47 protein-coding genes and 3 pseudogenes (2 of these 50 running past the window's edge) are annotated in these 57,671 nt (G+C 50.6%); 30 read left to right on the top strand and 20 right to left on the bottom strand.

Annotation, left to right across the window (positions count from 1 at the left end; genetic code table 11):
• Positions 1–833 carry the 3' portion of an S-adenosylmethionine:tRNA ribosyltransferase-isomerase gene (locus EOS98_RS11695; protein ID WP_001728244.1) on the top strand. Its footprint begins 247 nt before the window's first position, so 833 of the gene's 1,080 nt are visible here — the last part of the coding sequence; its start codon lies beyond the left edge, outside the window; it ends in the stop codon at positions 831–833.
• Between the two features lie 51 nt (positions 834–884).
• Here the strand turns inward: EOS98_RS11695 and EOS98_RS11690 are convergent.
• Positions 885–1,180: pseudogene (locus tag EOS98_RS11690) on the bottom strand (RidA family protein); the annotation flags it as partial.
• Here EOS98_RS11690 and EOS98_RS25120 point away from each other — a divergent pair.
• The 3 genes and pseudogenes from EOS98_RS25120 to EOS98_RS11680 form a co-directional block, all read left to right on the top strand.
• Positions 1,169–1,288: pseudogene (locus EOS98_RS25120) on the top strand (type II and III secretion system); the annotation flags it as partial. The pseudogenes EOS98_RS11690 and EOS98_RS25120 sit on opposite strands and share 12 nt — an antisense overlap.
• Positions 1,282–1,380, top strand: a pseudogene (locus tag EOS98_RS25115) (STM2901 family protein); the annotation flags it as partial. The pseudogenes EOS98_RS25120 and EOS98_RS25115, both read left to right, overlap by 7 nt.
• Before the next feature lie 20 nt (positions 1,381–1,400).
• The gene (locus EOS98_RS11680; protein ID WP_225872853.1) at positions 1,401–1,706 is read left to right on the top strand and encodes a DUF1493 family protein; all 306 of its coding nucleotides are present in this window, start codon (positions 1,401–1,403) and stop codon (positions 1,704–1,706) included.
• 275 nt (positions 1,707–1,981) lie between these two features.
• Here EOS98_RS11680 and EOS98_RS11665 read toward each other — a convergent pair whose 3' ends face one another.
• Positions 1,982–2,170, bottom strand: a complete 189-nt coding sequence (locus EOS98_RS11665; protein ID WP_023202468.1) for a DUF29 family protein — start codon at positions 2,168–2,170, stop codon at positions 1,982–1,984.
• Between the two features lie 412 nt (positions 2,171–2,582).
• On the opposite strand from EOS98_RS11665, the gene EOS98_RS11655 reads away from it, so the two are divergent.
• Both EOS98_RS11655 and EOS98_RS11650 read left to right on the top strand, forming a co-directional pair.
• Complete coding sequence (locus EOS98_RS11655) at positions 2,583–3,491, top strand: LysR family transcriptional regulator (RefSeq protein WP_127821169.1); 909 nt, start codon at positions 2,583–2,585, stop codon at positions 3,489–3,491.
• A 173-nt stretch (positions 3,492–3,664) separates the two neighbouring features.
• Positions 3,665–4,645 carry an NAD(P)H-dependent flavin oxidoreductase gene (locus EOS98_RS11650; RefSeq protein ID WP_126524105.1) on the top strand — a complete coding sequence of 327 codons (981 nt, stop codon included), beginning with the start codon at positions 3,665–3,667 and terminating at the stop codon, positions 4,643–4,645.
• A gap of 254 nt (positions 4,646–4,899) precedes the next feature.
• On the opposite strand, the gene EOS98_RS11645 is transcribed toward EOS98_RS11650, so the two are convergent.
• Entirely contained in the window at positions 4,900–6,366 is a 1,467-nt protein-coding gene (locus tag EOS98_RS11645; protein ID WP_126524106.1) for a hypothetical protein, read from the bottom strand.
• A gap of 257 nt (positions 6,367–6,623) precedes the next feature.
• Here EOS98_RS11645 and EOS98_RS11640 point away from each other — a divergent pair, with 257 nt between their 5' ends.
• The 3 genes from EOS98_RS11640 (at position 6,624) to EOS98_RS11630 (ending at position 10,441) form a co-directional block, all read left to right on the top strand.
• Positions 6,624–7,631, top strand: a complete 1,008-nt coding sequence (locus EOS98_RS11640; protein WP_000201082.1) for a LacI family DNA-binding transcriptional regulator — start codon at positions 6,624–6,626, stop codon at positions 7,629–7,631.
• Between the two features lie 143 nt (positions 7,632–7,774).
• The gene (nhaC, locus tag EOS98_RS11635) at positions 7,775–9,226 is read left to right on the top strand and encodes a Na+/H+ antiporter NhaC (protein WP_001276631.1); all 1,452 of its coding nucleotides are present in this window, start codon (positions 7,775–7,777) and stop codon (positions 9,224–9,226) included.
• 12 nt (positions 9,227–9,238) lie between these two features.
• Positions 9,239–10,441 carry a MalY/PatB family protein gene (locus EOS98_RS11630; RefSeq protein WP_058821041.1) on the top strand — a complete coding sequence of 401 codons (1,203 nt, stop codon included), beginning with the start codon at positions 9,239–9,241 and terminating at the stop codon, positions 10,439–10,441.
• 113 nt (positions 10,442–10,554) lie between these two features.
• On the opposite strand, the gene glgX is transcribed toward EOS98_RS11630, so the two are convergent.
• From glgX to hdeB, 5 genes are all read right to left on the bottom strand, one after another.
• Entirely contained in the window at positions 10,555–12,630 is a 2,076-nt protein-coding gene (gene glgX / locus EOS98_RS11625) for a glycogen debranching protein GlgX (RefSeq protein ID WP_000210582.1), read from the bottom strand.
• Positions 12,631–12,686: 56 nt separating this feature from the next.
• Positions 12,687–15,215, bottom strand: a complete 2,529-nt coding sequence (gene treY, locus EOS98_RS11620) for a malto-oligosyltrehalose synthase (RefSeq protein ID WP_126524107.1) — start codon at positions 15,213–15,215, stop codon at positions 12,687–12,689.
• Positions 15,212–16,996: a malto-oligosyltrehalose trehalohydrolase gene (gene treZ / locus EOS98_RS11615; protein WP_126524108.1), complete on the bottom strand. Its 1,785-nt coding sequence runs from the start codon at positions 16,994–16,996 to the stop codon at positions 15,212–15,214. Before treZ ends, treY begins: the two co-directional genes overlap by 4 nt.
• A 128-nt stretch (positions 16,997–17,124) precedes the next feature.
• On the bottom strand, positions 17,125–17,910 hold the full coding sequence (locus tag EOS98_RS11610) for an OBAP family protein (protein WP_126524109.1): 786 nt from the start codon (positions 17,908–17,910) through the stop codon (positions 17,125–17,127).
• 142 nt (positions 17,911–18,052) lie between these two features.
• Entirely contained in the window at positions 18,053–18,382 is a 330-nt protein-coding gene (gene hdeB / locus EOS98_RS11605; RefSeq protein WP_001032161.1) for an acid-activated periplasmic chaperone HdeB, read from the bottom strand.
• A 771-nt stretch (positions 18,383–19,153) separates the two neighbouring features.
• Here hdeB and EOS98_RS11595 point away from each other — a divergent pair.
• Together EOS98_RS11595 and hlyE are read left to right on the top strand one after the other, a co-directional pair.
• Complete coding sequence (locus tag EOS98_RS11595; RefSeq protein ID WP_164550769.1) at positions 19,154–19,789, top strand: hypothetical protein; 636 nt, start codon at positions 19,154–19,156, stop codon at positions 19,787–19,789.
• 134 nt (positions 19,790–19,923) lie between these two features.
• Entirely contained in the window at positions 19,924–20,835 is a 912-nt protein-coding gene (gene hlyE / locus EOS98_RS11590; RefSeq protein ID WP_126524111.1) for a hemolysin HlyE, read from the top strand.
• Between the two features lie 120 nt (positions 20,836–20,955).
• Here hlyE and EOS98_RS11585 read toward each other — a convergent pair whose 3' ends face one another.
• Positions 20,956–21,387 carry an OsmC family protein gene (locus tag EOS98_RS11585; protein ID WP_000152297.1) on the bottom strand — a complete coding sequence of 144 codons (432 nt, stop codon included), beginning with the start codon at positions 21,385–21,387 and terminating at the stop codon, positions 20,956–20,958.
• A 511-nt stretch (positions 21,388–21,898) separates the two neighbouring features.
• On the opposite strand from EOS98_RS11585, the gene bdm reads away from it, so the two are divergent.
• The 4 genes from bdm (at position 21,899) to adhP (ending at position 25,518) form a co-directional block, all read left to right on the top strand.
• The gene (gene bdm, locus EOS98_RS11580; RefSeq protein WP_000495700.1) at positions 21,899–22,114 is read left to right on the top strand and encodes a biofilm-dependent modulation protein; all 216 of its coding nucleotides are present in this window, start codon (positions 21,899–21,901) and stop codon (positions 22,112–22,114) included.
• A 94-nt stretch (positions 22,115–22,208) separates the two neighbouring features.
• Entirely contained in the window at positions 22,209–22,352 is a 144-nt protein-coding gene (gene sra, locus EOS98_RS11575; protein ID WP_000841559.1) for a stationary-phase-induced ribosome-associated protein, read from the top strand.
• Positions 22,353–22,528: 176 nt separating this feature from the next.
• The gene (locus tag EOS98_RS11570) at positions 22,529–24,226 is read left to right on the top strand and encodes an NAD-dependent malic enzyme (protein ID WP_000450513.1); all 1,698 of its coding nucleotides are present in this window, start codon (positions 22,529–22,531) and stop codon (positions 24,224–24,226) included.
• A gap of 281 nt (positions 24,227–24,507) precedes the next feature.
• Entirely contained in the window at positions 24,508–25,518 is a 1,011-nt protein-coding gene (gene adhP, locus EOS98_RS11565; protein ID WP_000642447.1) for an alcohol dehydrogenase AdhP, read from the top strand.
• Between the two features lie 98 nt (positions 25,519–25,616).
• Here adhP and fdnI read toward each other — a convergent pair whose 3' ends face one another.
• Genes fdnI through fdnG form a run of 3 tightly spaced genes read right to left on the bottom strand, consistent with a single transcriptional unit; the run spans position 25,617 to position 30,211 of the window.
• On the bottom strand, positions 25,617–26,273 hold the full coding sequence (gene fdnI / locus EOS98_RS11560) for a formate dehydrogenase-N subunit gamma (RefSeq protein WP_000045658.1): 657 nt from the start codon (positions 26,271–26,273) through the stop codon (positions 25,617–25,619).
• On the bottom strand, positions 26,266–27,150 hold the full coding sequence (fdxH, locus tag EOS98_RS11555) for a formate dehydrogenase subunit beta (protein ID WP_000061599.1): 885 nt from the start codon (positions 27,148–27,150) through the stop codon (positions 26,266–26,268). The genes fdnI and fdxH overlap by 8 nt, the downstream gene beginning before the upstream one ends.
• Before the next feature lie 13 nt (positions 27,151–27,163).
• Positions 27,164–30,211 (bottom strand): formate dehydrogenase-N subunit alpha, encoded by a 3,048-nt coding sequence (gene fdnG / locus EOS98_RS11550; RefSeq protein ID WP_001574320.1) that lies wholly within the window; start codon positions 30,209–30,211, stop codon positions 27,164–27,166.
• A 277-nt stretch (positions 30,212–30,488) separates the two neighbouring features.
• Here fdnG and yddG point away from each other — a divergent pair, with 277 nt between their 5' ends.
• The 3 genes from yddG (at position 30,489) to EOS98_RS11525 (ending at position 33,501) form a co-directional block, all read left to right on the top strand.
• Complete coding sequence (gene yddG / locus EOS98_RS11540; protein ID WP_000203791.1) at positions 30,489–31,370, top strand: aromatic amino acid efflux DMT transporter YddG; 882 nt, start codon at positions 30,489–30,491, stop codon at positions 31,368–31,370.
• 524 nt (positions 31,371–31,894) lie between these two features.
• On the top strand, positions 31,895–32,977 hold the full coding sequence (ompD, locus tag EOS98_RS11530; RefSeq protein ID WP_000769043.1) for a porin OmpD: 1,083 nt from the start codon (positions 31,895–31,897) through the stop codon (positions 32,975–32,977).
• 143 nt (positions 32,978–33,120) lie between these two features.
• A complete protein-coding gene (locus EOS98_RS11525; RefSeq protein WP_014343841.1) occupies positions 33,121–33,501 on the top strand; it encodes a GFA family protein in 381 nt (126 codons plus the stop codon).
• A 24-nt stretch (positions 33,502–33,525) separates the two neighbouring features.
• Here the strand turns inward: EOS98_RS11525 and smvA are convergent, their stop codons facing one another.
• A complete protein-coding gene (gene smvA / locus EOS98_RS11520; protein WP_126524112.1) occupies positions 33,526–35,013 on the bottom strand; it encodes a methyl viologen efflux MFS transporter SmvA in 1,488 nt (495 codons plus the stop codon).
• A gap of 117 nt (positions 35,014–35,130) precedes the next feature.
• On the opposite strand from smvA, the gene EOS98_RS11515 reads away from it, so the two are divergent.
• From EOS98_RS11515 to EOS98_RS11485, 7 genes are all read left to right on the top strand, one after another.
• Complete coding sequence (locus EOS98_RS11515) at positions 35,131–35,709, top strand: TetR family transcriptional regulator (RefSeq protein WP_000121044.1); 579 nt, start codon at positions 35,131–35,133, stop codon at positions 35,707–35,709.
• A gap of 213 nt (positions 35,710–35,922) precedes the next feature.
• Positions 35,923–37,311, top strand: a complete 1,389-nt coding sequence (locus EOS98_RS11510; protein WP_000198250.1) for a NarK family nitrate/nitrite MFS transporter — start codon at positions 35,923–35,925, stop codon at positions 37,309–37,311.
• A gap of 91 nt (positions 37,312–37,402) precedes the next feature.
• Positions 37,403–41,143 (top strand): nitrate reductase subunit alpha, encoded by a 3,741-nt coding sequence (locus tag EOS98_RS11505; protein ID WP_126524113.1) that lies wholly within the window; start codon positions 37,403–37,405, stop codon positions 41,141–41,143.
• A complete protein-coding gene (narH, locus tag EOS98_RS11500; protein ID WP_000702582.1) occupies positions 41,140–42,684 on the top strand; it encodes a nitrate reductase subunit beta in 1,545 nt (514 codons plus the stop codon). The genes EOS98_RS11505 and narH overlap by 4 nt, the downstream gene beginning before the upstream one ends.
• Positions 42,684–43,379 (top strand): nitrate reductase molybdenum cofactor assembly chaperone, encoded by a 696-nt coding sequence (gene narW / locus EOS98_RS11495; RefSeq protein WP_063809246.1) that lies wholly within the window; start codon positions 42,684–42,686, stop codon positions 43,377–43,379. Before narH ends, narW begins: the two co-directional genes overlap by 1 nt.
• Positions 43,376–44,056 carry a respiratory nitrate reductase subunit gamma gene (gene narI / locus EOS98_RS11490; protein WP_000617106.1) on the top strand — a complete coding sequence of 227 codons (681 nt, stop codon included), beginning with the start codon at positions 43,376–43,378 and terminating at the stop codon, positions 44,054–44,056. Before narW ends, narI begins: the two co-directional genes overlap by 4 nt.
• A 105-nt stretch (positions 44,057–44,161) precedes the next feature.
• Complete coding sequence (locus tag EOS98_RS11485) at positions 44,162–45,055, top strand: PhzF family isomerase (protein ID WP_000804297.1); 894 nt, start codon at positions 44,162–44,164, stop codon at positions 45,053–45,055.
• A gap of 35 nt (positions 45,056–45,090) precedes the next feature.
• Here EOS98_RS11485 and nhoA read toward each other — a convergent pair whose 3' ends face one another.
• The gene (gene nhoA / locus EOS98_RS11480; RefSeq protein ID WP_126524114.1) at positions 45,091–45,936 is read right to left on the bottom strand and encodes an N-hydroxyarylamine O-acetyltransferase; all 846 of its coding nucleotides are present in this window, start codon (positions 45,934–45,936) and stop codon (positions 45,091–45,093) included.
• 283 nt (positions 45,937–46,219) lie between these two features.
• Positions 46,220–46,852 (bottom strand): effector protein steA, encoded by a 633-nt coding sequence (locus EOS98_RS11475; RefSeq protein WP_126524115.1) that lies wholly within the window; start codon positions 46,850–46,852, stop codon positions 46,220–46,222.
• A gap of 512 nt (positions 46,853–47,364) precedes the next feature.
• On the opposite strand from EOS98_RS11475, the gene ansP reads away from it, so the two are divergent.
• Positions 47,365–48,858, top strand: coding sequence for an L-asparagine permease (gene ansP / locus EOS98_RS11465; RefSeq protein ID WP_000857112.1), 1,494 nt, complete (start codon positions 47,365–47,367; stop codon positions 48,856–48,858).
• A gap of 76 nt (positions 48,859–48,934) precedes the next feature.
• On the opposite strand, the gene EOS98_RS11460 is transcribed toward ansP, so the two are convergent.
• Together EOS98_RS11460 and EOS98_RS11455 are read right to left on the bottom strand one after the other, a co-directional pair.
• Positions 48,935–49,156 (bottom strand): YgdI/YgdR family lipoprotein, encoded by a 222-nt coding sequence (locus EOS98_RS11460; RefSeq protein ID WP_000732362.1) that lies wholly within the window; start codon positions 49,154–49,156, stop codon positions 48,935–48,937.
• 144 nt (positions 49,157–49,300) lie between these two features.
• Positions 49,301–50,362 carry a YncE family protein gene (locus EOS98_RS11455; RefSeq protein WP_126524116.1) on the bottom strand — a complete coding sequence of 354 codons (1,062 nt, stop codon included), beginning with the start codon at positions 50,360–50,362 and terminating at the stop codon, positions 49,301–49,303.
• 263 nt (positions 50,363–50,625) lie between these two features.
• Between EOS98_RS11455 and pqqU the strand changes: the two genes are divergently transcribed.
• Positions 50,626–52,746 carry a TonB-dependent receptor PqqU gene (pqqU, locus tag EOS98_RS11450; RefSeq protein ID WP_080203463.1) on the top strand — a complete coding sequence of 707 codons (2,121 nt, stop codon included), beginning with the start codon at positions 50,626–50,628 and terminating at the stop codon, positions 52,744–52,746.
• A gap of 55 nt (positions 52,747–52,801) precedes the next feature.
• Here pqqU and mcbR read toward each other — a convergent pair whose 3' ends face one another.
• Together mcbR and EOS98_RS11440 are read right to left on the bottom strand one after the other, a co-directional pair.
• The gene (mcbR, locus tag EOS98_RS11445; protein ID WP_001119592.1) at positions 52,802–53,467 is read right to left on the bottom strand and encodes a colanic acid/biofilm transcriptional regulator McbR; all 666 of its coding nucleotides are present in this window, start codon (positions 53,465–53,467) and stop codon (positions 52,802–52,804) included.
• A 333-nt stretch (positions 53,468–53,800) separates the two neighbouring features.
• Positions 53,801–54,838 carry an NADP-dependent oxidoreductase gene (locus EOS98_RS11440; protein ID WP_042947238.1) on the bottom strand — a complete coding sequence of 346 codons (1,038 nt, stop codon included), beginning with the start codon at positions 54,836–54,838 and terminating at the stop codon, positions 53,801–53,803.
• Between the two features lie 211 nt (positions 54,839–55,049).
• Between EOS98_RS11440 and mddA the strand changes: the two genes are divergently transcribed.
• Positions 55,050–55,565, top strand: coding sequence for an L-methionine sulfoximine/L-methionine sulfone acetyltransferase (mddA, locus tag EOS98_RS11435; protein ID WP_000155373.1), 516 nt, complete (start codon positions 55,050–55,052; stop codon positions 55,563–55,565).
• Positions 55,565–56,014, top strand: coding sequence for a DMT family transporter (locus tag EOS98_RS11430; RefSeq protein WP_001076571.1), 450 nt, complete (start codon positions 55,565–55,567; stop codon positions 56,012–56,014). The genes mddA and EOS98_RS11430 overlap by 1 nt, the downstream gene beginning before the upstream one ends.
• 4 nt (positions 56,015–56,018) lie before the next feature.
• Here the strand turns inward: EOS98_RS11430 and EOS98_RS11425 are convergent, their stop codons facing one another.
• Positions 56,019–56,252, bottom strand: a complete 234-nt coding sequence (locus EOS98_RS11425) for a YdcY family protein (RefSeq protein WP_000018720.1) — start codon at positions 56,250–56,252, stop codon at positions 56,019–56,021.
• A 223-nt stretch (positions 56,253–56,475) separates the two neighbouring features.
• Here EOS98_RS11425 and srfA point away from each other — a divergent pair, with 223 nt between their 5' ends.
• Positions 56,476–57,671, top strand: partial view of a virulence-associated effector SrfA gene (gene srfA, locus EOS98_RS11420; RefSeq protein WP_094914163.1) — the 5' portion only. The gene runs 130 nt beyond the window's last position; 1,196 of the gene's 1,326 nt are visible here — the first part of the coding sequence; its start codon is at positions 56,476–56,478; its stop codon lies off the right edge, out of view.

Genomic DNA, 57,671 nt, shown 5'->3' with positions numbered 1-57,671 from the left:
TAATTAAAATTGTTTTAGAGGGATTTTTACCAAATAATAGAGTAATTATTTCCGGACTTTTAAAAGAAAGGCTTAACGCGAATGATGTTTTCTATTTGGTTGATAACCCTGAAATTTCCATTAAGATAGAGCAAAGGTTTAGCGAGGAGAGCCAGTACCGGGCCGTTGTAGAAAATCATGAGGCCTTAATTTGCTATTTAGCCAGTCATGGTGAGCGTCTTGATGAGTATGTGGACTCCAGCTTGTTTTATAAATATCCAGATGCTTACCGTTCCGTTTTTTCTAAAAAGTATGGTTCTTTGGAAATACCTTCTGCCGGCATTCATTTTACCTGGGATCTTATCCAAAAAATCAAAGATAAAGGTGGGTTAATATCCTTCATCACTTTACATGTTGCATCAACAGAAATGTTGTCCAACAGAAAAATACAAACAAAATGTGTAGAGGAAGTGACTATCAACGAAGAATACTACGAGGTTCCGCAAGCAACAGCGGATATCATTAATACTGCGAAGCAAAATGGCGGACGTATTTTTGCCGTAGGAACTACCGTTACACGATGCCTGGAGTCCGCGTATTCGAGGGAGCACAATTGCCTCAAAGCAAGTTCTGGCTGGACTGCGCTTTATATACATCCAGGTTATCAACTGAAAGTGGTTGACTGCCTGCTAACGAACTTACATCAGCCAAAAACGACGCATATGGTGTTAACCGGTCAGTTTGCTGGGGTTGATCTACTCATGAAGGCCTATGCCTCAGAAGATATCCAGTCATGTCAGTTCGATATGTTTGGTGATTGCATGTTAATCATACAGGATGAAGGGCAGGGATGAATAAAATAAAACCGGTACACATAATGCTACCGGTTTTACCGAGAATAAGCATCAGGGGATTCGGGCAATAACCTTTATTTCAAAATCAAAGCCGGCCAGCCAGGTAACGCCAACAGCGGTCCAGTTAGGATAAGGGGGATGGGCAAATATCTCCTGTTTCACCGCCATCACGTCGTTAAGTTGTTGCTCTGGATCGGTATGGAAGGTGGTGACATCCACTATGTCATCGAATGTGCATCCTGCTGCAGTCAGTGTTGCTTTCAGGTTTTCAAAAGCAAGCCTCACTTGTTTTTGAAAATCAGGCTCGGCGTTCCGTCTGTGTGACTGCCTACCTTGTGACCACTGAAACCGGCGTTAATAACTCGCCAACTCTTATCAAGCGTGATGTAACAACCGAAGTCAGCCTTGCAGATGGTGATATTATTTTACTTGGTGGCCTTGCTGAACCGTCGGATGGATTATTCTGGCCTCTGAGGTGTCGCAGATTGCATATCGTACAGTCAGGGATTACAACCGTATTGCCAGAGGAAGCGATAAAATATGGTAAGTGATATTCTTGAATAGCGGATTTATGAACTGGTAAGAAGCCATGATGGAATTTACCTTTTTAAGAAAAAAGAACTGACACCGTCAACAGATTTGGATTCAGATCTACGGTTGGAAGATGATGAAGCACTGGCATTAATGGATGATTTTTTTACGACATTCAATGTAGATAAAGGGAATTTCTCGATCACAACATACTATCCGCCAGAACCACCGCTAAAGCATTTGCTTAATCCGTTTCGCAAAAACGATATCCCTAAGGCGCCGGAGTTCACGATAGGTATGCTCATTGCGTCTGCCAGGGCTGGTCGCTGGTTGTATGACTGATTCACGCTTGGGGGGCTGCTTTTCGCCCTCTGCTATTTTAGTGCGCATAATGTATATTATGTTAAATGAACCAGAACATTTAAAAGACATGTTAAGGTGGCTGGATTCGTGCATGTCAAAAAACTTCTGGCCCATAAGTTTGATCCCTTCCCTGCCGTGACGCTGCGCGAATTCTGTTGATTTGCACCCGCTATCCTGCACACGATTTCACGCAGCACACGCCGCGCAGGCATAAAAAAACCGGCCATTGTGACCGATTCGTCATTGTCAGTGTGTCAGTCCGGGATGAAATCGTCGCGCAGCGCATCAGCGAGCGCCCACGGCATTTCAGACGGAAAACTCTTTTCACGCGCTGCAGATAACACGGCATCGCCGTAGGACTCAACAGCCATTTCCGACAGTTCCCGTTTTAATAACGGGCTTTTTTCCAGACGACGGGCAATTTTCCTGCGCTGCGCTGACATGGGCTAAAAAATTAATGGGAACCTCATTTCATGAGGTTTGATTATTCACTGTCTGCCATTGTCTTGCATTCATACTCGCCACCTACACTGGCGGCGGTCAAACATAATTCATCGGTTATCAGTTCGTATTTTAACGTCGCGCCTGGCATGACCTGCACATGCGTAACCGTATCGCCTGGCCTGTTTGTTTTTGTAGACGACGCCGCCGAACATCCAAAAAAGTTGCGAAGAATTGGTAGCGATTTTACAAATGACATGTCTTACCTCAACCACCCGGTAAAAGTCATATATCGATAGCAGTATGTTACTCCAGATGAAACAATCGGCTCAGAAAGGGATATGTTCCAGCAGACAGGAATGTTATAAGGAGCTTCCCCCTTCGACACAAATAATGGTTGAGGACTGAGAACAGATGCAGCTGAATATGCTGGAAGCCATGAATATTTATGTCAATGTGGTAGAGCAAGGGAGCTTTATCCGCGCGGCGGAGGTGCTTGAGCTGCACCGCCCTGCTGTTACCCGCGCCGTTCAGAATCTGGAACATGATCTGGGCGTTAAGCTCCTGCATCGTACAACACGACAGGTCAGTATGACGGATGAAGGGGAAGAGTTTTACCAGCGTTGCCTGTCGCTCTTAAGCGAGCTGGACGACGTCCGGCGATTATTTTCCAGCACGCAACCGCCGAAAGGCCGCCTGCGCCTTGACGTCCCTATTACGCTCGCCCGGGCAGTCATCATTCCGGCTCTTGAAGATTTTCAGAACCGATACCCGGATATTGAGATTGTACTTGGCACGTCCGATCGCAAGATTGATTTGATTGCCGAGCGTGTGGACTGCGTCATACGACTTGGTGAGCTTAATGACTCCAGTTTTGTTGCCAGACGTCTGGGAACGGCAGCCATGGTGACCTGTGCTGCGCCATCTTATCTTGCGAAGCATGGCACGCCGCACTCTATCGATGAGCTGATGAAGTCCCACCGGGCTGTAAATTTTTTCAGTAATCATAGCCTGCAGATAATGGAGTGGAAATTCACGGTTGATGGCAGTATCGCGTCAATAAAAATTCCCTCCAGCATCCTGGTAGACAATTCAGAAGCGTTTCTTTCATGCGGGCTGGCGGGGTTGGGGGTTCTACACGGATTGCGTCCGTCTCTTGCACCCTTTATTGCCAGTGGAGAGCTGACAGAGATCCTCACTGATTTCCCACCCCCGCCAAAACCGGTTTCACTGCTTTACCCGGACCGTCGGTATCTGGCACCTAAAGTTCGCGTATTCATCGACTGGCTGTGCGAGGTTTTTGGTCCGGATGCACATCTCTGATAACGCTCTTTCGTGCATACCCGACCTGAAGATTGTTACTTTATCAGTAATTCTGTTTTAAAGATTGGATGGTTTTTCGTAACAATAAAGAGGTTTAAGATCTTCTTCAGATTAATTAACTACCACAGTCGCCTAAAAGGCTGGCTGAAAATTTGTTCGAAGGAGATCACGTCATGAAGTACAACCGTATCTGCCAGATCCTGGGTATCGAAAAACCTGTTATACAAGGCCCACTGTCCTGGCTTACCGATGCAAGACTGGTTGCAGCCGTAAGCAACGCCGGTGGTTTGGGTGTGCTTGGCCCAAATGCGGGCTTAACAGCGGAAACTGCTGTATCAACGCCTGAAGAAACAGCAGAAAAAATGCGTGAAGAAATTCGTAAAACCAAAAAACTTACCGAAAAACCATTCGGGGTGAACCTTATTCCAACCCCTGAAAACGACATCTGGACTCCGCCTATCCTACAGGTAATAAAGGAAGAGGGAGTAAAAGCTGTTGTTTATACCGGTTACGGAGACGGAGCTATTATCACTTCGCTGTTTAATGAACTAAAAGCGTCGGGTATTGCAATTATTTACCGCGATATTAATCCGACACCTGAAAATACACGTTTAGCGGAAAAAGCCGACGCCGACATTATTGTTGCAACAGGTTTTGATGAAGGTGGCACATTGCCGGGCACCGCGCTTGGCACCTTTTCGATCGTACCGCTGATTGCGGACTCGGTGAAGAGTGTTCCCGTCATGGCTGCAGGCGGGATTACCGATAGCCGTACCGCCCGTGCTGCCCATGCGCTGGGAGCAGAGGGTGTCTTTGCTGGTTCGGTGTTTATTGGGACAGAAGAAAGCCGTGTGCCGCAGTCAGTAAAGGATAAAATCATTAATGCTAACGGCCTGGATTTGCTGCTTTTCCGTACCCTGCCAGATTACTACCGCTCACTTCCTGGCAAGCTGGCTGACAAGCTCGTGTCGATGGATAAAGCTGGTGCAAGCAATGAAGAACTGGCCCAGACGATGGGAGGTTTACGCGGGTTGCGTATCGGCATGCTGGAAGGTAATACAGATGAAGGATACATTGCGCTGGGCACGGGCATCGGAAATATCCGCAGCATCAAGAGCGTAGCTGAGGTCGTGAACGAGCTGGCCATTTGTTAAGGGCAGTACTGACTGCAAAAACAATCGAACTTTGCGAAACGGCCTGGCGCGCAGCGGCCCTCTGACACAAGATGTGGTAGTGTTTTCAGACATTGAAAGGCCATAGGATGTATTCCTCCCCTACCCTGTGACTACCGGCTCACCACCGGACAAGCCGCTGTGCTTATCAGCAAAGCCGAAATGATTGTTTGAGTAACTTTACGACAATTGCTTCAAAAACTGACTTCCGCTACCAGACGGTATACACAGTATGACTATTTCTTTTTATATGCCCCATACAAAAGCGATACGGGTGTTTTTTCTAATATCTGGATTTCATTTTTATGTGCTTTATGTTCACTAAAAATATCTGCCAGACTTTTACCTCCAAAGGCCAGGCCAATTCCCGTTGCTGCTGCTGAAAGTAATGTCAATTGCGGCATGGCAAGTGAAGCTATACCTAACGTGGCTGTTCCTGCAAAAATTAATCCAGATGAGATCTTTTTTTTCTTTGAATTCTTAATGGCTGATTCATGCGACTTTCCATACTCTTCGACCACATTGATTAAATGTTTTGAAAAATTATTTGCCGCATCTTGCATTTGATCTGGTGTTTTTCCTTGCAAGTCATGCCTTGAGATTCTTAGTTCATGCCTTAAGGATTCCAGTTGACCTCTTTCTCTAATCTTTTTTAATTCCAGATCGGAAAGCGCAGTAAGGAATTTTACTTCCGCGGCTGAAAGGCCCATTGTAATCGCTTGCTCTTCAGAAGAAAGAGGATTTAATTTACCATAATCCTTGACTAACTGCTCCGTAGTCCATTCATGTAAAAACATATGGTTACTATAAATAACCGGATCAATGCCTAATAGTGTTGCCGATAATTGAGTTGATCGTTGTGCATAAATTGCACCTTCAACCTTACCCAGTAAGGTTGCTATAGCTGACGGCAGATCGTAATCCAGAAGATCTACCTCTCTTGTGGTAAAACTCTTTAAATCTGTATCGTAAACCCAGACTTCTTTTTCGATGTTATTGAAATTATTCAGCAATGTTTTTAATAATTCTTTATTTGTTAGGATCTTCTGGAATGTTTCTTCATTTCTCCCAAAGTGCTCAAGAAACGCTAAATAAGTAGCGTAATCCATTTTTCTATCTTTAAAAAAGAGCTGGCTTAGAAAAGCGGCAGATTGTTCATGATTGCGTTCTTTATCAAAATCCAGTAATTCAGGAACGATTAGAAAAATTGGATAATCATCATCAATAGTCATAAATGGGATGGCGCGAAATAGATTGGAAACATGTTCAAGTAATACCAACCTGCGCATGCGGACATAACTATTATCTGGTGGCAATGACAAAAATGAATGCAGAGAGCTAAGAGAAGGAAAATGTAATGGATCAACCATTATGATGCTATCAAAATAAATTCCAAGAGATCTAAGATGATTAGATATGTTATAACCAAAGCGTTGAATCGGAAGTAATAATCGATAACTTTTAGACGCCCGAACTTCTGTTATAAGCGCCGCGGCGTGAGTATCCCAAAATTTATTTAGCAACACAATTAGGTTTGTAAGTTGATTATCTAACTCGGGAGAGCTAATTAGCTCTTTCAGGATGAATCTACGTAATTCTTTTAGTTTTAAATTTCTGAATGCATATTTATATTTTTCAGAAAAAGCGTCTTCCATCAATAAAACATATTCATTCTGTATGCTTTTTGTAATACTACTCATCATCTATCTCCGAACCACCACGCAACGATTTCCCAGTGTAGTGGTTCTTATCATGTGTATATTGTTAGTCATGTTATCGTAGAAAATTCAGTGGTCAATAACTCATTGAGGTAGCTACTAAAATTTGCAGTTACCAGGATTTAGGATGATTTTAAAAATGTTTATAAATTCAGGCTGCGCCGCAGTGATTGCACTGATTTCTACGTAACATGATAATCAATGGCTTTGATACCCTTTAAACGAACAAATATGAGCTTAACATGGCGACAATAAAGGATGTTGCATCCATGGCCGGTGTATCAACCGCGACTGTATCACGTGTCATTAACCAGACCGCGTGGGTTGAACCCGTCACGCGCGAACGTGTAGAGAAAGCCATGCGCGATCTCAATTATCGCCGAAATGCCGCCGCTATCGCGCTGGCGAAACGTAGCGGCGATATGCTCGGATTGTTAACCGGCAATCTGGCAGATCCTTTTTTTGCCCGCCTTGCTCGCGGCGTAGAAGATGTTTCTCGTAAGCAGCAGTATCGCTTGATGGTATGTAGCGGCGGCCACGACGAAGAAATGGAAAAAGCGGGACTGGATTTTCTGGTTAATCAAGGCTGTGAGGCTATTGTTGTACACGCCAGCCGATTACCGGATAAAGAGCTGCTGCGCTACGCAGCCCACTTTCCAGCGCTGGTTGTTGTTAATCGTTATATCGCCGGTATGGCCAACCGGTGTATCTGGCTGGAAAATCGCAGCGCCGCCAGGGAAGCGACCCGATATCTCCTGGCGAACGGGCATCGGCGCATTGCCTGTGTGACATCTGACTTGCCAATTATTGATCGTCAGGAACGCCTTGATGGTTACCGTCAGGCGCTGGAAGAATATGGTATTTCTCCAGACCCTCGCTGGGTGATTAGCGTTCCGTTTAACGAAGAAGGCGGCGAGCGGGCCGCGCATCAACTTATTAATAGCGGGCTTCCCCTTACGGCAGCGGTCACGTTTAACGATGTGATGGCCGCTGGCATTATGCGTATTCTTCATCAACGCGGCGTTCAGCTTCCGCAACAGCTCTCTATTGTCGGCTTTGATGATGTGGTGCTGGCCCGGTATCTTTATCCGGCGTTAACAACAATGCATTATCCGGTCGAACAAATGGCGCGTTGTGCCGCGCAACTGGCGATACAGTTATACCAGGGCATTACGCCGCCGCCCAGCAGCAATCATTTCAATGCCGAACTGGTGATCCGCGATTCTGTCGCGCCCTATTTTTCACGATGAATGCGTCGTCAACAGTAAAAACTGTGATGACTATCAAATTAACCCTTCTCATGTAATCGGTTACATGGACGAAAGTAATGGATCACAGTAGTGAGAAGCGTATCCCCCTACCCTTGAGCTACCTTACTGACCGGAGCTCCATTATGAGTGCATCACAAAACAAGAAGAAAACGCTGTCATTGGGTTTAGCGCTAATCCCAGTCATCTCCATGTTGTTATTGTTGATTATCGGTTACGGCATCATGGGGCTACGTATCGAACCGCTCCTTCTGTGCTCTGCGGCGGTAGCGGCAGGCATTGCATGGTGGCAAGGATACTGTTGGGAAGACATCATCAACTCAGTGGTGGATAAGCTGGCTAAAGCAATGCCGGTTATCATGATCCTGATCTGCGTGGGTGGTTTGATTGGCACCTGGATGTTTAGTGGCACCATTCCCTACATGGTGTACTGGGGGCTAAAACTCATAAGCCCGGAATATATTTTGATTGCAGCCTTCTTTTTAACCAGCGTGGTCTCCGTCTGTACCGGTACATCGTGGGGATCCGCCGGGACGGTTGGCGTTGCGTTAATGGGGGTTGCCGCCGGGCTGGACGTGTCTCTTGCAGCAGCAGCTGGCGCCGTCGTTTCTGGCGCTTATTTCGGCGACAAAATCTCACCGTTGTCCGACTCGACTAACTTTGCCGCGATTGTCGCAGACACTACTCTGTTTGAGCATATTCAGCATTTACTTTGGACGACCCTGCCAAGTTTCCTGCTTGCCGCCGTGGTTTATCTTATCGCCGGACACAGTAATATGCTGGGCGAGGTGGCCACGCCGCAGCGCGTTACGGACATCATCCACTCGCTGGAGTCGCTATACCATTTTAATATTGTTCTTATTTTGCCGCCGGTGATCGTACTGTGGGGCGCAATTCGCAAGAAGCCTGTCATCCCATTAATGTTAAGCGCCTGCGTACTTGCCTTATTCCTTGGCGTCATCATGCAGGGACTGAGCATCAAACAGGGACTGGACGCTTTCATTGATGGATTTGATATCGCCATGTTCCCACAAGGCGCAGAAGGTGTCGTGGCCGATGTTCCACGCCTGCTAAACCGGGGCGGAATGTTCTCGATGATGGGAACAATACTGTTAGTTTTCTGCGCTTTTTCATTTGCCGGAGCGCTAACGTTAACCGGCGCGTTAACGATCATCATTAACCGACTGCTGACCATTATTCATAGCGTTGGTCAACTCATTGCCGCCACTATCGGCACCACAATTTTGGTCACAGGAGCGACCAGCGACGGTAAACTGGCATTGTTAGTTCCCGCCGAACTGTTTAAAGATGCCTATCGTCGTATGGGGCTGGATACTAAAAACCTTTCACGGACGATAGAAGATGCCGGTACCGTTATCGAACCTCTCCTGCCGTGGACCTCGGCTGGCGTCTACATGGCAACCACGCTGGGCGTTAGCACGCTTGATCTTCTGCCCTGGGCTATCCAATGCTATGCGGCAATCTTCTTCGCATTAATTTATGGTTTTAGCGGAATTGGTATTGCCAGAACTGCCTCCGCCTCAGAAAAGTCGCCGCAATCGTCAGTGACGGAATAATAAGGAAACAAGATGGATTTTAACCAGATTATCAATCGCAACAATACTGGTTCGGTAAAGTGGGATTTTATTGAGCGTCACTTTGGCGATGGCGCAGGGAAACTGCTGCCGATGTGGGTTTCTGATTTCGATTTTGCCTGCCCGCCTGAGGTTCAGGCGGCATTGCATCAGCGAATCGAGCATGGCGTATTTGGCTATAGTGAACGTGATGAGGCCTATTTTAACGCCCTGCTTCACTGGTTTTCGTCACGCCACCAGCTCACGTTAAAACAGGAATGGGTATGCAGCGTGGAAGGCGTCGTACCAGGGTTGGCGCTCTTAGTGCAAATGTTGACGCATCCAGGCGACGGCGTAGTGGTACAGGGACCATACTATGGCTCCTTCGCCAAAATAATCACGCTTAATGGTAGAAAACTGCTGGAGAATCCCCTTAGCGAGTCGCCGGACGACGGCTACCAGATGGATTTTTGCCAACTGGAAAGGCTGTTTCGCCATGAGCGCCCTCCGCTGATGATTTTGTGTAATCCACATAATCCAACCGGGCGTTGCTGGTCGGCCAACGAGCTGGAGCAACTGCTTTTATTATGTGAAGCTTATGATGTCACTCTCATCTCGGATGAAATATGGGCCGATCTATTGCTGCCCGGCGAAACCTTTACCTCGGTACTGCATTTAGGGGAGCGCTGGCATAAACGGGTCATCTCCGCCACTGCGGCCAGCAAAACGTTTGGCTTATCGTCGTTGCGAATTTCTAATTTTCTCATTCCCGATCCTACGCTTCGCCAGCGATTCCTGTCTCGTCTGGACGCTCATGGGCTGGACGTCTTTAACGCCCTCTCCGTTCAGGCGGCGACTATCGCATGGAATGAAAGCAGACAGTGGCTGGATTCGCTACTGGATTACCTGGCGGAAAACCGCCGCTGGTTTGTTGAACAGGCGACAGAGCACCTTCCCTGGGCAAGAATTGTCCCGGCGCAGGGAACCTATTTATTATGGATGGATTGTAAAAAACTGGGACTGGATGACGAACAGCTAAAATGGGTAATGGCGGATGTCGCGGGTATTGCTCCTTCAATGGGCAGCGGCTTTGGCCCGGCGGGCTGCGGATTTATCCGTTTAAATCTGGGATGTCCACGTACCTACCTTGAAATGGCAATAGACGGCCTGAAGCGAATATCGGTGAAGACAATCAAAGGAATACCAACAGGCGGATGAATTTTTCGGGCGGTAAACTGACAACGGTGTTATTTCTGCGACATGATATCGCCTGAGCGCCAGTAAAAAAACCGGCCATCAAGGCCGGTTGGGTCCGGAGCGCGGTTTTACTATCAGGGGCGTCTGAATAACACGATACTGCGCCCGGCCAGATCGAAATCCATTTCTTCGGTAATCCGCATTCCCTGCTGCGCGTTATCGGCAGTCGTCAGTTCAAGTACCCAGCCGCCTTCTCCCCACATCGGAATACGGAACGGTACGCTGCCTTCAAACGGATTGAAAAGCAGTAAGGCGTCATGCCAGATCCCCGCTTCCGGCTGGAGATCGGGACGACTAATGCATACGCCTATGGTCGATCCCTCATCCCATTGTTCGGATTGCTGCGCCCCTCCGCCGGCGTTAAACCAGCGGATCTCCAGACCGTCACGCCAGCTCTCCCGGCGCAGCAACGGTTGCGTGGCGCGCAGTTGAATCAGATGACGGGTAAACTCTCGTAGCGCATTGGCGGTTTCCGGCAAATTATCCCAGTGGACCCACGATATTTCACTGTCCTGACAGTAGCCATTATTATTGCCCATCTGACTGCGGCCAAACTCATCGCCCGCTAATAACATCGGCGTGCCGTGCGAGAAAAGCAAGGTGGTCAGGAAATTGCGTTTCTGTTGCTCGCGTATCGCATTGATGCCCTCGTCGTCGGTTGGCCCTTCTGCGCCATAGTTACAGGAGCGGTTATCATTATGCCCGTCATTATTATCTTCGCCATTGGCTTCATTATGTTTGTCGTTATAAGACACCAGATCGTTCAGCGTGAAGCCGTCATGGGCAGTAATAAAGTTAACGCTTGACCAGGGGCGACGGCCGCGCAAATCATAGAGATCGCCGGAACCCAGCAGGCGTGCGGCGAAATCATTTGTGACGTTGTCACCTTTCCAGTATTCGCGTACCGTATCGCGGTATTTATCATTCCATTCGCCCCACCCTGGTGGAAAGCCGCCAACCTGATAGCCGCCCGGTCCGATATCCCAGGGTTCGCCAATCAGTTTCAGTTTTGCCAGCACCGGGTCTTGCGTTACCGCATCAAAAAAACCGCCTCTCTGATCAAAGCCTTCCGGCTCACGACCAAGAATGGTGCCCAAATCAAAACGAAAGCCGTCGACATGCATTGACTCCGCCCAATAGCGAAGGGAATCCATCACCATTTGCAGTACCCGTGGATGAGAGGTATTGACGGTATTACCTGTCCCTGTATCGTTAATGTAATAGCGATGCTGATCGGGCATGGTGCGATAGTAAGAGAAGTTATCGATACCTTTAAATGACAGCGTGGGACCAAGTTCATTCCCTTCTGCCGTATGGTTATAGACCACATCCAGTATCACTTCGATGCCGGCATCATGGAAAGCGCGCACCATATCGCGGAATCCCTGAATACCTTTTGGACCATAGTAGCGCGTCGCCGGCGCAAAAAAGCCCAGCGAGTTGTATCCCCAGAAATTTTTCAGTCCTTTATCGAGCAGATGCTGATCGTCCGGGAACCAGTGAACGGGTAAAAGCTCGACGGAGGTAATACCCAGACTTTTAATGTAATCCACGCTGGCTTTATGCCCCATGCCCTCAAACGTACCGCGTAGAGGCTCAGGGATCGCGGAATTAAGCTGGGTAAAGCCTTTTACATGCGTTTCATAAATAATGGCGTTCGACCACGGTATGGAAGGCCGTTGTCTATCCTCCCAATTCGCCTCAGCCGGATCAATCACCCGGCATTTAGGCGTAAATGGCGCGCTATCCTGGTCATCAAAGGTCAAATCTTTATCGTCATGAAGTAATTGATACGCGAAATGCGCATCGTTCCACTGAATATCGCCCACCAGCTCACGGGCATAAGGGTCAATAAGCAGCTTGTTGGGGTTAAAACGATGACCATTTTCCGGGTCATAAGGACCGTAAACGCGGTACCCATACAGCGCGCCGGGCTGCAACTTCGGGACATAGCCGTGCCATATTTCGTCGGTATATTCCGGTAACTCCAGACGAGCGATTTCATGCTCCCCGCTCGGATCGTAAAGGCAAAGCTCGACGCGTTCCGCATGGGCGGAAAAAATAGCGAAATTCACACCTTCGCCGTCATAATTTGCGCCAAGCGTATGGTTGTATCCTGATCTGATTTCAAAAGCCCTGTTTGTTGTCATTCTCTTTCTCCACCCACGGTAAACGTTGTCCTGTCACGGCACATCAACACATAAACTCAGTCGCTCATTAAAACCAGTACGCCGCCCTGATGTGAGGCCAACGACAGGTGTTCACCAGGCATTAACCTCTCCTGGGTAAGCACATTGCGATAACGACGCTGATTAAGCTGTCCGGGTATAATAATGTCGGTTCCTGACCAGAAACCGCTATGCGATTGTGACAATAAGCCGTCACATTCGGCGAACACCAGTCGGGGCGCAACAACAATCAGCGCATCATCATGATTGACTCTGGCGTAAGCGATGACCTTGTCGGCACGCTGACCAACAGCCCGCAGCGGTATATAGTCGCCAAAACGGAAGAGCTCATGATTCTGCTGACGCAGACGCAGTAATGCAGCGGTGACATACTGATTCACCTGCCCATTCAGCCAACTCTCTTCGCGCGAGAAAACTCCCGGCGTCAGTTGGTCTAACTGCTGCGCCAGCGTGGCGAAATCCGGTTCGCGGCGGTTGTCGGGATCGACAAGACTAAAATTCAACGCCTCGCTTCCCTGATAGATATCAGGTACTCCCGGCGCGGTTAATTTGATAACGGTCTGCGTCAGGCTGTTAACCAGCCCTGCGCGGATGAAGGGTTGCAAGGAACGATAAAAATCCTGCAAAAATGTCTGATTATCCGGCGCCAGTAAATAACGGGCGTAATCAAGCATTGCCGTTTCGTAAGCCTCATTACTGTCCACCCAATCGGTACGTAGCTTCGCTTCGCGTAGCGCTTTCTCCACAAAAGCTTCAAAGCGTGTTTTCAGCGCGTTTAAACCTGTTTCGTCCTGTGGTTGTAGCATCGGGGGCCAGACGCCGGTCAGCGCCTGATATAACATCCACGTATCCGCCGATTTTGGCGCAGTGCCATCATTCAAAAATTTGACATGGGTCTGGTTCATCTGCCGCCAGCGGGCAAGGCATTCGCTCCACTGTTCCGGCGCTTCGGTAAGCGTATACAGGCGTGCTCGCGCATCCTCGCCTCGCTTGGTATCGTGGGTCGACGTACCGGATAGCGCATCAGGCTGTCGCGCCTGTCGGGTTTTCATCTCATGGTGAAAGCGTTCGATGGAGAAGTGATGCGTGACGGGCTCGGCGCCGACTTCATTTAACGCCAGTCCCATGTTTTGACGAAAGAAAAGCGTATCCTCTACCGATTTCGCCATCAGCGGACCGGTGAGTTGCTGGAACCGAACGCGAAACTGTGTTGCCTCCTCCTGGCTGGAGGCGGGAACATCGCCGGTAAGAAGACGGCTCAGAAATGTAAGCGCTTCTGGCTGCGGAGGGTTTTCAAGCGTCTTTACCCGTTCCACAATACGGTGTAACAGGCAAATATCGGTCGGCGGTAGCCCTTCTGCCGTGCCGTAAGTGCGATATACGGGAAAGGCAATTAATAACTCGCGTAACGCCTGCCGAACGACGCTCTCTTCCTGTGCGATCTGTAGCTCGCTGGCAATCGACAGCGCAAGTGCGAGCAGCCGGGTAAATTCCCCCTCGAAATTGCGATCGACCATCAGCAATTTAGCCGCCCGTAATTCCGCCCGCATATCCACTGGCGCGCCTTTAACGGTCTCGTAAGCCTGGCGCAAATTGTCTATCTGCTCATCGTCAACCAGCACCTCCGCCAGCGAGGCGATAAATTCATAGCCTGTGGTGCCGGAAACCGGCCAGTCATCAGGAAGTTGCTCGCCTTTAGCGAGAATTTTTTCCACGGTGATATAGCACGCCGGCCCCACTTCCTGACGTAAACGCGCAAGATAGGCTTTCGGATCGGCAAGGCCGTCGATATGATCGATACGTAAACCGTCAACCGCCCCCGTTCTGACCAGCTCCAGAATCAGCCGATGTGTATCGTCGAAGACGGTTTTATCTTCCACCCGCATTCCTACCAGCCCTGTGACCTCAAAGAAACGCCGATATGAGAGCGAGCGAGCGGCATCGCGCCAGGACATTAATTTCCACGGCTGGCGCTCATGCAAATCAGCAATGGCGGCTTTATCGGTAAGCGCCAGTATTTCAGCCTCGCGCCCCTGCCACGTCGCCGGCGCAAGCGGATAATAGTTATCATAATAGGCGAACGCGGGTTTACCCGTAGCGGGATCGGGCTTGATCGCAATTTCTCCGTTTTCCAGCACGGCGTCAAACGTGTCGCCTAAAAAAGGCAGCGTCAGTCGGCGCGACCAGTCAATATCGAAATGGCGCGCGTAATGGCTCTCCTTGCCATATTCAAGCACGTCGCGCCACCAGGCGTTTTCCAGCGAGCTGGCCATGTGATTAGGCACAATATCGATGATCAATCCCAGACCTTGCGCTTTAAGTTCGGCCACCAGTCTTTCAAATCCTTCGCGCCCGCCAATAGAGGGCTCAATCTCATTCGCATCGGTGACATCATAACCATGCGTTGACGCTTTGGTGGCGGTAAAGATGGGTGAGGCATAAAGATGGCTGATACCCAGATTTTTAAGGTAAGGCACCAGCGCCGCAGCGCGATCGAAGGTCATGCCATTACGAAACTGAAGGCGATACGTTGCAGTTGGGATCATGATGCAGACTCTCCCTGGGCTAAGCGGACAATAAGAGAATGTTGGGAAAGCGACCCGGTGGATTCATTCGGCCAGGCGAAGAGGGTCTTACCCGGTAAATCGGGCAGCAATACCGTCGTGGCGCTAATATTCAGCGCCAGTGACAGTGTTCCTCCCGGAAAACGCCAGCTAACGGCAATAAACCCGGGCGCGGTTTGCAATACCGTTCCTGAGCTCTCACGGGCAGCGGACAACAGCGGCACGATATGTTTCTGGCGCAAAAGCAGTAGTTCGCGGGTAAACGCCAGCCACGCTTTACCCTCTTCACTGTGCTGTTGCTTCCAGTTAAGTTTTGAGCGTTGAAAGGTCTCTGGCGCATTCGGGTCCGGAACATTTTCCCCTGCATGATCGGCAAACTCTTTTGCGCGACCTTCACAAACGGCGCGGGCTAAATCCCCATGGAAATCGGTAAAAAAAAGAAAAGGACGGCTTTCGCCATACTCTTCGCCCATAAAAAGCAGCGGAATATGCGGTGAAAGCAGCAACGTGGCGAGCAATACTTTTGTTCGTTCAGCACCCGCCAGGGTTATCAGTCTGTCGCCCTGGGCGCGGTTACCGACCTGATCGTGATTCTGAATAAAATCCACAAAAGCGACCGGGGGTTGTCCGGTACTTTTTACGCCGCGAGGTTCGCCGGTTTGTGGTGAAATTTCTCCCTGATAAGCGAATCCTTCGGCCAGCGCTCTTGCGAGGTGTTTTTCCGGGGCATCAGCAAAATCGTTGTAGTAGGCCTGGGTCTCTCCGGTCGCAAAAACGTGGACGGCATTATGAAAATCGTCATTCCATTCGGCGGTAAACAGCGGCGCATTGCCATCCTGATCTCGGGGATGCAGAGAAATAATATTGCGGTTATCTTCGGTAGTCAGATGAATGGGCCTGTCGGTAATGTCTTCCCGAATACGTTGTGCGATTTCAACCAGCACATGCCTGGCGCTACTGTCCTCAATCTGATCGATAGCGTCAAAGCGTAAGCCGTCGAGATGGTATTCTGTCAGCCAGTATAACGGCGCCTCGATGATATAGCGCCGCACGGCGTCGACATCATAGGCGATACCATTTCCCCACGGCGTCATGCGATCTTTGTGGAAAAACGCCGGTGCCAATAGCGGTAAATAATTTCCCTCCGGGCCGAAATGGTTCAGCACAATATCCAGGACAACGGAAAGACCATACCCATGCGCGGCGTCAATAAACGCCTTGAAATCATCCGGCGTCCCATAGGCAGAATGCGGCGCGTAAAGCAGTACGCCGTCATAGCCCCAGCCACGCTCGCCGCCAAATTGCGCAACGGGCATCACTTCAATAACGGTAACGCCGAGTTCAGCGAGATAAGGCAGCTTCGCTATTGCGGCGCGGAAGGTGCCTTCCGGAGTGAACGTGCCTGTATGCATCTCATACACCACGGCCTGCTCCCAACGGCTACCTTTCCACCCGGTGTTGCGCCACGTGTAGCTGCCTGGATCAACCACATATGACGGACCGTTGACGTCAGTTTTTTGGGCGCGGGAAGCCGGATCGGGGACCACCATGCCATCGCTGAGTACAAAGTTATACTCCGTACCTGGCATCACCCCGGAGACGTCCAGCGTAAACCAGCCGTCACCGCTCGCCTGCATTTCCTGGTCTTTACCCGCAAGCCTGAGCATAACCTTTTGCTGACCGGTGGCCCAAAGACGAAAGCGGACAACATCAGCGGCGATATATTCAGCCCCCCAGCTTTTGCAAAAAATTTTTGAACTCATTTGTCGCTCCGTTTAACCCATAACTTCTACAACATCCGAAGAACAAGCATAGACTATGGGGCTAATCTTTACGTGACACCGTCACTTAACAGGCATTCTTTTTCCTATCTGCGTGTAAAACCGTGGAATTATTGTCGGGATTGCTCAGATGTACCGAAGTGCGCGGTATCGCCTCGCCCGTGTTCGCCAGAGCCCTGAACACGCTGTAGCTGGATAACCTCCCCCTGCTCCCAGGCGTTAGCCCCTTTAACAACGGGATGCTCAGGCAGATCCTGCCGCTCGCGTTTAATGGCCTGGGTATCAATTCCCAGACGGCGATCCCGATCGGCCAGCAGCGCGGGGTCAAGCTGCCCGTCGCCAGTAAAGCCCATCATCAGCGCAGGGATACCCATTGGCAGGGTTTTATCCCGGTCGGTATGCCAGGTGTGCCAGGTCTTGCCATAAGTATTAACAATCTTACTCATCAACGCGTTATCAGCGACCTGCGGTAAGCCAGGCGCCACCAGGCTACCGGATTTCACCTCGTACTGGTGGCTGTGCCACAGTTTTTTCTCCTCGGGAGGAAGCGTTTTAAATAAACGTTCGCTGATAATGTACTCCACCCCCATCAGGCGCGCGTTTTTCGTATTGCCGTCGTAAATCACCGCCTGCATGACATCTTCGTTCAGGACGGTAACGTAATGGTGCGCTTCCATCTGTCCGTTTTTATCACCGCTATAAAAATGGAACCCGTCAAGGTAGGTACTGATGGCCTCGACAGGTGGTCTGGATTGAATAGCCGCCGCGCCTGTTTCCAGGGTACGTAATTTGGCAGAGGTTTTTTCCCCAGGAATAGGCGTTTGCGGCGGCGTATTATTGGCGCCACATCCGGCCAGAAAAGGAATGATAAAGAGTGCCAGCGGTAAAATTTTCATTAGGTCTCCATATAGTGAAAGGGCTCTAATGAAAATAGTGCAATACCACGTGATTGGTAGAAGAAATGGAAGATGTTATTTGTGACGGTGTCACAAATAGTAAAACCCGACACACAGGCCGGGTTTTGATATCAGTTTACTCTTATTTTGAGAGTTCTTTCTTGATTTCGTCTTTTATTTTGCTTAATTCACTTTGCGGGTTTTTCTTACAAAGCTCAACGGCTAGCGGCACTGCTGTCGTCTCAGTTTCCTGGAAATCAACGTAGTCCCCGCCTTTAAAATCTTCATCTTCATTCAGCACCCAGAAAGCGACTGGCGCCATCGTCTGCGGATTGAGGTCAACAAACTCCTGGCAGCTCATACCTTTAGGCGTAACGTTTGTTTTAGTAGTATCTGTTGCCGCATTCACGCTAACACTGGTTACCAGCGCTGCCACGATAATACCTGCTGTAGCAAGGGAGAATTTATTCATTGTTGTTGCTCCAATAATTATATAAATAACCTCTACATCTGCGCGTTAACCCGTTAATGTAGAACGCAGAAAATAATACCCCTCCTCTCTCAGGAATAAAGATCACCCTCCGTGATATGGCTATTATTGATATTTACGTTGACTGATTTTGATGTTTGATGAATAAAGCAACATGGCGAGCAGATTTTAGGGCGAAAAAGTAGACCACGACAATAGCCACTGATGTGGTATGCACTACGTTGAGCTGATGAAAGAGAACTTCGCTCTGACATGCCGTCGCGATCGCGCGCCAGCCAGACACAAACGGTGGGCAGAACAAACATCGTAGAACAGATTGCCTGTCAGCATTCCGGAGGCAACCACCAACCCTGACCAAAACGGCTTGCGGCGTTTACGCCGCTGGCGAACCCTATCAGGGCTAAACCAACCACTATTGCCCCGGTAGTCATCAGCACCGGGCGCAATCGGATCTACAATACAATTTCATAGCATTTACAGATAGTCGGACAATTTCAGGTTTCCGTAATCATAAAAAACACCTTTCGTACACAAACTGTATACTTCCAGTAGATTTATTGTTATTTAGCACTATAACTGCAAGCAGTTGAATCCAAAGGGTAATAATTCAGGTATTATTAGGAAGGAAATTTATATAATTAAGATAAATAAATGCTTATCGGTGAAGTGAGCGACGTTTAAGTTTTGTTGCAACCACGGCTTTATACTTTTTACGAGTGCTATTTTTTTTGGCTAATTAAAAAGGTAAAGTTAATGAAACTATCCGTAACATTGGCGTTTTTCGGTTACATGATGGTATCCAGTATGGCACAAGCTGGCGATATCAATATGTGGCGTGAACCCAAACCTGTTGTGAAAGAGGGTAAATATTACAGCTTAATCATGGATCGTGGCGAGTTGCAGAAAGCAGTAAAAAGCAGCAATAACAACTATCTCTTTTCCGAAAAAGGTGCAGGAGTGAAACCGCTGGTATTGATTGGCTCTCCGGTAGAGATTAGCGAATTTATGTTGCAAAATAAAACTCGCAGTATTGAAAACCACATTAAAGGTCTACCTGACATTTATATGGGAGTGACAAAATATAAACCCAAACAACGTTTTACCGGCTTATTTCCGCTGCAGGATATATTGACTCAAACTGTTGATCAGGTATCGAAATTTGTGCCCGGTACCGATATCACCGATGCGGTGGGAATCCCCGCCGACCTAAAAGCATTACAGCAAGCTATTTTGGCTATGAAGCCAAAAGATAAAACCAGCAACAATATACTGTACGTCAAATTTAGCTACTTACCGGAAGATGGGATGGTGAAAGTAGGAAGCAAAACAGTTTCTTTTGGCCGTATTCTGGAGAAAATGCAGCAGAGTAATCGTACCCTGCGTAGATAAGCAGGAAGCTGGCAGTATTTCCAGCTTCTGGAATGTTAACTTAAGCTACAAAAGCTGTCTGGAGGTAATAGGTAGAAATAAGTTATAAAACAATAGCTTAATTGCAATTTATATATTTAAAGAGGCAAATGATTATGACCGGAATATTTGCAGAACAAACTGTAGAGGTAGTTAAAAGCGCGATCGAAACCGCAGATGGGGCATTAGATTTTTATAACAAATACCTCGACCAGGTCATCCCCTGGAAGACCTTTGATGAAACCATAAAAGAGTTAAGCCGTTTTAAACAGGAGTACTCGCAGGAAGCTTCTGTTTTAGTTGGTGATATTAAAGTTTTGCTTATGGACAGCCAGGACAAATATTTTGAAGCGACACAAACTGTTTATGAATGGTGTGGTGTCGTGACGCAATTACTCTCAGCGTATATTTTACTATTTGATGAATATAATGAGAAAAAAGCATCAGCCCAGAAAGACATTCTCATCAGGATATTAGATGATGGCGTCAATAAACTGAATGAAGCGCAAAAATCTCTCCTGGCAAGTTCACAAAGTTTCAACAACGCTTCAGGAAAACTGCTGGCATTAGATAGCCAGTTAACTAATGATTTCTCGGAAAAAAGTATTTATTTCCAGTCACAGGTGGATAGAATTCGTAAGGAAGCTTATGCCGGTGCTGCAGCAGGCATAGTCGCCGGTCCGTTTGGATTAATTATTTCCTATTCTATTGCTGCGGGCGTGATTGAAGGGAAATTGATTCCAGAATTGAATAACAGGCTAAAAGCAGTGCAAAATTTCTTTACTAGCTTATCAGCCACAGTGAAACAAGCGAATAAAGATATCGATGCGGCAAAATTGAAATTAGCCACTGAAATAGCAGCAATTGGGGAGATAAAAACGGAAACCGAAACAACCAGATTCTACGTTGATTATGATGATTTAATGCTTTCTTTACTAAAAGGAGCTGCAAAGAAAATGATTAACACCTGTAATGAATACCAACAAAGGCACGGTAAGAAGACGCTTCTCGAGGTTCCTGACGTCTGATACATTTTCATTCCCTCTGTTTACTTTTAACGCCCGATAGCGTGAAGAAAATGAGAGACGGAGAAAAAGCGATATTCAACAGCCCGATAAACAAGAGTCGTTACCGGGCTGGCGAGGTTATCAGGCGTTAAGCTGGTAGTCGAGGGTGATTTCCGCATTCAGAACCTGCGATACCGGGCACCCGGCTTTTGCTTTCTGGATGATTTGATCGAAAGTTGAAGCATCAATATCTGCTACCGCAACTTTGCTTTGTAGCGCAATTTTGGTAATGGCGAAGCCCGCCTCCACCTTATCAAGCGATACGTCAGCGGTGGTGTCAATGGATGTCGGCGTAAATCCAGCCTCTCCCAGCATGAGTGATAGCGCCATGGAGAAACAGGCCGCATGTGCGGCGCCAATTAGCTCTTCCGGGTTGGTTCCCTGCGCGCCTTCGAACCGGGTATTGAATCCATACGGTTGTTGATTAAGCACGCCGCTTTCTGTTGATACAGTACCTTTACCTCGTTTGATGTCGCCTTCCCAGTGTGCCTGACCTTTCTTATGGATTGTCATTTTTGCTCTCCTGTTGGCTCAAAAAATAAAGTATAGACCATGCTGCTAATCTGCGTTGTCCATGCCGATGGAGGTAGCATGTTGTCGATTACCCGCACTTCAGATATAGAAAATAGTTGTATGCTTTTTCAGTGATGAATATTAAACCAACAGGCCTCCCTTTCTTTAAAGAATATATCCCTCCTTTTGTCCTTACTTTTTCTTCTGGAGGCGCATTTCATTATGTATATTTTAATGTATATTAAGATTTATCCCATCCCATTGTAATAAATGATAAAAATCGCAATAAGTAGCATTTTAAATGTATATTAATTGACCACTATTTGTATGAGGATATGTAATTGGCAAACGTAATATATTTTCTTCTGCGGTAAACAATTAGAGTTCCGCCTTGCGTTAAAATAACTCCAGGACTAATCTTAACCACAGCCGCAAAAATATTTGCCATGCTGAATACGAATTAATTTTCTGCGAGCCGTACTAAATAAATACATGTTCACGGAGGCATTATATGTTTACTTATCACTCAGCAAATACCTCAGCAGCACAACCGGCCCTGGTCAACGCGATTGAACAAGGATTACGCGCGGAGTTAGGCGTTGTCACCGAAGATGATATTTTAATGGAGCTGACCAAATGGGTTGAGGCTTCCGACAATGACATCCTCAGTGACATCTACCAGCAGACCATCAACTATGTGGTAAGCGGGCAGCACCCGACTCTGTAAAACCTGCTATGCTGTATCGGCAACCTTAGGGGTTACGTTTCTTTCGCGTAAGCGAATTTGTCCTTAAAACTAGCAACAGGATTGAGGAGTTAACATGAAATCGAACCGTCAGGCTCGTCATATACTTGGACTGGATTACAGAATTTCCAACCAGCGTAAGGTTGTTACTGAAGGCGACACCAGCAGCGTGGTGAATAACCCAACCGGCAGAAAGCGCCGCGCCGACAGCCAAAAGTAATCGTACAGTCCTGAAATGACGTTAAACACCATTGCATCTGCAATGGTGTTTTTGTTTATAGGAATGACCTTAACGTCTCACAATGCTTTATACTCAGGATCGGTTCCCTGGTGGAAGGCAATATATGATGATAAACGACGGTGCCAGGGACAGTTATTCGAAAAAGAGTGAGTAACATGGAAACTACAACCAAGAAAGCACGTTCCCTTTATATCCCTTACGCTGGCCCTGTATTGCTGGAATTCCCCCTGTTAAACAAAGGCAGCGCTTTTAGCGTAGAAGAACGCCGCAACTTCAATTTGTCAGGGCTGCTGCCGGAGGTCGTCGAGTCGATTGAAGAACAGGCCGAACGCGCCTGGCTCCAGTATCAGGGGTTTAAAACAGAAATCGATAAACATATTTACCTGCGTAACATCCAGGATACCAACGAAACGCTCTTTTATCGACTGGTGCAAAACCATCTTGAAGAGATGATGCCGGTTATCTATACCCCGACCGTGGGCGCGGCCTGTGAGCGCTTCTCTGAGATTTATCGCCGGGCGCGCGGCGTATTTATCTCTTATCCGAACCGTCACAATATGGACGACATTTTGCAGAATGTGCCTAACCACAACATTAAAGTTATTGTGGTGACGGATGGCGAGCGGATTCTGGGGCTTGGCGATCAGGGCATCGGCGGGATGGGGATCCCTATCGGTAAGCTGTCATTATACACCGCCTGCGGCGGCATTAGTCCGGCCTATACCCTTCCCGTTGTGCTGGATGTCGGCACCAACAATCAACAGTTACTCAACGATCCGCTTTACATGGGCTGGCGTCATCCGCGCATTACCGACGATGAGTATTATGCGTTTGTCGATGAGTTTATTCAGGCCGTTAAGCAGCGCTGGCCAGATATCCTGCTACAGTTTGAAGATTTCGCGCAGAAAAACGCAATGCCGCTGTTGACGCGCTATCGTGATGAGATTTGCTCCTTTAACGATGATATTCAGGGCACCGCAGCCGTGACCGTTGGTACGTTGATCGCCGCCAGCCGCGCTGCCGGCAGTCAGCTTAGCGAGCAGAAAATCGTTTTTCTCGGCGCGGGTTCCGCCGGATGTGGGATTGCTGAACAAATCATCGCGCAGACTCAGCGTGAAGGTTTAAGCGAAGATGCCGCCCGACAGAACGTTTTTATGGTCGATCGCTTCGGCCTGTTGACGGACCGGATGCCTAATTTATTGCCGTTCCAGGCAAAACTGGTGCAGAAATGCGACAATCTCCAGAACTGGGATACCGAAAATGACGTGCTGTCGCTGCTGGATGTGGTGCGTAACGTGAAGCCGGATATTCTGATCGGGGTTTCCGGCCAGACCGGGCTCTTTACTGAAGAGATCATCCGCGAGATGCATAAGCATTGCCCTCGCCCGATCGTCATGCCGCTCTCTAATCCCACCTCTCGCGTGGAGGCCACGCCACAGGACATTATCGCCTGGACGGAAGGCAACGCGCTGGTGGCAACCGGCAGCCCATTCTCGCCGGTCATCTGGAAAGATAAGGTTTATCCGATCGCACAATGTAATAACGCCTATATTTTCCCCGGCATCGGTCTGGGGGTTATCGCTTCCGGCGCATCGCGCATTACTGATGAAATGCTGATGTCAGCCAGTGAGACGCTGGCGAAACATTCTCCGCTGGTCAATAACGGCGAAGGATTAGTGTTGCCAGCGCTTAAAGACATCCAGGTTGTGTCGCGCGCTATCGCTTTTGCCGTAGGCAAAATGGCGCAGCAACAAGGCGTAGCGGTGAAAACCTCTGCGGAAGCGCTGCAACAGGCGATTGACGATAACTTCTGGAAACCGGAATACCGCGACTACCGTCGGACTTCCATTTAATACGTACCCGGCGGTGAATGCCGCCGGATATCACTTTCTTCTTTAGTTTTGGCGAGTCTGTCGACACACCTGAATTCCTTTCCCTGCTTATTTGTCAAGCTACTAATATTAGCCACCTTTATGTATTGAACGGGGATTTATCAGGATAATCCTGGCTAAACTATTACATTGTATTTCTGCCGCCTTGCATAACTCATCAGAAATATTAATCCTAAAGAGGTAATAGCACCTTACCTGCTATTACCTGCTATGCAGTTCACTATTAATAAAAGGAGAAGGTTATGAAAGCTGCTGTTGTCACACAAGATCATCAGGTTGATGTTACTGAGAAAACGCTGCGTCCCCTTCGCCACGGTGAAGCTTTGCTAAAAATGGAGTGCTGCGGCGTATGCCATACCGATCTACACGTGAAAAACGGAGATTTCGGTGACAAAACCGGCGTCATTCTGGGACACGAAGGCATTGGCGTCGTGGCGGAAGTCGGTCCCGGTGTCACCTCGCTGAAACCTGGCGATCGCGCGAGTGTCGCGTGGTTTTATGAAGGATGCGGACACTGTGAGTATTGCAATACGGGCAATGAAACCTTATGCCGCAACGTGAAAAATGCCGGTTACACGGTAGATGGCGGCATGGCCGAAGAGTGTATTGTCGTCGCGGATTATGCGGTGAAAGTACCGGAAGGTCTGGACTCTGCGGCGGCAAGTAGTATTACCTGCGCGGGCGTTACCACCTATAAAGCGGTGAAGATTTCTCATATTAAACCTGGCCAGTGGATTGCCATCTACGGTCTGGGCGGTCTGGGTAATCTGGCCTTGCAGTACGCGAAAAACGTTTTCAATGCGAAAGTGATCGCCATTGATGTCAATGATGGACAACTGAAACTGGCCGAGGAAATGGGCGCAGATCTGACCATTAATTCACGTACGGAAGATGCGGCTAAAATTGTGCAGGAAAAAACCGGTGGCGCGCACGCAGCGGTGGTTACCGCGGTCGCTAAGGCGGCGTTTAATTCCGCAGTAGATGCCGTTCGCGCCGGAGGCCGCGTGGTGGCAGTCGGACTGCCGCCAGAAGCCATGAACCTTGATATCCCTCGCCTGGTGCTGGATGGCATTCAGGTTGTCGGTTCGTTGGTGGGGACACGCCAGGATCTGACCGAAGCCTTCCAGTTCGCGGCGGAAGGAAAAGTCGTGCCAAAAGTCGCTTTACGTCCGCTTGAAGATATCAACGTTATTTTTAAAGAGATGGAACAAGGGCAAATTCGTGGCCGTATGGTCATCGATTTCCGTCGTTAAACGATTTGCTGCGGTCGTCTGAGTAGGTTTGATAACAGGCCGCAGATGAAAACAAGGCGCTACGAGGATAGCGCCTTGTTTATCAGATCGCGAAAGAATTACTGAATACCTTTTTCGCTCTCTTTTTTTGCTTCCGCCTTCTCGATTTCACGATACCAGCGTGGGTGATGTTTCTTCGCCCAGCGACGGCTGACCTTCCCTTCGATCATGCCTTTAATCGAGCCTTTCACCCAAAACGCCATATACATATGGATGAGGATCGCGTGCATTAAAATAATGCCCGCCGCCGCATGAATTAACAGGCTATAACGCACCACCTGCATGGGGAAATACTGCGCGAAATACGGACGCCAGATAATCACGCCAGTCACCAGCAGCACAAAAATCATGCTCATAATGGACCAGAACATCATCTTCTGTCCGGCATTGTATTTGCCGACATCCGCCACCTTATGCTCATTGCCTTTCAATACTTCGACAATATTTTTCAGCCACGGAATGTCTTTTTTATCCGGGATGTTGTGGTGGACGAAACGCACGAACATAAACATCAGCGCGATGAAGATGGCAATACCGAAGAACGGGTGCAAAATACGTCCCATCTGCGGCGTGCCGAAAGTTTGCGTCAACCATTGTAGCGTCGGGAAGAAAAACGAAATCCCCGACAGCGCTACCAGGAAGAAGCAGATCACCACCGTCCAGTGACAGGCGCGGTCGACAAATTTCGTGCGCACAATCATTTTCGACTTACTCATGATGATCCTCCTCATCGTCGTCCGTTTCTTTATTCGGGCCAATACCGATGTAGTGGTAAATCAGACCGGCGAAAGTGGCGATAAAGCCCGCTGCGGCCAGCGGTTTTAGCGCCCCTTTCCACAGATTGATTGAGGTATCGATCTGCGGATCTTTCGGCAAGCCGTGGTACAACTCCGGCTGATTGGCATGGTGCAGCACATACATGACGTGCGTACCGCCAACGCCCTGCGGGTTGTAGATACCGGCATGTTCAAAGCCGCGCGCTTTTAACTTCTCCACGCGTTGCTCACCCAGTTCCAGCATCTCTTTTTTGGTGCCGAAGTGAATAGCCCCGGTCGGACAAGTTTTGACGCAGGCCGGTTCCTGGCCCACGCTGACGCGATCGACGCAGAGCGTACATTTATAAACGCGGTTGTCCTCTTTGTTGAGGCGCGGAATATTAAACGGACACCCGGCGATACAGTAACCACAGCCGATACAGTGTTCAGATTGAAAATCAACAATCCCGTTCGCGTACTGGATGATAGCCCCGGCAGATGGACAGGCTTTAAGACAGCCTGGATCTTCACAGTGCATACAACCATCTTTACGAATCAGCCACTCCAGCTTGCCGTTCTGCTCGGTTTCGGTAAAGCGCATCACCGTCCAGGACTTGGCGCTGAGATCGGCAGGGTTATCGTACACCCCGACACAATGACCAACGTTATCGCGAATATCGTTCCATTCAGAACAGGCTACCTGGCAGGCTTTACAGCCGACACAGGAGGAGACGTCGATCAGTTTCGCGACTTCGGCTTTGTAATCACGCGCCTGCGGAGGCGGCGTGATGGCGTTTGTTGCGGACCGTTTAATAATGTCCTGCGTTTCCATAGACATATGTTCGCCTCCCTTACGCCTTCTCGATGTTAACTAAAAACGCTTTGTATTCCGGCGTTTGCGAGTTGGCATCACCGACATTTGGCGTCAGAGTATTGGCGATATAGCCTTTGCGCGCGACACCCTCAAAGCCCCAGTGAATCGGGATCCCCACCGTTTCAACCTGCTGACCGTTGACATGCAGGGTGCGAAGACGACGAGTTACCACCGCGACCGCGCGAATAAACCCGCGTTTACTGCTCACCTTCACATAGTCGCCGTTAGCAATACCTTTCGCTGCCGCCAGCGTCTCACTGATCTCCACAAACTGTTCCGGCTGAGCGATAGCGTTAAGTAGCGCATGTTTGGTCCAGGTATGGAAATGCTCTGTGAGGCGGTAAGTCGTGCCCACGTACGGAAACTGCTCCTTCTTACCCATGCGCAGCGCATCTTCTTCATACAGACGCGCCGCCGGGTTCGAGACCACATTCGGGTGCAGCGGGTTAGTGCCCAGCGGCGTTTCCATCGGCTCGTAGTGTTCAGGGAACGGCCCTTCCGCCATTTTATCAATAGCAAACAGACGTCCCAGCCCTTCCGGCTGCATGATAAACGGATTGGTCCCGCTCCCCGGCGCCGCGTTGTTAAAGTCCGGAATATCGTTCCCTGTCCACTTCGCGCCGTTCCACTGGATCAGCATCCGTTTTGGATCCCACGGTTTACCCTGCGGGTCCGCCGAAGCGCGGTTATACAATACGCGACGGTTTAGCGGCCACGCCCACGCCCAACCCAGTGTATTGCCAAGCCCTGACGGGTCGGCGTTATCACGTCTGGACATCTGGTTGCCCTGCTCCGTCCAGCTACCGGTATAAATCCAGCAGGAGGAGGATGTCGTACCGTCATCGCGCAGTAATGCAAAACTGCTCAACAACTGGCCTTTCCTGGCAAGCAGTGTACCGTTGGCGTCATAGAGATCTTCCAGCGCATAGCCGTTGTTCTCTTTCGCCACTTCTTCCGAATGCGGTTCATCCGGCTGCTTGTAGTTCCAGCTCATCTTCAATAGTGGTTCGGCGCCTTTACCGCCTTCTGCGCGATACATTTCACGCAGACGATGGTAAATACCGGCCAGAATCTCGCCGTCGTTACGCGCTTCGCCCGGCGCGTCCTGACCTTTCCAGTGCCACTGTAACCAGCGACCGGAGTTAGCGATAGAGCCATCCTCTTCCGCAAAACAGGTAGACGGCAGACGGAAGACTTCGGTCTGAATCGTTGTCGGATCAACATCATTAGATTCGCCGTGGTTCTGCCAGAACGTTGACGTTTCAGTCACCAGCGGATCGATAACGACCAGATACTTCAGTTTGCTTAAGCTTTGCACCACTTTGTTTTTGTCCGGGAAGGACGCCACCGGGTTAAAGCCCTGACAGAAATAGCCGGTGACTTTCCCGCTATCCATCATGTTGAAATATTTGATCACGTCATAGGACTGATCCCACTTAGGCAGCCAGGCAAAGCCCCAGTCATTCTCTTTCTGCGCCGCATCGCCATAGAAAGATTTCATCAGGCTGACGAAGAACTTAGGATAATTACCCCAGTAGTTGACCTGATCGGCCAGCGTCGCTTTGGGGGTATTCGCTGCCAGATAAGTTTGCAGATCGGCCTGTTTTTCTGACGGTAGCGTCAGGTAACCCGGCAGGCTGGTGGAGAGCAGTCCTAAATCCGTTAACCCCTGAATATTAGAGTGGCCGCGCAAGGCGTTCACACCGCCGCCAGCCATCCCCATATTGCCGAGCAGCAACTGGATCATCGCCATAGTACGGATGTTCTGCGCCCCGACGGTATGTTGCGTCCAGCCCAGCGCATACAGGAAGGTGGTAGTGCGATCCGGAGCGCTGGTAGAGGCCAACACCTCACACACCTTCAGGAAGTCTGCTTTCGGCGTACCGCAAATGTTTTCCACGACGTCCGGCGTATAGCGCGAAACGTGCTGCTTCAGCAAATTCCACACACAGCGTGGGTGCGTCAACGTTTCATCACGTTTGGCATAGCCGTTTTCATCGAACTGGTAGTTCCAGGAGGATTTATCGTACTGACGCTTTTGGGCGTCATAGCCGCTGAAAAGACCGTCATCAAAGGCAAAATCATCCCGCACCAGCAGGCTGGCGTTGGTGTAATGCTTAACGTATTCAGCGTTGATTTTGTTATTTTCGATCAGGTACAGCAAAACGCCGGACAGAAAGGTAATGTCTGTACCGGAACGTATTGGCGCATAGATATCCGCCACCGACGCCGTACGCGTAAAGCGTGGATCAACGACAATCAGCGTCGCATCGTTATTGTTTTTCGCTTCCATCGCCCAGCGGAAACCCACCGGATGCGCTTCTGCGGCATTGCCGCCCATCACCATCACGACGTTGGCGTTTTTAATATCCACCCAGTGGTTGGTCATCGCACCGCGACCAAATGTTGGAGCAAGACTTGCTACCGTTGGTCCGTGTCAAACGCGCGCCTGGTTATCTACCGCCAGCATACCGAGAGAACGCGCAAACTTCTGCGTCAGCATACCCGTTTCATTGCTGGCCGCCGAGGCGCACAGCATTCCGGTAGAGAGCCAGCGGTTAACCGTGACGCCCTGCTCATTCTTTTCAATAAAGTTGGCGTCGCGGTCGGCTTTCATTAATTTAGCAATACGAGTGAAAGCGTCATCCCAGCTAATGCGCTGCCACTTGTCGGAACCCGGCGCGCGGTATTCCGGATAGCGTAGGCGATCTTCACTGTGAACATAGTCCAGCAAACCGGCCCCTTTCGGGCACAGCGCGCCACGGCTTACCGGATGATCCGGGTCGCCTTCAATATGGTAAATCGCTTCTTTCGCGTTTTTTGCCCCATCTCCCAGGCTATACATTAATAGCCCGCAACCTACGGAACAGTATGTGCAGGAGTTACGGATCTCTTTTGCGCGCAACAGCTTATAGTTTCGCGCCTGAGCCAGGGCCATTTTAGGGGTAAAACCCAGTGCGGCCACCGTTGTTCCCGCCATACCGCCCGCGCAGATTTTAAAAAATTGTCTGCGGCTGACGTCCATTGCTTTCCTCTTTTTTCCACGGATGCACGCCTCCTTCGAACTGCAGCAAAACCCCAGCCCAGGATGCGTGTATAACTTCGCGAGGAAACTAACAGCAAAATCGATAACTTTTTTGCGTCAAATCAATATTGAAACGGTTCCGCTATTAAATAGCCCTATTTTTAAACTGCAATAACTCCAGGGAGGTACTAAAAAATGACACTGCATGGCATCGCCCTCGGAAAAAGTGCTATAAGTGGCAGTTTATTTTGCGCGGTATTCAGGACAGTCACAAAGCATGACATCACAAAAAGCAACGCTAATAGGGCTTGTTGCCATCGTTCTGTGGAGCACGATGGTTGGGTTAATTCGCGGCGTCAGCGAAGGTCTCGGACCGGTAGGCGGCGCAGCCATGATCTATTCATTAAGCGGTCTGCTGCTGATTTTTACCGTCGGATTACCTGATATCCGCCGTTTTCCGGGGCGATACCTCATCGCAGGCAGCGTACTGTTTGTCAGTTATGAAATATGCCTGGCGCTTTCTCTCGGTTATGCCGCCACTCGCCATCAGGCTATCGAAGTCGGCATGGTTAACTATTTATGGCCCAGCCTGACTATTCTGTTTGCCATTCTTTTTAATGGGCAAAAAACTAACTGGCTTATTGTTCCTGGATTGCTTATTGCACTTACTGGCGTTTGCTGGGTTCTGGGGGGCGAGAATGGTCTTAATCCAGGAGAAATTATCAGCAATGTCGCCACCAGTCCGCTAAGTTATTTCCTGGCATTTCTTGGGGCGTTTATATGGGCGACATACTGCACCGTCACAAATAAATATGCGCGTGGTTTTAACGGTATCACCGTCTTTGTGTTACTCACCGCCGTGGCGTTGTGGTTCCACTATTTTCTTACGCCGCAACCTGCCATGATATTTAGCCTACCGGTGATTGCTAAACTTTTTACCGCGGCATTAACGTTGGGGTTTGCCTACGCAGCATGGAATGTGGGCATACTTCATGGCAATGTGACTATCATGGCCGTAGGGTCTTATTTTACCCCCGTCATGTCCTCTGCTCTGGCAGCGCTGTTACTCAGCTCACCACTGTCATTCTCCTTCTGGCAAGGCGCAGTCATGGTTTGCGTAGGTTCACTACTTTGTTGGCTGGCAACGCGGCGGCGCTAATAGCGACGGGCGGGCCGATGTTGATATTAAATCGACCCGCTGCACCTTGACACTCTTCATAACACAACTACGCTTTTATCTATCGCCTGTGTGTATTTGACGATTTTCCATTTTCACGTGCTCCTCCTGCGCCATACCAGGATTGCGCTGATAAAAATGAATTTTATAAAATCGTTAAATATGTTAATGTAATGATATAATTATATTAACAAATATATAATTAACGTTAGCTCGCAACTGTTATTAGTGCATATAATAATCAGTAGTTACTACCAAAAATAAAACCATAAACAGCCCAATAGTCCCCTCCGAAAATATATCTTATTAGACAGTCCCTATTTGAATTAATACTCTCAAATGTATTAAGGAGATCTCGATCACACAAATTAAAATAATTTGTAATCTTATGAAACTTATTATTGAACTTATGCCACTCCGTCATTTAAAAATAGTCTGCCATTGACAAACGCCTCGTTTAACAATGGTTGAGGAAACACGCTAAGAAAATTATAAGGATTATTAAAATGAAACTTAAGTTAGTGGCAGTGGCAGTGACTTCCCTGTTGGCAGCAGGCGTTGTAAATGCAGCCGAGGTATATAACAAAGACGGCAATAAACTGGATCTGTACGGTAAAGTTCACGCTCAGCATTATTTCTCTGATGATAACGGAAGTGATGGTGACAAAACTTACGCGCGTCTGGGCTTTAAAGGCGAAACGCAGATCAATGACCAACTGGTTGGTTTTGGCCAGTGGGAATATGAATTCAAAGGCAACCGTACTGAATCTGAAGGTTCCGACAAAGACAAAACCCGTCTGGCATTCGCTGGTCTGAAATTCGCTGAATACGGTTCTTTCGACTACGGTCGTAACTACGGCGTTGCTTACGACATCGGCGCATGGACCGACGTTCTGCCAGAGTTCGGTGGCGATACCTGGACCCAGACTGACGTATTCATGACCCAGCGTGCTACCGGCGTTGCCACCTACCGTAACACCGATTTCTTCGGTCTGGTTGAAGGTCTGAACTTTGCCGCGCAGTATCAGGGCAAAAACGATCGTGACAATGAAGTAGAAGCAAACGGCGACGGTTTCGGTCTGTCCGCAACGTATGAGTACGAAGGTTTTGGCGTGGGTGCGGCCTATGCGAAGTCTGACCGTACTGACCGTCAGGTGCGCAACGGCACCAATGGCCTGTATGCTTCTGGCCAGAATGCGGAAGTGTGGGCTGCTGGTCTGAAATATGATGCGAACAATATCTATCTGGCGACCACCTACTCCGAAACGCTGAATATGACCACATTCGGTAAAATCGACGGTATTGCTAACAAAACTCAGAACTTTGAAGCTGTTGCTCAGTACCAGTTCGACTTTGGTCTGCGTCCGTCCATTGCTTACCTGAAATCCAAAGGTAAAGATCTGGGTGCTTACGGCGACCAGGATCTGGTTGAGTACATCGATGTCGGTGCTACCTACTACTTCAACAAAAACATGTCCACCTTCGTTGATTACAAAATCAACCTGCTGGATGACACCAACTTCACTAAAAATGTTGCGCAGATCAGCACTGACAACATCGTTGCTGTTGGTCTGAACTACCAGTTCTAATTTTGTTGTAGTCTGAATACAAAGCCAGTCCTTTCAGGGCTGGCTTTTTCTCTTGATGTAGACTCGGTCATAAGGAGTATGCCGTGCAGACGTTCACTGGTCGTTGTCTTTGCGGACAGAGCCATTTTACCGTTGACGTCGAAATGCTGGATGTCTATGCCTGCCATTGTACGCTGTGTCAAAAATGGTCGGGTGGAATAGCCATGTATCTGGAAGCCTGCGGGCAACCACAGCTAGCCCCCCTTTCCCCGGAACCGCCATACTTTTCATCCTCTTCGCGCGGCGAACGCTACTTCTGTTCCGGCTGCGGGTGTCCGCTGTGGTTTCGGCTTACCGATACCGATCGCTATTTTATTCCCTGGACCTTACTGGAACTGAACGAAGTTGATCGCCGTCGGCTGATTCTGGCTGCGGAAATTTATACCGAAACCCAGCCTGCCTTCTGGCGACTGACGGGGCAATACGCACGCCTCAGCGGTAAAGAGGTTGAGGAAATGGACTCCCCCTGCCAGCTAGCGCATTAAGCGCTTATCTCACCAGGCGTTATGTTATCGGCGTTGGGCTTTTGCCAGGCTGAACCACATCCCTACCGCCAGCAAAAGAAGCATACTCCCGGCGCTGCTTAACGCCACGCTATGCGACCAGATAAAGGCGTGTCTGGCGGCGTCCAGTATTGCCTGCCCCTGCGTGGGCGGTAGGCTATTCGCCAACTGCACGGCTTCTCCCATTGAAGATGACGCTCTGGCAATCTCTTGCGCCTCAAGCCCGGCAGGCAGACGGATAGACGCGGAGAAGCTACGGCTTAACAACAGACCGAAAATGGCAATGCCCAGTCCTGCGCCCAGTTCATAAGCCATCGTTTCTATCGCGCCGGCCGCCGCCGCTTTTTCTGCCGGCGCAGCGGCCATAATTGCCGACGTGGAAGCCAGCAATGCGCTGGCGGCGCTAAATCCCAGCAGCGCCATCAGCCCCCAGGCCTGCCATTGTTGGGTGCTGAAATCCGTCATCGCCAGGCCATAAAAACTCAGCGCGCTTAACGCCATGCCGCCCGTCGCGACCAGCCGTAGTCCCAGACGCGAGACCAGCACGCCCGCAATCGGCCCGCTGAATCCACTGGCGACCATCACCGGCAGCATAAATACCCCGGCCTCATAAGGCGATAGCCCGTGAACAAACTGCAGCTCTTGCGCCATCAGCAGCTCAAAACCCACCAGAGTGATCATCGCGGTCATCGCCATCACGACGCCGCTCAGGATAATGCGATGGGTAAATAGTCGCATATCAATCATCGGACGCGATGTCGCAAGCTGTGTGCGGATAAAGAGTCCCAGGAGCAACGCGCCGGTAAGCAGGGTAAACGAGATGACCCACAGCGACAGATGCCCTTTCAGCGCGGTTTTAGCGCTATAGACTAACAGCAAAATAGCAACAATCAGCATCACCGCATGGCCAAGATTGAGCGGTTGATCGCGACGGCCCGCCTGGCGAGGAACATAGCGGGCGGTTAAGCCCATGACGACCAGCACAATCGGCACGTTGATCAGGAAAACCGATCCCCAGTAAAAATGCTCTAATAATATGCCGCCGATGAGCGGCCCAAACGCCGCTCCGCCCGAACCTACCGCTGCCCAGACGCCCAGCGCCATGTTGCGATGCTTTTCTTCACAAAAGGTGGCGCGTATCCCGGCCAGCGTCGCCGGTACAATCATCGCCGCGCCAATAGCCAGTAATACCCTGGTGGCGATAAGCCAACTGGCGGTATGCGAAAACGCCGCCGCCAGTGACGCCAGGCCAAAGAGCGTCCCGCCCAGCATCAGCAGGCGTTTAAAACCGATACGATCGCCAAGCGCGCCCATCGGCAACACCATGCCAGCCATGACCAAAGAATAAATATCAATGATCCACAGCAGCTCGTTGCCGCTGGCCCCCAGTGTCATACTCAGTGTCGGGGCGGCGACATGCAAGACCGTGGCATCAATGGCGACAGGAATATAGACCAGCACAATAATGACTAACGTTAACCACTGACGAAACATAACTCTCCCTTCAAAAACTCAAATTTGGACACCTGTCCAGTTTCAGGATCCTACGGTAAGTTGAACGAATGTCCAGCTTTTTGTTACACTGCGCGTATTGGCTAATGTGGGGAAAATATGAGTTACCTTAACCGGGATGAACGCCGCGAAGTGATCCTGCAAGCGGCGATGCGCGTGGCGCTGGCAGAGGGGTTTGCCGCCATGACGGTGCGACGAATCGCATCAGAAGCCGATGTCGCCGCCGGCCAGGTGCATCACCACTTCAGCTCGGCGGGCGAGCTCAAAGCGCTGGCCTTTGTCCATTTGATCCGCACCCTGCTTGATGCCGGGCAAGTTCCGCCGCCCGCCACCTGGCGTGCACGGCTTCACGCTATGTTGGGTAGCGAAGACGGCGGCTTTGAGCCTTACATAAAATTGTGGCGAGAGGCGCAAATTCTGGCCGATCGGGATCCGCACATCAGAGATGCTTATCTCCTCACGATGCAGATGTGGCATGAGGAAACGGTCACAATTATCGAGCAGGGCAAACAGGCAGGAGAATTTACGTTTACTGCTAACGCCACGGATATCGCCTGGCGGCTTATCGCACTGGTGTGCGGGCTGGACGGTATGTATGTGCTGGGTATTCCGGAAATGGCCGATCCCGCGTTTAAATACCATCTGGATCGTATGATTACGCTTGAACTCTTTGCGTAAAGTTACAAATAATTTAATAAAAATCACTTTTAGTTTACAAATAGTAACAATTAAGAAACATCATATCTCCTCTTCGCGCCGCGCTGGCCTGGTTTTTTATCTATTCTTTCACTCAATATTCTAAAAAAACTTCAATAAGTTCTCAAAAGAGCGCGTGACGCTCTGTCTCTTTTTTGTGTTTTTTTCAAATGATATGCGCATGTGAGGGGTAAAATGACACGACAAAACGAGAATTATAACCGTTATCTTTTGAGTGACTGGCGACCCGAAAATCCAGCCTTCTGGGAGAATAAAGGTAAAGGCATCGCCAGAAGAAACTTATGGATTTCAGTAAGTTGTTTGCTCCTGGCATTTTGCGTCTGGATGTTGTTTAGTGCTGTTGCCGTCAACCTCAATAAAATTGGATTTAATTTTACCACCGACCAACTCTTTTTATTAACCGCATTACCTTCTCTTTCCGGCGCAATATTACGCGTCCCCTACTCCTTTATGGTGCCACTGTTTGGTGGCCGTAAATGGACCGTATTAAGTACCGTAATATTGATTATTCCCTGCGCCTGGCTGGGATTCGCCGTGCAAAATCCCGCCACCCCTTTCGGGGTATTTATGCTCATCGCTCTGTTGTGCGGTTTTGCGGGGGCAAACTTCGCGTCCAGTATGGGCAACATCAGTTTTTTCTTTCCAAAAGCCAGACAAGGTAGCGCGTTGGGTATTAACGGCGGACTGGGAAATCTTGGCGTCAGTGTGATGCAGTTGATTGCGCCGCTGGTTATTTTTCTGCCGATATTTACTTTTTTAGGCGTCCAGGGCGTGCCGCAACCTGATGGCTCCCTGCTCGCCCTCACTAACGCCGCCTGGATCTGGGTGCCGTTACTGGCTGTCGCGACGCTTGCCGCCTGGTTTGGTATGAACGATATCGGCAGTTCAAAAGCGTCTGTCGCCTCGCAATTGCCGGTGCTAAAACGTCTGCACCTGTGGCTGCTTAGCCTGCTGTACCTGGCGACATTCGGGTCATTCATCGGCTTTTCCGCAGGTTTCGCCATGCTCGCCAAAACGCAATTTCCCGACGTAAACATTCTGCAACTGGCGTTCTTTGGCCCCTTTATCGGCGCGCTGGCGCGATCGGCAGGCGGCGTGATCTCCGATAAATTCGGCGGCGTTCGCGTAACGCTCATTAATTTTATCTTTATGGCGCTGTTTACCGCTCTGCTATTCCTCACGCTGCCAGGCTCCGGCGCAGGCAGCTTTAGCGCGTTCTATCTTGTTTTTATGGGCCTGTTTTTGACAGCGGGTCTCGGCAGCGGTTCTACCTTCCAGATGATTGCGGTGATCTTCCGTCAGATCACGCTCTACAACGTCAAACTGCGCGGCGGGAGCGATGAGCAGGCGCAGCGCGAAGCGGTGACGGATACCGCCGCCGCACTCGGTTTTATCTCCGCTATTGGCGCTGTGGGCGGCTTCTTTATTCCAAAAGCGTTTGGCACCTCTTTGGCCTTGACCGGCTCGCCGGTGGGCGCCATGAAAATCTTTTTGCTGTTTTACATCGCTTGCGTCCTGCTGACCTGGCTGGTCTACGGGCGTCGTAAGCCTAAACAACAATAACAACATACGCACCTGTAGGACGGCCATCCGGCAATGGTTTAACGCCAAATCGACAGGGTGGCGGAAAATTTATCGAAGCAGGAGAAATGTCATGAGTAAACTGTTGGATCGCTTTCGTTACTTTAAACAAAAAGGCGATACCTTTGCCGACGGCCATGGTCAGGTGATGCATACCAACCGCGACTGGGAAGACAGTTATCGCCAGCGCTGGCAGTTTGATAAGATCGTGCGCTCAACCCACGGCGTCAACTGCACGGGCTCCTGTAGCTGGAAAATTTATGTCAAAAACGGTCTGGTGACGTGGGAAACTCAACAAACCGACTACCCGCGCACGCGTCCCGATTTACCGAACCATGAACCGCGCGGCTGCCCGCGCGGCGCCAGCTACTCCTGGTATCTCTATAGCGCCAATCGTCTGAAATACCCTCTGGTGCGTAAGCGGCTGATAGAACTGTGGCGCGAGGCCCTTTCCCGGCACAGCGATCCGGTACTGGCATGGGAATCTATAATGAACGACCCGCAAAAATGCCAAAGTTACAAACAGGTGCGCGGACATGGCGGCTTTATTCGTTCGAACTGGAAAGAGCTGAATCAGCTCATTGCCGCCGCTAACGTCTGGACAATCAAAACCTATGGTCCGGATCGTGTGGCGGGGTTTTCACCTATTCCGGCGATGTCGATGGTTTCTTACGCCGCCGGAACACGTTATCTGTCATTGCTTGGCGGTACTTGTCTGAGCTTCTATGACTGGTATTGCGATCTTCCGCCCGCGTCGCCAATGACCTGGGGCGAGCAGACTGACGTGCCGGAGTCCGCCGACTGGTATAACTCAGCCTACATTATTGCCTGGGGCTCTAACGTGCCGCAGACGCGTACCCCGGACGCCCACTTCTTTACCGAAGTGCGCTACAAAGGCACCAAGACGATCGCCATCACCCCGGACTATTCCGAAGTCGCTAAACTGTGCGATCAGTGGCTGGCGCCAAAGCAAGGTACCGACAGCGCGCTGGCGATGGCCATGGGTCACGTTATTTTAAAAGAGTTTCATCTCGATAATCCCAGCGACTATTTTCTTAACTATTGCCGCCGTTATACCGATATGCCAATGCTGGTCCTGTTGGATGAGCGCGCAGACGGCAGTTATGTACCGGGGCGTATGATGCGCGCGTCGGATCTGGTGGATGGACTGGGAGAAGCCAATAATCCGGAATGGAAAACCGTCGCGCTCAACAGTACGGGCGAACTGGTCGCGCCCAATGGTTCTATCGGTTTTCGCTGGGGCGAAAAGGGAAAATGGAACCTGGAACCGGTGGCGGCGGGCGTCGAAACTGAACTGTCGCTCTCTTTACTCGGTCAGCATGATGACGTGGCGGGTGTCGCTTTCCCCTATTTTGGCGGCAACGAAAACCCACATTTTCGCAGCGTGCGGCAGGAACCGGTACTGGTACGTCAGTTACCGGTGAAACGCCTGGCTCTGGCGGACGGTAGCGAGCGGATGGTCGTCAGCGTTTACGATCTGGTGCTGGCGAATTATGGGCTGGATCGTGGTCTGGATGACTGCCATAGCGCCAATAATTATAACGACGTAAAAGCCTACACGCCGGCATGGGGCGAACAGATTACCGGCGTGCCGCGTCGACATATCGAAACTATTGCGCGTGAATTTGCCGAGACCGCCCATAAAACTCACGGTCGTTCGATGATCATCCTCGGCGCGGGAGTGAATCACTGGTATCACATGGATATGAATTACCGTGGGATGATTAACATGCTGGTGTTCTGCGGCTGTGTTGGACAAACCGGCGGCGGCTGGGCGCACTATGTCGGCCAGGAGAAGCTGCGGCCGCAAACCGGCTGGCTGCCGCTGGCCTTCGCGCTGGACTGGAATCGCCCGCCGCGTCAGATGAACAGTTCCTCGTTTTTCTACAACCATGCCAGCCAGTGGCGCTATGAAAAACTGACTGCGCAAGAGTTGCTGTCGCCGCTGGCCGATCCGGCTAAATTTTCCGGACATCTGATCGATTTCAACGTGCGCGCGGAACGTATGGGCTGGCTACCCTCGGCGCCGCAGCTTAATCTTAACCCGCTCAGCGTGAAAGCGAGCGCCGATAAAGCCGGGCTGTCTGCGGCGGATTATACCGTGCAGGCGTTGAAATCAGGCGCTATCCGTTTTGCCTGCGAACAGCCTGACAGTGGTCATAATCACCCGCGAAATTTATTTGTCTGGCGTTCTAACCTGCTCGGCTCCTCCGGGAAAGGTCATGAGTATATGCTCAAATATCTGCTGGGCACCGACAGCGGTATCCAGGGCGAAGCGCTGGGTTCCAGCGAAGGAATTAAGCCTGAAGAGGTGGAATGGCAGTCCGCCGCGATTGAGGGCAAGCTCGATCTGTTGGTCACGCTTGATTTCCGTATGTCCAGTACCTGTCTGTTTTCCGATATCGTCTTGCCGACCGCCACCTGGTATGAAAAAGACGATATGAATACCTCGGATATGCATCCGTTTATTCACCCCCTTTCCGCCGCGGTCGATCCTGCCTGGGAATCCAAAAGCGACTGGGAGATCTACAAAGGCATCGCCAGCGCCTTTTCTGAAGTGTGTGTCGGACACCTCGGACAGGAAACCGATGTGGTGTTACACCCGCTCCAGCATGATTCCCCGGCGGAACTGGCGCAGCCATTTGATATTCTCGACTGGCGTAAAGGCGAGTGCGAACTTATTCCGGGCAAAACCGCCCCCAATATCGTCGTGGTTGAACGCGATTATCCGGCCACCTATGAACGTTTTACCTCGCTGGGTCCCCTGCTGGATAAATTAGGCAACGGCGGTAAGGGGATTGCCTGGAATACGCAAGATGAAGTCGATTTCCTCGGTAAGCTCAATTACACCAAACACGATGGTCCGGCGAAAGGACGTCCGCGGATCGACACCGCGCTGGATGCTTCGGAAGTGATTCTTGCCTTAGCGCCGGAAACTAACGGCCAGGTGGCGGTGAAAGCCTGGCAGGCGTTGGGCGAGATGACCGGGCGCGAGCACACCCATCTGGCCATCAATAAAGAAGATGAGAAAATTCGCTTTCGTGATATCCAGGCGCAACCGCGCAAAATTATCTCCAGCCCGACCTGGTCAGGACTGGAAAGCGAGCATGTCTCTTATAACGCCGGATATACCAACGTACATGAACTGATCCCGTGGCGCACGTTGTCGGGGCGGCAACAACTCTATCAGGATCATGCGTGGATGCGCGCTTTTGGCGAAAGCCTGGTGGCATATCGTCCGCCGATTGATACCCGCAGCGTCAGCGAAATGCGAGAAATTCCGCCCAACGGTTTCCCGGAAAAAGCGCTTAACTTCCTGACGCCGCACCAGAAATGGGGAATTCACTCCACCTACAGCGAAAACCTGCTGATGCTGACCTTGTCGCGCGGCGGGCCGATTGTCTGGATCAGCGAAGCCGATGCCCGTGAACTGGGTATTGAAGATAACGACTGGATTGAAGCCTTCAACGCTAATGGCGCCCTTACCGCTCGTGCGGTGGTCAGCCAGCGCGTCCCGCCGGGTATGACCATGATGTACCACGCCCAGGAGCGAATTATGAATATTCCGGGCTCGGAAGTGACCGGGATGCGCGGCGGGATCCATAACTCCGTGACCCGGGTCTGTCCAAAACCGACGCATATGATCGGCGGCTATGCGCAACTGGCTTACGGCTTCAACTATTACGGAACCGTGGGTTCGAATCGCGATGAATTCATCATGATCAGGAAGATGAAAAACATTAACTGGCTGGATGATGAGGGCCGGGATCAGGTACAGGAGGCGAAAAAATGAAAATACGCTCACAGGTTGGGATGGTACTGAATCTCGATAAATGTATTGGCTGTCACACCTGCTCCGTCACCTGTAAAAACGTCTGGACCGGACGTGAAGGGATGGAATACGCATGGTTCAATAACGTCGAAACTAAACCGGGCATCGGCTATCCCAAAAACTGGGAAGACCAGCAGGAGTGGCAAGGCGGTTGGGTTCGTGATGTTAATGGCAAGATAAGGCCCCGTCTGGGCGGCAAAATGGGGGTAATTAGCAAAATTTTCGCCAACCCGGTGATTCCGCAAATCGATGATTACTATGAACCCTTTACCTTCGATTATCAGCATTTACATCATGCGCCGGAGAGTAAGCATCAGCCCACTGCCCGCCCTCGTTCACTGATTGACGGAAAACGGATGGACAAGGTGATCTGGGGGCCAAACTGGGAAGAGCTGCTCGGCGGCGAGTTTGAAAAACGCGCCCGCGACCGTAACTTCGACAACATACAAAAGGAGATGTACGGTCAGTTCGAAAACACCTTCATGATGTACCTGCCGCGTCTGTGCGAACACTGCCTGAACCCCAGTTGTGTTGCCACCTGCCCAAGTGGCGCTATTTATAAGCGTGAAGAAGACGGCATCGTGCTAATCGACCAGGATAAATGCCGGGGCTGGCGTTTGTGTATCAGCGGCTGCCCGTACAAAAAAATCTACTTTAACTGGAAGAGCGGCAAGTCTGAGAAATGCATATTTTGCTATCCGCGTATTGAATCCGGCCAGCCGACCGTTTGCTCGGAAACCTGCGTCGGGCGCATCCGTTATCTTGGCGTTCTGCTCTACGACGCCGACAGGATTGAAGAAGCGGCCAGTACCGAACACGAGACAGATTTGTATGAACGTCAGTGCGATGTGTTTCTCAATCCGCACGATCCGGCGGTCATTGAAGAGGCGCTTAAACAGGGCATCCCGCAAAACGTCATCGACGCCGCCCAACGGTCGCCGGTGTACAAAATGGCGATGGACTGGAAGCTGGCGCTTCCGCTGCACCCGGAATACCGTACCCTGCCGATGGTCTGGTACGTACCGCCGCTGTCGCCCATCCAGTCATACGCCGACGCGGGCGGGTTACCGCACAATGGCAATATTCTGCCGGCGGTGGAGACGCTGCGTATTCCGGTCCAGTACCTGGCCAATATGCTCAGCGCGGGCGATACCGGCCCGGTCATTCGGGCGCTAAAGCGGATGATGGCGATGCGCCACTACATGCGCTCGCAGACGGTTGAAGGCGTGACGGATACCCGCGCGATTGACGAAGTGGGTCTGAGCGTACAACAGGTTGAAGAGATGTATCGCTACCTGGCGATTGCCAATTATGAAGATCGTTTTGTCATTCCCACCAGCCACCGGGAAATGGCGCGCGACGCCTTTCCGGAGCGCAACGGCTGCGGCTTTACTTTTGGCGACGGTTGTCACGGCTCGGATACCAAATTCAACCTGTTCAACAGTAGCCGTATTGATGCCATCAATATCACCGAAGTACGTGATAAAGCGGAGGGGGAATAATGCAAATCCTCAAAGCGATTGGCCTGTTGATGGAGTATCCGGACGACGAGTTGTGGGAATGTCGGGATGAAGCGCTTGCCCTTATCCAACACGATGCGCCAATGCTGGCCGACTTCACTCGCGAGCTGCTTTATGCGCCGTTACTGGATAAACAAGCAGAATGGTGCGAAGTGTTTGACCGCGGGCGCGCCACTTCATTGCTGTTATTCGAGCATGTTCATGCGGAGTCCCGCGATCGCGGCCAGGCGATGGTCGATTTGTTAAGCCAGTATGAAACCGTGGGCCTGCACCTCAACTGCCGCGAACTGCCGGATCACCTGCCGCTCTATCTGGAGTACTTAAGCGTGTTGCCGGAAGCGGAAGCGCGCGAGGGATTACAGAATATTGCCCCTATTCTGGCGCTACTGGGCGGTCGTCTGAAACAGCGAGGAGCGCCGTGGTATCAACTGTTTGACGCCCTGCTGACGCTGGCGGGCAGTACGCTTACAAGTGACAGTGTCACCAAACAGATTGTTCAGGAATCGCGGGATGATACCCGTCAGGCACTGGATGCCGTCTGGGAAGAAGAACAGGTGAAGTTTATCGAAGATAACGCCACGACCTGTGACAGTTCACCGTTACACCATTATCAACGACGCTTTAGCCAGGACGCGGCGCCGCAGTACGTCGACGTCAGCGCGGGAGGCCCGAAATGATACAGTACCTGAACGTCTTTTTTTACGACATCTACCCCTATATTTGCGCCACGGTATTCTTCCTCGGCAGTTGGCTGCGCTATGACTACGGACAATATACCTGGCGCGCGTCGTCCAGCCAGATGCTGGACAAGCGTGGGATGGTGATATGGTCGAATCTGTTCCATATTGGCATTCTGGGGATCTTCTTTGGCCATCTGTTTGGGATGCTAACGCCACACTGGATGTATGCCTGGTTCCTGCCGATTGCGGTAAAGCAGCAGATGGCGATGATCCTCGGCGGCGTGTGCGGCGTATTAACGTTGATCGGCGGCGCGGGATTACTGTGGCGTCGTCTGACCAATCAGCGTGTGCGGGCGACATCCACTACACCTGATATTATCATCATGAGCATTTTGCTGATTCAGTGCCTGCTTGGCCTGAGCACCATTCCGTTTTCGGCGCAATATCCGGATGGCAGCGAAATGATGAAGTTGGTGGGCTGGGCGCAAAGTATTGTCACCTTCCGCGGCGGGTCTTCGGAAATGCTGAGCGGTGTGGCGTTTGTTTTCCGCGTTCATCTGGTGCTGGGAATGACTATTTTCCTGCTCTTCCCGTTCACCCGTCTGGTTCATGTCTGGAGCGCGCCGTTTGAGTATTTCACCCGTCGCTACCAGATTGTTCGTACCCGCCGCTAATTCTCTTTGCCCGGGGGTACGCTTACCGGGCAAAGAAAAACGCCTGGGCGTCGTCATTCGGCAACGCACAGGCTATGATGATTCTTCAGTCAAAGGAGAACATCAATGAAACCGCAGATTTACCATGTTGACGCCTTCACCAGCGAACCCTTTCGCGGCAACTCTGCTGGCGTTGTCTTACATGCGGATACGCTAAGCGACGCGCAGATGCAGCTGATTGCCCGTGAACTTCGTCACTCGGAAACCGCCTTTTTGCTAAAAAGCGAAGAGAGTGATGTGCGCATACGCTACTTTACACCGACAGTAGAAGTCCCCATCTGTGGTCATGCCACTGTGGCCGCGCATTATGTTCGGGCAACGGTACTGGGGTTGGGAAACACCACCGTCTGGCAAACCTCGTTAGCGGGCCGTCATCGCGTTGAAATTCATGCCGAACACAACGACTATCGCATCACGCTGGAACAAGGTCAGCCCTCTTTTGAACCACCGCTAGTCGGAGAGATTCGGGCTGCCATCATCACAGCACTGAACCTGACTGAAGATGATATCGTGCCGGGAGCGCCAATTCAGGTGGCTTCAACAGGACATGCAAAAGTGATGATCCTGCTCAAACCAGACGTTGATATTGATGCCCTTTCTCCGAATCTGGCAGCCCTGACGGCAATCAGCCAGCAAATTGGCTGTAACGGCTTTTTTCCTTTCCAGATTCGTCCGGGAAAAAACGAAACCGATGGGCGAATGTTTTCCCCGGCGATAGGGATTGTGGAAGATCCGGTAACGGGAAACGCCAATGGCCCGATGGGTGCATGGCTCGTCCATCATGGCCTGATGGCGCATGACGGTAAAACGCTGCAGATTCAAGGCCATCAGGGGCGCGCTTTAGGCAAAGAGGGTACTGTTGATGTTACCGTCACCATTCGCGATAACCAGCCGGACAACGTCACCATCTCCGGCCAGGCGGTCATTCTGTTTCATGCCGAATGGGCCATTACTTTTTAATCTTTGTCAGGCCCGCAAATCCTCGCGGCAAAAAATTATTTTCCCGCCTCCGGATGGGTATCAAATGCAGCCATTACCGCGGCCAGCTCCGCCTCGGTAAAACCGTGCTTTACATCATTTACGCCGAGACCAAACTGCTGCTGAAGTAACTGATACAACGACGGTACATCCGGTATATTGACCTGTTCAACGGCATGTCCCTGGTGGTAACGCGTGAAGTGGAAATTCGTTAATGTCAGCTTGCCGCCATCAGGCAAATGGCGGCACATCAACAAATGATGACGAAAATGGGATTGCGGCCAGTGAGCCGACCAGAAATTGCCCATCACATGATCGCTCTGCTGCTGCACCCCCAGATCAAAACAGTACATCGACTGCCAGTGCTCATGGTGGCGGAATTGTAAAATCCATGTGCTCCCCTCCTGCATCAGGCGGTATTCGCCATGCGGCGTTTGCTGGGGAATTTCAGCCTGCAGACGAAGCGGCGCGGTTAGCGTTTGGCCGCCAAACCCCACGTCAGCGATCCACTGCTCATCCTCAACATCAACCAGCAGCAAACGGTGCGTGCGCGGCGGTAAACTGGCGGGATGAGACAGAATGACCCGCCCCAATAAGCTTCGGACGTTAAAACCGATGTCGCGTAACGCACGTTCAAACAGGCCATTCAGTTCAAAACAGTATCCACCGCGTCGGGCATAAAGCAGTTTCTCCTCTAATGCCGTCTCATCGAGCTGTATTTCACGAGGCAGTAGCACATCCAGATTTTCAAAAGGAATCGCGCAGTTGTGCGCTAAGTGAAGCGTTCTGAGCGCTTCAACCGTAGGAACCCCCAACGGCTGACAATGTAATCGCGTAAAATAAGCATGTAAAAAAGAGGTCATCTGAGGCTTCCATTAACATTAATGCTTGCGTTCGGCACACAGGCTGAGGCGGATATCGCTGCGCAACAGCATACCCTATCCGTGGAATAGCGTTGGATACTTTTGAAAAAAATAAGACAGGCCGGCTACAGCGCCGGAGGTACGTAGAATTTTGGCGTACAAACGGAAATCGGGTTCTGAGAATCTCTTTGTGACACGCCGCCAAAATAGCGGCGTGTTAAAATTTTTAACGCCAGCTCAGCGAGTGTGATTTCTAACAAAACTGGCTAAACATAAGCGCTTTTTAATACTTGTCTAAATAGTTATGGTAACGATCTTTTATGTCGTCCGCCCGTTGCGCTTTCGCCTCGCCCATGCTGTTGGCCCGAGCGATATAATGTTCTAAACTCGGAATGGCGCCTAATGCCTGAGGTAAGGCATTATATGCTGCTATTCGCTCTCTGACAGTTTTATGGTCTTTATCAATATTATAATTATAGTACGCTGGCGCCTCAAAAAAGCCCTCTTCCAGTCTCATACAAATATCTTCAAAGGACCCCTTAACCTCAACGGTATGTTCGCCATCCGATATCCTGACGATTGGCTCACGTCCAGCCATCAGCGAGAGTTGTTCGAATGTTAACCTCCGACCATCAGAAAGGTCGACATCTATAGTATACAGCCCATCACACACAGCATCAGCAAGGTGATTATGGATAGTCCCTGCATTAGCACAGAACTCCTCAACTTTAGGCGTAACATTGCAATAATGTTCAATTACTCTCGTAAATCCGTAGGCCAGTCCTGCGGTAAGCACATACAAGATGCCTTTCATGATTTTTGTTGATAATTTATTTTCATAATCTCCTGCAGCAACATGAGGTAGCTTATTTCCTGATAAAGCTCTGGCATAGGTAGAAACTGATGTATGTGGCATATCCTACTCCTTCAAATTTTGCTCAATAGCTTTATATGTCCTACTCCTCTCTCATTATGACGATATGTCAATCAACAAAATTGCTCAAAGGCATACATTTTCAGGAGAAAAGGAGAATAACAGGCGCAACGGCCTTATCTTATGCTACTGCAATATCGTCAGGTAGTTTACCGTTCGAGGTTATATCTATGACCATAAATCCCACAAGTGATTAGCGCTGGTTAATTATTGCGCAACGCAAGCACTGCGGATTTGTGCTGGCGTCTTATCTGGCTGAATCGTGACCACACCGCACCACATCTGACCACACAAATAAACTCGACATTCTCATTTTGTCCTTTCCGTATGTTTTGCGTCATTTAACAATTGCAGGTAGGATGCTCCGCCGGCGGTTTTATCCCTGTCACAGAATCAGGGAAAAGCGGCATTCGCCATTGCAGGCAATCGATTGGTGAGCGCCCGTCGCGGCATAAGGAATTTTTCTGTCAGGACAGGCTATAACAGGTAACGTAATGAAAACACAGACTACGCACGCCGCAGAACAACATGCGGCGAAACGACGCTGGCTGAACGCCCATGAAGAGGGGTATCACAAAGCGATGGGGAATCGTCAGGTTCAGATGATTGCTATCGGCGGCGCGATTGGCACCGGTTTATTTTTAGGTGCAGGCGCCCGATTGCAAATGGCCGGACCGGCACTGGCGCTGGTCTATCTGATATGCGGCATTTTTTCTTTTTTCATTTTACGCGCGCTGGGCGAACTGGTATTGCACCGTCCTTCCAGCGGGAGCTTCGTCTCCTACGCCCGTGAGTTTTTGGGTGAAAAAGCGGCCTACGTCGCAGGCTGGATGTACTTTATTAACTGGGCGATGACCGGGATCGTCGATATCACCGCAGTGGCGTTATATATGCACTACTGGGGCGCATTTGGCGACGTTCCGCAATGGGTGTTCGCGCTCGGCGCGTTAACCATTGTCGGTACCATGAACATGATCGGCGTAAAATGGTTTGCCGAAATGGAGTTCTGGTTCGCGCTGATAAAAGTACTCGCCATTGTTATCTTCCTGGTGGTAGGCACGATTTTTCTCGGTACCGGTCAACCGCTTGAGGGTAATGCCACCGGTTTTCACCTGATTACAGATAATGGCGGCTTTTTCCCGCACGGCCTGTTGCCCGCGCTGGTACTGATTCAGGGCGTGGTGTTCGCTTTTGCTTCGATTGAACTGGTCGGTACCGCCGCTGGGGAGTGCAAAGATCCACAGACGATGGTGCCAAAAGCCATCAATAGCGTGATCTGGCGTATTGGTCTTTTCTATGTAGGATCGGTCGTATTGCTGGTTTTGCTGCTGCCGTGGAACGCCTATCAGGCGGGGCAAAGTCCGTTTGTCACCTTCTTTTCTAAACTTGGCGTGCCTTATATCGGCAGTATTATGAATATCGTGGTGTTAACCGCCGCGCTTTCCAGCCTGAACTCCGGGCTTTACTGTACGGGGAGAATTTTACGTTCAATGTCGATGGGGGGTTCCGCGCCGAAATTCATGGCGAAAATGAGCCGTCAGCATGTGCCCTATGCGGGTATTCTGGCGACTCTGGTGGTTTACGTGGTCGGCGTATTCCTGAATTACCTGGTCCCCTCCCGCGTGTTTGAGATCGTTCTTAATTTTGCCTCGCTCGGCATTATCGCGTCGTGGGCGTTTATCATGGTGTGCCAGATGCGTTTACGCCAGGCGATAAAAGAAGGCAAAGCCGCAGACGTCAGTTTTAAACTGCCCGGCGCGCCTTTTACCTCCTGGCTAACGCTGCTGTTTTTACTAAGCGTGCTGGTACTCATGGCGTTTGACTACCCGAATGGAACTTACACTATCGCCTCGTTGCCGCTGATCGCCATTCTGCTGGTTGCCGGCTGGTTTGGCGTGCGACGTCGCGTGGCGGAGATCCATCGCACTGCGCCAGTGACGGCGGATTCGACAGAGAGTGTCGTATTGAAAGAAGAAGCAGCGACATAACATTCCCCTTCCCCGGCAGCCCCAGGCCTGCCGGGTTTAATGCGCGTTGCCGCCAACACCGCATCGCGCCCAATGCTTAGTCAGCCTTAATCAACTGCGCCACATCATTGCTGTTAATTTCCCGCTGGTTGCCTTCCTGATCGGTATAACTGGTCATCCCCGTCTCTTTATCTAACTGTGGCTTACCCTGAGTTACGATCGTTTGCCCATTCTTCGTCGTCATCACATAGTTGGTTGTACAACCCGCAAGCATAAAAAACATCATGCCCAAACCTGAGCATATAAATAACTTTTTCATATTTTACTCGTGAATATAATGAGTTAACTACAGCAAAAAGGCAGTGTAATTCTCACAGAATCATCAGGCTATCGGCGGGGTGTAACGAGGCGTATCGGTGCGTTTAAAGAGATGACTGGAGGGGTTTCCCCCTCCATACCCTATTTACAGAGCAATGCGAATAACATCATCCGGCTGCGTCGCTTCCTGTTCACGTGTCGATTTCTGCTTCACGCTGACGTAGAGCGTTTTACCGTCTGCCGATAGCGCCAGGCTATTCGGGTACGTCGGCGTATCGAACGTTTTAACAACGTTATAGGTCTTCGCATCGATCACGCTGACCTGCCCTGCCTGACGGTGCGTCACATACGCCTCGTTACGTGTCGGGTTATACAGGACGGCCAAAGAGGCAGGCGCCGCGATTTTGGCAAGAATATTGCCATTACGGGTATCGACAACCAGAACCTCAGTCGCCTTCGAGTCGGTGATAAACGCGCGATGACCTGCGGTATCGAGACTCAGGTTAATAAAGAAGTGTTCTTTACCGTCATCCAGCAACTTCTTACGACCGAGAATTTTATTGCTGGCGGTATCGATGGTGATAAATTCGCCATCCGCATTGGTGGTGTACAGGCGTTGCGCTTTACTGTCGAGCGCCAGACCCGTACTCATTTTGCCGGTATTTTCGATCGTCGTTTTCAGTTTGATGGTTTCGCCATCCACTACCCAAATAGCACTCTCTTTACCAACACCGCTAATGTAGATCGTGTTGGTCGCCGCATCGGCAACCAGCTCACGGGGCTGTAACGGACGAACCTCTTCAGTACGTTTGCGCGCATCAAGTACCAGACGACCTTTTACATCACCCGTTTTGGCATCAATCGCGGTAACTGCGCTGTTAATGGTATTGCCAAACCACAGCGTTTGGGTCGCGGCATTGATGGTGGCGCCGAACGGCTTGAGATCGTTATGAATCGCTTGCGTGATTTCCAGCGTCACCGGGTCGAGACGATAAACTACGCCGCCTTTATCCAGTTTACGGCTTTGCGATGTAGCCAGCCAGAGCGCGTTTTCTTGCTGACTCCAGGCCATCTCATAAGCGCCTTTGCCTACCGCTTTACGCAGCATGTCTTCCGCCGCCAGCGTGCTAAATGAGGATGCGACGAGGAGCGAACCTAACAATAAAGAACCACGCAGGCGCGGCGAAAAAAGATGACGTAAGTGCATGACGACTCCCTTTGATAAAAACGTGTATAGCTGCTTCACACTACTTCGCTGCGCGGGATCTTCGTTCCGCACTTATTATAAGTTGAGAATAATAATCATTATTTATCAGAAAGTGGAGCTTTTCCTCACCTGCGAATGTCATGGCTCTTAAATACCGCACATTTTCTTAACTTAATGTGCGATTAAAATTTCAAAACTTTACATATTGACTACCCTTAATGTCACGTTTTCCGTTGATACGCTTACATTTATCCGGCATTTTCATGAAAATTATTTCCGTTAGACAGCGACTTTATCCCGCCCTCTTATTGCCTCTGACCTTCTCCCCGGTCCTTCAGGCCGCCAGCGCGCCCAATGAACAAACCATGATAGTCACCGCAACGCCGCAAACCGTATCCGAACTGGATACACCTGCCGCCGTTAGCGTCATTGAGGGAGAAGACATGCGTCTGGCGACGCCACGCGTCAATTTATCTGAGTCTTTAACCAGCGTCCCGGGATTGCAGGTGCAGAACCGGCAGAACTACGCGCAGGATCTGCAAATCTCTATCCGTGGATTTGGCTCGCGTTCCGCCTTTGGCGTGCGCGGCATTCGTCTGTATGTTGATGGCATTCCCGCCACCATGCCGGATGGACAAGGCCAGATTTCGAATATTGATATTAACAGCATACAAGACGTTGAAGTGTTACGCGGCCCCTTCTCAGCGCTATACGGCAATGCTTCCGGCGGCGTAATAAATGTCACCACCGAAACCGGGAGACAGCCGCCAACCCTTGAGGCCAGCAGCTACTACGGCAGTTATGGAAGCTGGCGCTATGGGCTAAAAGCCACGGGCGCGATGGGTGACGGCACACAGCCAGGCGACGTGGATTACACGGTATCGACTACCCGTTTCACCACCCACGGCTACCGCGATCACAGCGGCGCGCGAAAAAATCTGGCTAATGCCAAACTGGGCGTGCGCCTTGACGATGTCAGTAAACTCTCGCTGATTTTTAATAGTGTGGACATTAAGGCGGACGATCCCGGCGGACTTACCGAATCTGAATGGAAAGCCGATCCGCAACAGGCGCCCCGCGCTGAACAGTACAATACGCGTAAAACCATCAAACAAACTCAGGCAGGATTGCGTTATGAACGTCAGCTCAGCGCGCAGGATGATATCAGCGTGATGGCCTACGCCGGAGAGCGGGAAACCACGCAATACCAGTCTATTCCCCTGGTGGCACAGCTAAAACCAGCCCAGGCTGGCGGCGTAATTACACTGCAACGCCACTATCAGGGAATTGATTCCCGCTGGACTCACCGGGGAGAATTAGGTGTGCCGGTCACCTTCACTGGCGGGTTAAACTATGAAAACATGAGCGAAAACCGCAAGGGTTACAATAATTTCCGTCTCAACAACGGCACCCCTGAGTTCGGGCATAAAGGCGATTTACGGCGGGATGAGCGTAACCTGATGTGGAATGTCGATCCTTATCTGCAAACCCAGTGGCGGCTTACGCAAAAACTCTCGCTGGATGCTGGCGTGCGCTACAGTTCCGTGTGGTTCGATTCTAACGATCACTATATCGCGCCCGGCAATGGCGATGACAGCGGCGACGCCAGCTATCACCACTGGCTACCCGCCGGATCGCTAAAATATGCGTTAACTGACGCCTGGAATCTCTATCTTGCTGCCGGTCGCGGATTTGAAACTCCCACAATCAATGAGCTTTCTTATCGCGCTGACGGCCAAAGCGGGTTCAACTTTGACCTCAAACCGTCGACCAATGATACGGTGGAAGTCGGCAGTAAAACGCGGATTGGCAATGGCTTGTTGACCGCCGCGTTATTTCAAACCGATACCGATGATGAAATTGTCGTCGCCAGCAGTATGGGAGGACGCACTACCTACAAAAACGCGGGCAAAACACGCCGCCAGGGCGCAGAGCTCGCGTTGGACCAGCGCTTCGCCGGCGACTGGCGGGTGAAAGCATCATGGACCTGGCTGGATGCGACCTATCGCAGTAACGTTTGTCAGGGGCAAAACTGTGATGGAAACCGGATGCCCGGCATCGCCCGTAATATGGGATTCGCCTCATTAGGTTTTATCCCGGATGAGGGGTGGTACGCCGGAACAGACGTTCGCTATATGGGCGATATCATGGCCAATGATGAAAATACCGCCAAAGCGCCTTCGTATACCGTTGTTGGACTAAATACAGGGTATAAATTTAATTACAGTCAGCTTACCGTCGATATTTTTGGGCGGGTAGATAATCTATTTGATAAAGAATATATCGGTTCGGTGATCGTTAATGAATCTAATGGCCGATATTATGAGCCAGCGCCAGGACGTAACTATGGCGTGGGGATTAATCTGGCATGGCAGTTTGAATAAATATCCGGCAATAGCGGGGCATCCCCGCTATTGATAAGTCATAGTTTCATGAAGGTTACATAAAGTACTGATTTTTAATCGTCGCTACGTTTTGTTGCAAAACGTTCTGTAGGCAGTGGCGACTGGCTTCTTTATCACCAGTCACTAACGCATTAAGTAATTTTCTGTACAGATTAACGCCGTTTTGATAATCATCAAGTTTAAAATTATCATATAAAAAATGCAGGCTTGGCCCCAGGCGTACCCATAATTGCTCGATCATGGCATACAGCGTTGGCATATCCGCGTAGTGGTAGATCTCAAAGCGGAATGCGCGGTTGGCCAAAAGAATTTTCTCCATAACGCCACTTTCCAGCGCCTGTTGAAATTCATCTAATAGCGCATTCAGCGTCTGCTCGCGATCCGGGGTAATCTTACCCGCAGCGGCGACCACCGCCATCTCCTCCAGGGCAGTACGAATCGTATTAATTTCCAGCAAACTTTCCAGCGAGATCTCCGGCACCATAAACGCCTGTGCTGGCGCCACCGCCAAAGCACTGGAAGAGACCAGCCTTAACAGGGCCTCACGCACCGGCGTAATACTGACGCCTAACTCTTGAGCGATATTTTTAGTGATAAGCCTTGCGCCTGGTTTTAATGCGCCAATAGACAATTGATGCTTTAACCGATTTTCAACCTGTGTGGTCAGGCTTATATGTTGTGTTTTTTCCGTACCCGGCATTTTCCTTCCTTCACCTCTTGGCAGAACAACATCGCAATCGAGTCCCGAAGAAGTTTCGGAACTTAATTGTAAAAAAGATAATCCAGGCCTGAACGGCCAAATAAATAAAAGTGATAATTTACTTGCGTGATATTCTCATCTTTTACAACAATACAGGTTTCTTTATGGCAACCGTTTTATCTCCGTCATTCCTTCATGTATCGAGATTTTTGACCGGTTCAGGCCGCTGAGGGAGATAAGCTGCCCCACCGCGATCTGAATGATGAATATAAGTAAAGCCGGAATTTTAAAATTTGCACATTTTTATGGCGACATAATGCCGCCATTTTTTCTTTACGCATCGTCCGCTAAACGTATCACGACTTTGCCAAAGTTCTTCCCCGCCAGCAGCCCCATAAACGCTTCTGGCGCATTTTCCAGCCCATCAGTAATCTGCTCCCGGTAATGTATTTTCCCTTCTTTGATCCAACGCCCCATTTCTTGCTGAAACTCATGTATCCGGTGACCATAGTCCTGGTTGATGATAAAACCTTGCAGGCGAATACGCTTTTTAAGTAATGTCGCCATCAGTAGAGGCAGTCTGTCTGGACCGTCCGGCAACGCTGTCGCATTGTAGCCGCTGACCAGACCGCAGAGCGGAATCCGCGCCGACGTATTCAGTAGCGGTAAGACGGCGTCAAAGACTTTACCACCGACATTCTCATAATAGATATCGATACCCTGCGGGCAGGCCTGCGCAAGCTGTTGTGGGAAATTATCAGCGTGATGATCAAGGCACAGATCAAATCCCAAAACGTCTGTCGCATGACGGCATTTTTCCGCGCCGCCAGCAATACCCACGACCCGGCAGCCCTTCAGCTTGCCAATTTGCCCAACCGTTGCGCCTACGGGGCCGGTGGCGGCAGCGACAACCAGCGTTTCGCCCTCTTTCGGCTGGCCGATATCCAGTAACCCCATATAGGCGGTAAACCCCGGCATTCCTAAAATACCCAATGACCAGGAAGGATGTTGCGGATTATCACCCAGCTTTACCAACCCTTCGCCATCTGAAATGTCATAATCCTGCCAACCATTGTAACTCAACACCCATTCGTCTGGTCGGTAATCAGGATGGTTTGACGCGACAACGCGACTGACCGTACCGCCAACCATAACGCAGTCAGGTTCAACAGGCGGCGCATAAGAGGGTTCATCGCTCATGCGGCCACGCATATAAGGGTCGAGTGATAAAAAAACGGTACGCAATAGCACCTGCCCTTCACCGGGCGTCGCGACGTCATCTTCTTCGAGGCGGAAGTTATCCATCTGCGGCGCGCCGTGGGGACGCGAGGCCAAAACCCAACGACGATTTCGGTTGGTCTGTTGCTTCATTCTATTCTCCTCATGCCTGGCATAATCCATCAATAATAGTCGAACATTAGCTTTCTGAGGGAGTTAAACACTCTCAGATATCAGGCTGTGCGCTTTTGTGAACGACTTTCTTTCCCCTCTCGCTAAATATGAATTCTTGCGCTAATTCGTTGATTTATGCCGCCTTCAATAGTATTTCTAACACTATCATAAACATTCCCTGGGGTTCCCTATGACGATTCGCTTTGCCGATAAAGCAGACTGCGCCGCGATTACCGAAATCTATAACCATGCGGTATTACATACTGCGGCCATCTGGAACGATCGGACGGTCGATACGGATAATCGCCTTGCCTGGTATGAGGCCCGTCAATTACTGGGCTATCCGGTGCTGGTAAGCGAAGAAAATGGCGTGGTGACTGGCTATGCATCATTTGGCGACTGGCGCAGTTTCGACGGTTTTCGCTATACCGTCGAGCACTCGGTTTATGTTCATCCGGCGCACCAGGGGAAAGGACTGGGGCGAAAACTGCTCAGCAGACTGATCGACGAAGCCCGACGCTGCGGCAAGCATGTGATGGTGGCCGGTATTGAGTCACAGAATGCCGCCTCGATACGCCTGCATCATTCGCTGGGATTTACCGTCACCGCGCAAATGCCACAGGTCGGCGTAAAATTTGGCCGTTGGTTAGATCTTACGTTTATGCAGCTCCAGCTTGATGAACACGCTGCGCCGGACGCCTGCTGATGAACCAGTCGCTGACGCTTATCTTTTTGATCGCCGCCGGCGTCGGGCTGGTGGTACAAAACAGTATTATGGTGCGTATTACGCAGACATCATCGACGATTCTGATCGCTATGCTGTTGAACTCGCTGGTAGGGATCGTTTTATTTGTGACGATATTGTGGTTTAAGCAAGGCGCTACGGGCTTCGGCGAGCTGGTCGCCAGCGTTCGCTGGTGGACATTGATCCCCGGTCTGCTGGGGTCATTTTTTGTATTTGCCAGCATTAGCGGGTATCAGAACGTTGGCGCCGCGACGACTATCGCGGTACTGGTCGCCAGCCAGTTAATCGGCGGACTGGCGCTGGATATCGCGCGTAGCCACGGCGTCACGTTACGCGCAATGGTCGGGCCGGCGTTTGGCGCGCTGTTGCTGGTCATTGGCGCATGGCTGATTGCGAAGCGCCAGTTTTAATGGGTTACAGGATCGTGCCGCCTTTGGTGAGCTGTTCGCGGCGCGCGTCCCGATCTTCTTGATATTGTCTGCCGTGATGCGCGATAGCCGTGCGTAAACGCTGCTGCTGCACATAACGATCTTCGCGACGTAATTCAGCGTCATCGCTCAAGGCAATCAGCAATTCATTCATATGGGCAATTACGCTCTCCGCGATGGCGGCATCCACGCGGGCGCTCACTTCCTCCAGGTGCGACATAAGCTCTCCTACTCTTTATTCTGTAACAGCATGATTCGCCTATTATACGCGTTATTGTCGCCCGATGCGGTAATTCGCCGCCGCCACCCTGATTTAACTTACGTCAAGTGGAAACACGGGGCTTAATAGACCGAGAATTCGCGCCTTTTTGCCTTTCTTCCGCCGTTTGCTTGCGTATAGACCCCGTAAAGTAGACGCGTGAAGAAGTCTAAGGGATAACAACGTGGCAAAATCTCTCTTGCGCAGCGGCAATCTGGATGATTATCAGGCCGTGGGCGGCGGCGGTCAGGCCGTATTTGAATCAGCATTGCAAATTCGCGAAACGCTTCGTCTGCGTAAACAGCAGGCGATGGTTGACTGTCTGGCGATTCCGCAACTTAACGATAATGGCGATCGGGTTGACTGGTATTCGCCGATTGAAGGTCAGGCGATAGCGTGGAAAGCGGCTGACGAAGAGACACGTTCTCGGGCTTTACGTTATTTAGCCAGCACTTTTGAAAGCGCGGCTGCACTCAGTCGCAAAAGTCTGCAATCCGGTAAAACAGCGCTTCAGCTATTTGGGTCGCTACTTGAGAAGGCGACGCAATTTCCCGGCGAAAATCATGTTTTCCTGGTTAACGGCAAACCGGTTATCACCTTCTGGGGATTCGTTAATCTCAACGAAAATACACGCGATGATGTGCTGGACTGCCTGCGGGTAACCGAGGCAATCCCCGACATCCCTCTGGTCGAGCCGGAGCCGGAGCCCGAAGAAAAGCCGCTGGTAGAGGCGGCGTTTAGTCAGGCGGATGAACCCTTGTTAACGTCTGTCATTGAGCCGCCGAAAATGCCGGAGGAACCTGTTGCGCCGCCCGTTATCGTTAGCGAGCCGAAGTCGGCCACACCCATCCCGGTTGCTGAGGCGAAAAGAGCTCGCCGTCTACCGCTGTGGAGCTTACCTGTCGCTGCCGTGGTTATCGCCGCCGTCGCCACGCCTTTTTTCTGGCCATCTTCATCCGTTGACGGGTCCTCTCCTGTTCGCGCCGCGTCTGTCGCTACCGCGAAAACTGACGTTACCCCCTTGCCTGAACTCACCGCGCATTTGCCGCTGCATCGCGCTGAGGTGACGCCCGCCCCCAAAGCGGCGCCGCTGCCGGAAGCGCCTGTTATCATTACCGCTATCCCCAAAGACGCGCTGGTGATGGACAGTACGCAGATGAAGCTTGGAACCACGCGCTTTTTAAACGGTAGCTGGCGGGTCAGCGTGGATGTCAAAGATCCGATTACCGGCAAGCCGCCCTCTCTGCGTTATCAGATCCAAAATAACAAAGGCATCGCGCGCGTAGTACATGGCGATAACGTGGTTTGTCGGGCGGAAATTTTCTCTGGTCTGCATCAAACGGGCGAGCTGATGATTAAAAGTCGCGGCAATGCGCGCTG

The sequence above is a fragment of the Salmonella sp. SSDFZ69 genome (assembly GCF_004010755.1).
In the GTDB taxonomy this organism is placed as follows: Bacteria; Pseudomonadota; Gammaproteobacteria; order Enterobacterales; family Enterobacteriaceae; genus Salmonella; species Salmonella enterica.
Note: the sequence above shows the minus strand (reverse complement) of the source record. Positions and strands in the feature narration are given on the sequence as shown.

What these genes read in the sequence shown, in the direction of transcription:
- EOS98_RS11665 (WP_023202468.1), bottom strand. Translation starts at nt 2,170, where the DNA reads ATGTCAGCGCAGCGCAGGAAAATTGCCCGTCGTCTGGAAAAAAGCCCG.
- EOS98_RS11655 (WP_127821169.1), top strand. Translation starts at nt 2,583, where the DNA reads ATGCAGCTGAATATGCTGGAAGCCATGAATATTTATGTCAATGTGGTA.
- EOS98_RS11650 (WP_126524105.1), top strand. Translation starts at nt 3,665, where the DNA reads ATGAAGTACAACCGTATCTGCCAGATCCTGGGTATCGAAAAACCTGTT.
- EOS98_RS11645 (WP_126524106.1), bottom strand. Translation starts at nt 6,366, where the DNA reads ATGATGAGTAGTATTACAAAAAGCATACAGAATGAATATGTTTTATTG.
- EOS98_RS11640 (WP_000201082.1), top strand. Translation starts at nt 6,624, where the DNA reads ATGGCGACAATAAAGGATGTTGCATCCATGGCCGGTGTATCAACCGCG.
- nhaC (WP_001276631.1), top strand. Translation starts at nt 7,775, where the DNA reads ATGAGTGCATCACAAAACAAGAAGAAAACGCTGTCATTGGGTTTAGCG.
- EOS98_RS11630 (WP_058821041.1), top strand. Translation starts at nt 9,239, where the DNA reads ATGGATTTTAACCAGATTATCAATCGCAACAATACTGGTTCGGTAAAG.
- glgX (WP_000210582.1), bottom strand. Translation starts at nt 12,630, where the DNA reads ATGACAACAAACAGGGCTTTTGAAATCAGATCAGGATACAACCATACG.
- treY (WP_126524107.1), bottom strand. Translation starts at nt 15,215, where the DNA reads ATGATCCCAACTGCAACGTATCGCCTTCAGTTTCGTAATGGCATGACC.
- treZ (WP_126524108.1), bottom strand. Translation starts at nt 16,996, where the DNA reads ATGAGTTCAAAAATTTTTTGCAAAAGCTGGGGGGCTGAATATATCGCC.
- EOS98_RS11610 (WP_126524109.1), bottom strand. Translation starts at nt 17,910, where the DNA reads ATGAAAATTTTACCGCTGGCACTCTTTATCATTCCTTTTCTGGCCGGA.
- hdeB (WP_001032161.1), bottom strand. Translation starts at nt 18,382, where the DNA reads ATGAATAAATTCTCCCTTGCTACAGCAGGTATTATCGTGGCAGCGCTG.
- EOS98_RS11595 (WP_164550769.1), top strand. Translation starts at nt 19,154, where the DNA reads ATGAAACTATCCGTAACATTGGCGTTTTTCGGTTACATGATGGTATCC.
- hlyE (WP_126524111.1), top strand. Translation starts at nt 19,924, where the DNA reads ATGACCGGAATATTTGCAGAACAAACTGTAGAGGTAGTTAAAAGCGCG.
- EOS98_RS11585 (WP_000152297.1), bottom strand. Translation starts at nt 21,387, where the DNA reads ATGACAATCCATAAGAAAGGTCAGGCACACTGGGAAGGCGACATCAAA.
- bdm (WP_000495700.1), top strand. Translation starts at nt 21,899, where the DNA reads ATGTTTACTTATCACTCAGCAAATACCTCAGCAGCACAACCGGCCCTG.
- sra (WP_000841559.1), top strand. Translation starts at nt 22,209, where the DNA reads ATGAAATCGAACCGTCAGGCTCGTCATATACTTGGACTGGATTACAGA.
- EOS98_RS11570 (WP_000450513.1), top strand. Translation starts at nt 22,529, where the DNA reads ATGGAAACTACAACCAAGAAAGCACGTTCCCTTTATATCCCTTACGCT.
- adhP (WP_000642447.1), top strand. Translation starts at nt 24,508, where the DNA reads ATGAAAGCTGCTGTTGTCACACAAGATCATCAGGTTGATGTTACTGAG.
- fdnI (WP_000045658.1), bottom strand. Translation starts at nt 26,273, where the DNA reads ATGAGTAAGTCGAAAATGATTGTGCGCACGAAATTTGTCGACCGCGCC.
- fdxH (WP_000061599.1), bottom strand. Translation starts at nt 27,150, where the DNA reads ATGTCTATGGAAACGCAGGACATTATTAAACGGTCCGCAACAAACGCC.
- yddG (WP_000203791.1), top strand. Translation starts at nt 30,489, where the DNA reads ATGACATCACAAAAAGCAACGCTAATAGGGCTTGTTGCCATCGTTCTG.
- ompD (WP_000769043.1), top strand. Translation starts at nt 31,895, where the DNA reads ATGAAACTTAAGTTAGTGGCAGTGGCAGTGACTTCCCTGTTGGCAGCA.
- EOS98_RS11525 (WP_014343841.1), top strand. Translation starts at nt 33,121, where the DNA reads ATGCTGGATGTCTATGCCTGCCATTGTACGCTGTGTCAAAAATGGTCG.
- smvA (WP_126524112.1), bottom strand. Translation starts at nt 35,013, where the DNA reads ATGTTTCGTCAGTGGTTAACGTTAGTCATTATTGTGCTGGTCTATATT.
- EOS98_RS11515 (WP_000121044.1), top strand. Translation starts at nt 35,131, where the DNA reads ATGAGTTACCTTAACCGGGATGAACGCCGCGAAGTGATCCTGCAAGCG.
- EOS98_RS11510 (WP_000198250.1), top strand. Translation starts at nt 35,923, where the DNA reads ATGACACGACAAAACGAGAATTATAACCGTTATCTTTTGAGTGACTGG.
- EOS98_RS11505 (WP_126524113.1), top strand. Translation starts at nt 37,403, where the DNA reads ATGAGTAAACTGTTGGATCGCTTTCGTTACTTTAAACAAAAAGGCGAT.
- narH (WP_000702582.1), top strand. Translation starts at nt 41,140, where the DNA reads ATGAAAATACGCTCACAGGTTGGGATGGTACTGAATCTCGATAAATGT.
- narW (WP_063809246.1), top strand. Translation starts at nt 42,684, where the DNA reads ATGCAAATCCTCAAAGCGATTGGCCTGTTGATGGAGTATCCGGACGAC.
- narI (WP_000617106.1), top strand. Translation starts at nt 43,376, where the DNA reads ATGATACAGTACCTGAACGTCTTTTTTTACGACATCTACCCCTATATT.
- EOS98_RS11485 (WP_000804297.1), top strand. Translation starts at nt 44,162, where the DNA reads ATGAAACCGCAGATTTACCATGTTGACGCCTTCACCAGCGAACCCTTT.
- nhoA (WP_126524114.1), bottom strand. Translation starts at nt 45,936, where the DNA reads ATGACCTCTTTTTTACATGCTTATTTTACGCGATTACATTGTCAGCCG.
- EOS98_RS11475 (WP_126524115.1), bottom strand. Translation starts at nt 46,852, where the DNA reads ATGCCACATACATCAGTTTCTACCTATGCCAGAGCTTTATCAGGAAAT.
- ansP (WP_000857112.1), top strand. Translation starts at nt 47,365, where the DNA reads ATGAAAACACAGACTACGCACGCCGCAGAACAACATGCGGCGAAACGA.
- EOS98_RS11460 (WP_000732362.1), bottom strand. Translation starts at nt 49,156, where the DNA reads ATGAAAAAGTTATTTATATGCTCAGGTTTGGGCATGATGTTTTTTATG.
- EOS98_RS11455 (WP_126524116.1), bottom strand. Translation starts at nt 50,362, where the DNA reads ATGCACTTACGTCATCTTTTTTCGCCGCGCCTGCGTGGTTCTTTATTG.
- pqqU (WP_080203463.1), top strand. Translation starts at nt 50,626, where the DNA reads ATGAAAATTATTTCCGTTAGACAGCGACTTTATCCCGCCCTCTTATTG.
- mcbR (WP_001119592.1), bottom strand. Translation starts at nt 53,467, where the DNA reads ATGCCGGGTACGGAAAAAACACAACATATAAGCCTGACCACACAGGTT.
- EOS98_RS11440 (WP_042947238.1), bottom strand. Translation starts at nt 54,838, where the DNA reads ATGAAGCAACAGACCAACCGAAATCGTCGTTGGGTTTTGGCCTCGCGT.
- mddA (WP_000155373.1), top strand. Translation starts at nt 55,050, where the DNA reads ATGACGATTCGCTTTGCCGATAAAGCAGACTGCGCCGCGATTACCGAA.
- EOS98_RS11430 (WP_001076571.1), top strand. Translation starts at nt 55,565, where the DNA reads ATGAACCAGTCGCTGACGCTTATCTTTTTGATCGCCGCCGGCGTCGGG.
- EOS98_RS11425 (WP_000018720.1), bottom strand. Translation starts at nt 56,252, where the DNA reads ATGTCGCACCTGGAGGAAGTGAGCGCCCGCGTGGATGCCGCCATCGCG.